47 protein-coding genes, 1 tRNA gene and 2 pseudogenes (1 of these 50 running past the window's edge) are annotated in these 57,671 nt (G+C 72.3%); 36 read left to right on the top strand and 14 right to left on the bottom strand.

What is annotated here, in order from left to right:
• Positions 1 to 936, bottom strand: the 5' portion of a protein-coding gene (locus ACGFYH_RS28485; RefSeq protein WP_393806042.1) for a potassium/proton antiporter. 597 nt of this gene lie to the left of the window's left edge; 936 of the gene's 1,533 nt are visible here — the first part of the coding sequence; it begins with the start codon at positions 934 to 936; the stop codon falls past the left edge of the window.
• A 310-nt stretch (positions 937 to 1,246) separates the two neighbouring features.
• On the opposite strand from ACGFYH_RS28485, the gene ACGFYH_RS28480 reads away from it, so the two are divergent.
• Positions 1,247 to 4,045 (top strand): penicillin acylase family protein, encoded by a 2,799-nt coding sequence (locus ACGFYH_RS28480; protein WP_393806041.1) that lies wholly within the window; start codon positions 1,247 to 1,249, stop codon positions 4,043 to 4,045.
• Positions 4,046 to 4,133: 88 nt separating this feature from the next.
• On the opposite strand, the gene ACGFYH_RS28475 is transcribed toward ACGFYH_RS28480, so the two are convergent.
• On the bottom strand, positions 4,134 to 4,748 hold the full coding sequence (locus ACGFYH_RS28475; RefSeq protein ID WP_393806040.1) for a 5-formyltetrahydrofolate cyclo-ligase: 615 nt from the start codon (positions 4,746 to 4,748) through the stop codon (positions 4,134 to 4,136).
• 93 nt (positions 4,749 to 4,841) lie between these two features.
• Here ACGFYH_RS28475 and galU point away from each other — a divergent pair, with 93 nt between their 5' ends.
• The 8 genes from galU (at position 4,842) to ACGFYH_RS28435 (ending at position 12,739) form a co-directional block, all read left to right on the top strand.
• Positions 4,842 to 5,744 carry a UTP--glucose-1-phosphate uridylyltransferase GalU gene (gene galU / locus ACGFYH_RS28470; protein ID WP_393806039.1) on the top strand — a complete coding sequence of 301 codons (903 nt, stop codon included), beginning with the start codon at positions 4,842 to 4,844 and terminating at the stop codon, positions 5,742 to 5,744.
• Positions 5,745 to 5,749: 5 nt separating this feature from the next.
• Positions 5,750 to 7,099, top strand: coding sequence for a gephyrin-like molybdotransferase Glp (gene glp / locus ACGFYH_RS28465; RefSeq protein ID WP_393806038.1), 1,350 nt, complete (start codon positions 5,750 to 5,752; stop codon positions 7,097 to 7,099).
• Between the two features lie 86 nt (positions 7,100 to 7,185).
• Positions 7,186 to 7,698 carry a cyclic pyranopterin monophosphate synthase MoaC gene (moaC, locus tag ACGFYH_RS28460; protein WP_393806037.1) on the top strand — a complete coding sequence of 171 codons (513 nt, stop codon included), beginning with the start codon at positions 7,186 to 7,188 and terminating at the stop codon, positions 7,696 to 7,698.
• Positions 7,695 to 8,234, top strand: coding sequence for a molybdenum cofactor biosynthesis protein B (locus ACGFYH_RS28455; RefSeq protein ID WP_393806036.1), 540 nt, complete (start codon positions 7,695 to 7,697; stop codon positions 8,232 to 8,234). The genes moaC and ACGFYH_RS28455 overlap by 4 nt, the downstream gene beginning before the upstream one ends.
• A 26-nt stretch (positions 8,235 to 8,260) precedes the next feature.
• Positions 8,261 to 8,875 carry a GNAT family N-acetyltransferase gene (locus ACGFYH_RS28450; RefSeq protein ID WP_393806035.1) on the top strand — a complete coding sequence of 205 codons (615 nt, stop codon included), beginning with the start codon at positions 8,261 to 8,263 and terminating at the stop codon, positions 8,873 to 8,875.
• A gap of 182 nt (positions 8,876 to 9,057) precedes the next feature.
• Entirely contained in the window at positions 9,058 to 10,314 is a 1,257-nt protein-coding gene (gene glpR, locus ACGFYH_RS28445; protein WP_393806034.1) for a gephyrin-like molybdotransferase receptor GlpR, read from the top strand.
• Between the two features lie 403 nt (positions 10,315 to 10,717).
• Positions 10,718 to 10,791 (top strand) — tRNA-Ala (locus ACGFYH_RS28440).
• A gap of 211 nt (positions 10,792 to 11,002) precedes the next feature.
• Positions 11,003 to 12,739, top strand: coding sequence for a hypothetical protein (locus tag ACGFYH_RS28435; protein ID WP_393806033.1), 1,737 nt, complete (start codon positions 11,003 to 11,005; stop codon positions 12,737 to 12,739).
• 34 nt (positions 12,740 to 12,773) lie between these two features.
• On the opposite strand, the gene ACGFYH_RS28430 is transcribed toward ACGFYH_RS28435, so the two are convergent.
• The gene (locus tag ACGFYH_RS28430; protein ID WP_393806032.1) at positions 12,774 to 13,259 is read right to left on the bottom strand and encodes a GNAT family N-acetyltransferase; all 486 of its coding nucleotides are present in this window, start codon (positions 13,257 to 13,259) and stop codon (positions 12,774 to 12,776) included.
• Between the two features lie 69 nt (positions 13,260 to 13,328).
• Here ACGFYH_RS28430 and ACGFYH_RS28425 point away from each other — a divergent pair, with 69 nt between their 5' ends.
• Entirely contained in the window at positions 13,329 to 14,132 is an 804-nt protein-coding gene (locus tag ACGFYH_RS28425) for an exodeoxyribonuclease III (protein ID WP_393806031.1), read from the top strand.
• A 19-nt stretch (positions 14,133 to 14,151) separates the two neighbouring features.
• On the opposite strand, the gene ACGFYH_RS28420 is transcribed toward ACGFYH_RS28425, so the two are convergent.
• Positions 14,152 to 14,775 (bottom strand): MerR family transcriptional regulator, encoded by a 624-nt coding sequence (locus ACGFYH_RS28420; protein ID WP_393806068.1) that lies wholly within the window; start codon positions 14,773 to 14,775, stop codon positions 14,152 to 14,154.
• Between the two features lie 181 nt (positions 14,776 to 14,956).
• Between ACGFYH_RS28420 and ACGFYH_RS28415 the strand changes: the two genes are divergently transcribed.
• The 4 genes from ACGFYH_RS28415 to ACGFYH_RS28400 all read left to right on the top strand — a co-directional run bounded on the left by ACGFYH_RS28415 (position 14,957) and on the right by ACGFYH_RS28400 (position 18,654).
• Entirely contained in the window at positions 14,957 to 16,498 is a 1,542-nt protein-coding gene (locus ACGFYH_RS28415) for a flavin-containing monooxygenase (protein WP_393806030.1), read from the top strand.
• Entirely contained in the window at positions 16,495 to 17,448 is a 954-nt protein-coding gene (locus ACGFYH_RS28410) for an alpha/beta fold hydrolase (protein ID WP_393806029.1), read from the top strand. The genes ACGFYH_RS28415 and ACGFYH_RS28410 overlap by 4 nt, the downstream gene beginning before the upstream one ends.
• Positions 17,445 to 18,338, top strand: a complete 894-nt coding sequence (locus ACGFYH_RS28405) for an SDR family oxidoreductase (protein ID WP_393806028.1) — start codon at positions 17,445 to 17,447, stop codon at positions 18,336 to 18,338. Before ACGFYH_RS28410 ends, ACGFYH_RS28405 begins: the two co-directional genes overlap by 4 nt.
• Before the next feature lie 88 nt (positions 18,339 to 18,426).
• Positions 18,427 to 18,654, top strand: a complete 228-nt coding sequence (locus tag ACGFYH_RS28400; protein WP_393806027.1) for a hypothetical protein — start codon at positions 18,427 to 18,429, stop codon at positions 18,652 to 18,654.
• Between the two features lie 104 nt (positions 18,655 to 18,758).
• On the opposite strand, the gene ACGFYH_RS28395 is transcribed toward ACGFYH_RS28400, so the two are convergent.
• Positions 18,759 to 22,388, bottom strand: coding sequence for a S41 family peptidase (locus ACGFYH_RS28395; protein WP_393806026.1), 3,630 nt, complete (start codon positions 22,386 to 22,388; stop codon positions 18,759 to 18,761).
• Positions 22,389 to 22,545: 157 nt separating this feature from the next.
• Here ACGFYH_RS28395 and ACGFYH_RS28390 point away from each other — a divergent pair, with 157 nt between their 5' ends.
• The 5 genes and pseudogenes from ACGFYH_RS28390 to ACGFYH_RS28370 all read left to right on the top strand — a co-directional run bounded on the left by ACGFYH_RS28390 (position 22,546) and on the right by ACGFYH_RS28370 (position 26,586).
• Positions 22,546 to 23,145 (top strand): TetR/AcrR family transcriptional regulator, encoded by a 600-nt coding sequence (locus tag ACGFYH_RS28390; RefSeq protein ID WP_393806025.1) that lies wholly within the window; start codon positions 22,546 to 22,548, stop codon positions 23,143 to 23,145.
• Positions 23,146 to 23,243: 98 nt separating this feature from the next.
• On the top strand, positions 23,244 to 25,484 hold the full coding sequence (locus ACGFYH_RS28385; RefSeq protein ID WP_393806024.1) for an MMPL family transporter: 2,241 nt from the start codon (positions 23,244 to 23,246) through the stop codon (positions 25,482 to 25,484).
• Between the two features lie 144 nt (positions 25,485 to 25,628).
• Positions 25,629 to 26,141 (top strand): YbaK/EbsC family protein, encoded by a 513-nt coding sequence (locus ACGFYH_RS28380; protein WP_393806023.1) that lies wholly within the window; start codon positions 25,629 to 25,631, stop codon positions 26,139 to 26,141.
• Positions 26,138 to 26,221: pseudogene (locus ACGFYH_RS28375) on the top strand (EamA family transporter); the annotation flags it as partial. The gene ACGFYH_RS28380 and the pseudogene ACGFYH_RS28375, both read left to right, overlap by 4 nt.
• Before the next feature lie 89 nt (positions 26,222 to 26,310).
• Positions 26,311 to 26,586, top strand: coding sequence for a DUF1876 domain-containing protein (locus ACGFYH_RS28370; protein ID WP_003975653.1), 276 nt, complete (start codon positions 26,311 to 26,313; stop codon positions 26,584 to 26,586).
• Here ACGFYH_RS28370 and ACGFYH_RS28365 read toward each other — a convergent pair.
• From ACGFYH_RS28365 to ACGFYH_RS28350, 4 genes are all read right to left on the bottom strand, one after another.
• Entirely contained in the window at positions 26,566 to 27,780 is a 1,215-nt protein-coding gene (locus tag ACGFYH_RS28365) for a serine hydrolase domain-containing protein (RefSeq protein WP_393806022.1), read from the bottom strand. The two genes, ACGFYH_RS28370 and ACGFYH_RS28365, sit on opposite strands and share 21 nt — an antisense overlap.
• A gap of 285 nt (positions 27,781 to 28,065) precedes the next feature.
• On the bottom strand, positions 28,066 to 28,857 hold the full coding sequence (locus tag ACGFYH_RS28360; RefSeq protein ID WP_393806021.1) for an energy-coupling factor ABC transporter ATP-binding protein: 792 nt from the start codon (positions 28,855 to 28,857) through the stop codon (positions 28,066 to 28,068).
• Positions 28,845 to 29,606, bottom strand: coding sequence for a cobalt ECF transporter T component CbiQ (cbiQ, locus tag ACGFYH_RS28355; protein WP_393806020.1), 762 nt, complete (start codon positions 29,604 to 29,606; stop codon positions 28,845 to 28,847). Before cbiQ ends, ACGFYH_RS28360 begins: the two co-directional genes overlap by 13 nt.
• Position 29,607: 1 nt before the next feature.
• A complete protein-coding gene (locus ACGFYH_RS28350) occupies positions 29,608 to 30,681 on the bottom strand; it encodes an energy-coupling factor ABC transporter permease (protein ID WP_393806019.1) in 1,074 nt (357 codons plus the stop codon).
• A 166-nt stretch (positions 30,682 to 30,847) separates the two neighbouring features.
• On the opposite strand from ACGFYH_RS28350, the gene ACGFYH_RS28345 reads away from it, so the two are divergent.
• Positions 30,848 to 31,225 carry an SsgA family sporulation/cell division regulator gene (locus tag ACGFYH_RS28345; protein WP_393806018.1) on the top strand — a complete coding sequence of 126 codons (378 nt, stop codon included), beginning with the start codon at positions 30,848 to 30,850 and terminating at the stop codon, positions 31,223 to 31,225.
• A gap of 25 nt (positions 31,226 to 31,250) precedes the next feature.
• Here ACGFYH_RS28345 and ACGFYH_RS28340 read toward each other — a convergent pair whose 3' ends face one another.
• Together ACGFYH_RS28340 and ACGFYH_RS28335 are read right to left on the bottom strand one after the other, a co-directional pair.
• Positions 31,251 to 32,987, bottom strand: a complete 1,737-nt coding sequence (locus tag ACGFYH_RS28340; protein ID WP_393806017.1) for a penicillin-binding transpeptidase domain-containing protein — start codon at positions 32,985 to 32,987, stop codon at positions 31,251 to 31,253.
• A 113-nt stretch (positions 32,988 to 33,100) separates the two neighbouring features.
• Positions 33,101 to 34,732, bottom strand: a complete 1,632-nt coding sequence (locus tag ACGFYH_RS28335; protein ID WP_393806016.1) for a penicillin-binding transpeptidase domain-containing protein — start codon at positions 34,730 to 34,732, stop codon at positions 33,101 to 33,103.
• 771 nt (positions 34,733 to 35,503) lie between these two features.
• Here ACGFYH_RS28335 and ACGFYH_RS28330 point away from each other — a divergent pair.
• Complete coding sequence (locus tag ACGFYH_RS28330) at positions 35,504 to 36,019, top strand: ATP-binding protein (protein ID WP_393806015.1); 516 nt, start codon at positions 35,504 to 35,506, stop codon at positions 36,017 to 36,019.
• A gap of 448 nt (positions 36,020 to 36,467) precedes the next feature.
• Here ACGFYH_RS28330 and ACGFYH_RS28325 read toward each other — a convergent pair whose 3' ends face one another.
• Complete coding sequence (locus tag ACGFYH_RS28325; protein ID WP_393806014.1) at positions 36,468 to 38,213, bottom strand: dolichyl-phosphate-mannose--protein mannosyltransferase; 1,746 nt, start codon at positions 38,211 to 38,213, stop codon at positions 36,468 to 36,470.
• A 119-nt stretch (positions 38,214 to 38,332) separates the two neighbouring features.
• Between ACGFYH_RS28325 and rsmI the strand changes: the two genes are divergently transcribed.
• From rsmI to ACGFYH_RS28275, 10 genes are all read left to right on the top strand, one after another.
• Positions 38,333 to 39,181, top strand: coding sequence for a 16S rRNA (cytidine(1402)-2'-O)-methyltransferase (gene rsmI, locus ACGFYH_RS28320; protein ID WP_393806013.1), 849 nt, complete (start codon positions 38,333 to 38,335; stop codon positions 39,179 to 39,181).
• 152 nt (positions 39,182 to 39,333) lie between these two features.
• Positions 39,334 to 39,765 carry a hypothetical protein gene (locus ACGFYH_RS28315; RefSeq protein WP_393806012.1) on the top strand — a complete coding sequence of 144 codons (432 nt, stop codon included), beginning with the start codon at positions 39,334 to 39,336 and terminating at the stop codon, positions 39,763 to 39,765.
• A 41-nt stretch (positions 39,766 to 39,806) separates the two neighbouring features.
• The gene (locus ACGFYH_RS28310) at positions 39,807 to 40,697 is read left to right on the top strand and encodes a TatD family hydrolase (protein WP_393806011.1); all 891 of its coding nucleotides are present in this window, start codon (positions 39,807 to 39,809) and stop codon (positions 40,695 to 40,697) included.
• A 99-nt stretch (positions 40,698 to 40,796) separates the two neighbouring features.
• Entirely contained in the window at positions 40,797 to 42,194 is a 1,398-nt protein-coding gene (locus ACGFYH_RS28305) for a ubiquitin-like domain-containing protein (RefSeq protein WP_393806010.1), read from the top strand.
• A 22-nt stretch (positions 42,195 to 42,216) separates the two neighbouring features.
• The gene (gene rsmA / locus ACGFYH_RS28300) at positions 42,217 to 43,083 is read left to right on the top strand and encodes a 16S rRNA (adenine(1518)-N(6)/adenine(1519)-N(6))-dimethyltransferase RsmA (protein WP_393806009.1); all 867 of its coding nucleotides are present in this window, start codon (positions 42,217 to 42,219) and stop codon (positions 43,081 to 43,083) included.
• Positions 43,084 to 43,129: 46 nt separating this feature from the next.
• Positions 43,130 to 44,026: a 4-(cytidine 5'-diphospho)-2-C-methyl-D-erythritol kinase gene (locus ACGFYH_RS28295; RefSeq protein ID WP_393806008.1), complete on the top strand. Its 897-nt coding sequence runs from the start codon at positions 43,130 to 43,132 to the stop codon at positions 44,024 to 44,026.
• Between the two features lie 56 nt (positions 44,027 to 44,082).
• Positions 44,083 to 45,894 (top strand): ABC-F family ATP-binding cassette domain-containing protein, encoded by a 1,812-nt coding sequence (locus ACGFYH_RS28290; protein ID WP_393806007.1) that lies wholly within the window; start codon positions 44,083 to 44,085, stop codon positions 45,892 to 45,894.
• A 259-nt stretch (positions 45,895 to 46,153) separates the two neighbouring features.
• Complete coding sequence (locus ACGFYH_RS28285; protein ID WP_393806006.1) at positions 46,154 to 47,977, top strand: PQQ-binding-like beta-propeller repeat protein; 1,824 nt, start codon at positions 46,154 to 46,156, stop codon at positions 47,975 to 47,977.
• Between the two features lie 58 nt (positions 47,978 to 48,035).
• Positions 48,036 to 49,925, top strand: a complete 1,890-nt coding sequence (locus ACGFYH_RS28280) for a PQQ-binding-like beta-propeller repeat protein (protein WP_393806005.1) — start codon at positions 48,036 to 48,038, stop codon at positions 49,923 to 49,925.
• A gap of 206 nt (positions 49,926 to 50,131) precedes the next feature.
• Entirely contained in the window at positions 50,132 to 50,806 is a 675-nt protein-coding gene (locus ACGFYH_RS28275) for a LuxR C-terminal-related transcriptional regulator (protein WP_393806004.1), read from the top strand.
• A 251-nt stretch (positions 50,807 to 51,057) separates the two neighbouring features.
• On the opposite strand, the gene ACGFYH_RS28270 is transcribed toward ACGFYH_RS28275, so the two are convergent.
• Together ACGFYH_RS28270 and ACGFYH_RS28265 are read right to left on the bottom strand one after the other, a co-directional pair.
• Positions 51,058 to 51,366, bottom strand: a complete 309-nt coding sequence (locus tag ACGFYH_RS28270) for a hypothetical protein (RefSeq protein WP_393806003.1) — start codon at positions 51,364 to 51,366, stop codon at positions 51,058 to 51,060.
• 21 nt (positions 51,367 to 51,387) lie between these two features.
• A complete protein-coding gene (locus ACGFYH_RS28265) occupies positions 51,388 to 53,076 on the bottom strand; it encodes a sodium:solute symporter family protein (RefSeq protein ID WP_393806002.1) in 1,689 nt (562 codons plus the stop codon).
• A gap of 201 nt (positions 53,077 to 53,277) precedes the next feature.
• Here ACGFYH_RS28265 and galT point away from each other — a divergent pair, with 201 nt between their 5' ends.
• The 5 genes and pseudogenes from galT to ACGFYH_RS28240 all read left to right on the top strand — a co-directional run.
• On the top strand, positions 53,278 to 54,339 hold the full coding sequence (gene galT / locus ACGFYH_RS28260; protein WP_393806001.1) for a galactose-1-phosphate uridylyltransferase: 1,062 nt from the start codon (positions 53,278 to 53,280) through the stop codon (positions 54,337 to 54,339).
• Entirely contained in the window at positions 54,336 to 55,298 is a 963-nt protein-coding gene (gene galE, locus ACGFYH_RS28255) for a UDP-glucose 4-epimerase GalE (RefSeq protein ID WP_393806000.1), read from the top strand. The genes galT and galE overlap by 4 nt, the downstream gene beginning before the upstream one ends.
• Positions 55,299 to 55,344: 46 nt before the next feature.
• Positions 55,345 to 56,508: a galactokinase gene (gene galK, locus ACGFYH_RS28250; protein WP_393805999.1), complete on the top strand. Its 1,164-nt coding sequence runs from the start codon at positions 55,345 to 55,347 to the stop codon at positions 56,506 to 56,508.
• Positions 56,505 to 56,684: a hypothetical protein gene (locus tag ACGFYH_RS28245; RefSeq protein WP_393805998.1), complete on the top strand. Its 180-nt coding sequence runs from the start codon at positions 56,505 to 56,507 to the stop codon at positions 56,682 to 56,684. Before galK ends, ACGFYH_RS28245 begins: the two co-directional genes overlap by 4 nt.
• An 83-nt stretch (positions 56,685 to 56,767) precedes the next feature.
• Positions 56,768 to 57,671: pseudogene (locus ACGFYH_RS28240) on the top strand (IS630 family transposase); the annotation flags it as partial.

The raw sequence follows: 57,671 nt of genomic DNA, 5'->3' as shown, positions 1-57,671 counted from the left end.
GCCGATGACCAGGGCGGGCAGGATGTCGTCGCCCAGTTCGTGCGGGGTGACCAGCAGGCCGAGCAGCACGAACATGCCGATCTGCGCGAGCCAGCCGAGCCCGTCGGCGAACCCCCGGGTGGCGGGCCAGTGCGGCAGCCTGGCGTTGCCCATGACCATCGAGGCGAGGTAGACGGCGAGGAAGCCACTGCCGTGGACCATCGCACCGGCCGCGTAGGCCGCGATGGCGATGGACAGGACGGCGATGGGGTAGAGGCCGGAGGCGGGCAGCGCCACGTGCCTCAGTCCCAACGATCCCAGCCAGCCCACCGCGAGACCGATGGCGGCGCCGATGGCCAGCTCCAGGGCGATCTCGCCGACCAGCACGTACCAGTGCTCGATCGGTCCGGCCGTGGAGAAGGCGACCACCAGGATGACCACGGGGGCGTCGTTGAAGCCGGACTCCGCCTCGAGCGTGCCCACTATGCGCTTGGGCAGCGGGATCCGGCGCAGCACCGAGAAGACGGCCGCGGCGTCCGTGGAGGACACCACCGCTCCGATGATGAGTGCCTGCCGCCAGTCCAGCCCCGTCAGGTAGTGGGCGCCCGTCGCGGTCACGCCGACGCTCACCGCGACTCCGGCCAGTGCCAGCACGGAGGCGGCCGGGAGGGCCGGTCTCGCCTCCTTCCACTTCGTGCCGAGTCCGCCCTCGGCCAGGATCACGACGAGGGCCCCGTAGCCGATGACCTGGACCAGTTCGGCGTTGTCGAACTTGATGTCGCCGATGCCGTCCTGGCCCATGACGACGCCGATGGCCAGGTAGACGAGCAGGCTGGGGAGCCCGCTGCGCGAGGAGATCCGGACCGCCGCCACGGCGATGAGCAGGACGAGCGAGCAGACGAGCAGGAGCTGGTTGAGGTGGTGGACAGTCAGCGGCCGTTCCCTTCCCTGGCGCACAGCACGGATCGCAGCGCGGGCGAGTGCACCCGCGCGGTGTGCTCGGCGCGGAGCGCGAGGCACGCTCCCATGGCACACGAATCCGACATGCTCTGCGGGTAACTACTTCGTTACCTTACCTAACTCTTGACGATTTCTTGAAGCTCGGCTTGGCAAGATCGAACGCCCGTGCATCCCGGTACCCGACTCCGCGTCAAGGCGGAGCCGGGCCTGCGCCTACAGTTGCTCCAGCGTTCGGCGTTCAGCGCTCGGCGCGCGGTACGAAGCACAGCCCGCCCCTGCCGCTCGTGTTAGGACAGCAAGGACAGCGATGCCCCCCACCAAAACCGCCTCTACGGGTCAGCGGACCGGCACGTCCGGCAGGAAGAAGGGGCGCAAGGGCCGTCTGCTCGTCCTCGTGCTGGTCCTGGCCCTCATCGGCGGCCTCGCCTTCGGGGCGTACTGGTCGATCAGCACCGTCCGCGCGTCCTTCCCGCAGACCAAGGGCTCGATCACGCTGGACGGGCTGTCCGGTCCGGTCGACGTGAAGCGCGACGGCTACGGCATCCCGCAGGTCTACGCCTCCACCGAGGAGGACCTGTTCATGGCGCAGGGCTACGTGCAGGCCCAGGACCGGTTCTACGAGATGGACGTGCGCCGTCACATGACCGCCGGGCGCCTGTCGGAGATGTTCGGCAGGAGCCAGGTCGACAACGACGAGTTCCTGCGCACCCTGGGCTGGCACCGGGTGGCGAAGAAGGAGTACGACAAGAAGCTGTCGGACTCCACCAAGAAGTACCTCCAGGCGTACGCCAAGGGTGTCAACGCCTATCTGAAGGGCAAGGACGGCGCGGACATCTCCCTGGAGTACGCCGCCCTCGGGTTCACCAACGACTACAGGCCCCAGGAGTGGACCCCGGTCGACTCGGTGGCCTGGCTGAAGGCGATGGCCTGGGACCTGCGCGGCAACATGCAGGACGAGGTCGACCGCGCGCTGATGACCAGCCGGCTCGGCCCCAAGCAGATCGCCGACCTGTACCCGGCCTACCCGTACGACCGGAACAAGGCGATCGTCCAGGAGGGCCAGTACGACGAGGTCACCCAGACGTTCGACGGCGGCGGTACGTCGGGCGGCGAAGGCGAAGGCGAAGGCGACGGCACGGGTACCGGCGCTGGCACGGGTACCGGCTCCGGCACGGGCTCCGGCACGGGCACGGGCTCCGGCAACGCCCTGCAGGGGCAGCTGGCGGGCCTCCAGGACGTTCTGGACAACGTCCCCACCGCCGTCGGCGTGAACGGCAACGGCATCGGCTCCAACTCCTGGGTCGTGTCCGGCAAGCACACCATCACCGGCAAGCCGCTGCTGGCCAACGACCCGCACCTGTCGCCGTCCCTGCCGTCCGTCTGGTACCAGATGGGCCTGCACTGCCGCGCCGTCTCCGCCAAGTGCCAGTACGACGTCACCGGTTACACCTTCGCAGGCATGCCCGGCGTGGTCATCGGCCACAACCAGGAGATCGCCTGGGGTCTGACCAACTCCGGCGTCGACGTCACCGACCTTTACCTGGAGAAGATCACCGGCAACGGCTACCAGTACGACGGCAAGGTGGTCCCCTTCAAGACGCGCGAGGAGACCATCAAGGTCGCCGGCGGCGACCCCAAGAAGATCGTCGTGCGGGAGACCAACAACGGCCCCCTGCTCTCCGACCGCGACGACGAGCTGGTGACGACCGGCAAGAAGGCCACCGTCGACAGCGCGGCCCCCGACCGCGGCGACGGCTACGGCGTGGCCCTGCGCTGGACCGCGCTGGAGGCGGGCACCACCATGGACGCCGTCTTCGCGATCGACCGCGCGAAGAACTGGGACGACTTCCGCGAGGCCGCCACGCTGTTCGACGTGCCCTCGCAGAACCTGGTCTACGCCGACAGCGAGCACATCGGCTACACGCTGCCCGGCCGGATCCCGGTGCGCGCCGAGGGCCACGACGGTTCGGTCCCTGCGCCGGGCTGGAACTCCGAGTACCGCTGGACCGGCGAGTACATCGACCAGGACGAGCTGCCCTACGAGTACGACCCGGAGCGCGGCTACATCGTGACCGCCAACCAGGCCGTCGTCGACGAGGACGCGTACCCGTACACGCTGACCACGGACTGGGGCTACGGCACCCGCAGCCAGCGCATCACCTCCCTGATCGAGCAGAAGACCAAGGACGGCGGCAAGATCTCCACCGACGACATGCGTCAGATGCAGCTGGACAACAGCAGCGAGATGGCCAAGCTGCTCGTGCCCCAGCTGCTGAAGATCGACGTCGCCGACAAGGACGTGCGCGAGGCGCAGAAGCTGCTGGAGGGCTGGGACTACACCCAGGACGCCGACTCCGCGGCCGCCGCCTACTTCAACGCGGTCTGGCGCAACATCCTCAAGCTCGCCTTCGGCAACAAGCTGCCCAAGGAACTGCGGGTCGAGGGCCAGTGCCTGTGGGTCGACCCGGTCAGCACCACCGGCCCGGCGGACGAGACCGACAAGGTCCGCGAGTGCGGCAGGCGGGACGCCGACCAGGCGCAGCCGGACGGCGGGGACCGCTGGTTCGAGGTGGTCCGCACGCTGATGGAGAAGCCGAAGAGCGACTGGTGGACCACGCCCGCCTCGGGCACCCGCAAGGGCGCCGACCACAACCGCGACGACCTGTTCAAGCGCGCCATGACCGACGCCCGCTGGGAGCTGACCGCCAAGCTCGGCAAGGACATCGACACCTGGAACTGGGGACGGCTGCACCGCCTGTTCCTGAACAACCAGACCCTGGGCACCGAAGGCCCCGGCTTCCTGAAGCACGCCCTCAACCGCGGCCCGTGGAAGCTCAGCGGCGGCGAGGCGGCGGTCAACGCCTCCGGCTGGAACGCGGCCGGCGGATACGGGGTGGTCTGGGTGCCGTCCATGCGGATGGTCGTCAACCTCGGGGACCTCGACAAGTCGCGGTGGATCAACCTGACCGGCGCCTCAGGACACGCCTACAGCGCCCACTACACCGACCAGACCGACAAGTGGGCGGGCGGCGAACTGCTGCCGTGGTCCTTCACGAAGAAGGCGGTCGACGAGAGCACGAGCGACACGCTGGTGCTCAAGCCGTAGCCGGCACCCGCTGACGGGAACGGCCTCCACGCGCCCGCGTGGAGGCCGTTCCCGTGCCGGGACCGAGGCGGACGTGCCGGTGTCGGCGTCAGCGGAACCTGCGCACCCCCGACGGCGTCACCACCGCGTCCACCGGCCGGTCGTGCGGCTCCGCGGGGACATGTGCGACGACCTCGCGGTCGTACAGCAGCACCAGCAGCGCGGGACGCGCGCCCGCGCTCTCCAGACGCGCCAGCACCCGGTCGTACGATCCGCCGCCGCGCCCCAGCCGCAGGCCCCGCCCGTCCACCGCCACCCCCGGCAGCAGCACGACGTCCGACCGCGTCACCGCGTCCGGCCCCAGGCGTTCCCCGGCGGGCTCGAACAGGTCCATCCGTCCGCCGTGCCGCACGCGCGCGAGGGAACTCTCTCCGGCGTACTCGCCCCAGTCCAGGTCGTTGTCCGGCAACAGCACGGGCAGCAGGACGCGCACGCCCCGCGCGCGCAGCGCATCGAGGAGCGCGAGGGTGCCCGGCTCGGCGCCCACGGAGACGTAGGCCGCCACGGCGCGCGCCCCCGCGACCTCCGGCAGTCCGAGCGCCCGCCCGGCCAGCGCGTCCGCAGCTTCGCGCACGTCATCCGGTGTCAACCTGTTCCTCGCCGCCAGGAAATCCCGCCGCAACGCCCGCTTGCCAGGTTGGTCCGCAGGGCCGACATGAGACATTGATGACTCCCGTACCGCACTCGTGCGCTCATATGAGCGCCAGTGGTCCCGAGTCACAGATTCTCCCTATAGCCACCGGATATGGTGACGCGCATGACTCAGTCCCACCCCAGGATCAGCAAGGCTGTCATCCCGGCAGCCGGGCTCGGCACCCGGTTCCTGCCGGCCACCAAAGCCACTCCCAAGGAGATGCTTCCGGTCGTCGACAAGCCGGCGATCCAGTACGTGGTCGAAGAGGCCGTGACCGCGGGCCTCGGCGACGTCCTCATGGTCACGGGCCGCAACAAGCGCCCCCTCGAGGACCACTTCGACCGCAACTACGAACTGGAGTCCGCCCTCCAGAAGAAGGGCGACGCGGGCCGTCTGGCCAAGGTTCAGCAGTCCAGCGACCTCGCGATGATGCACTACGTCCGCCAGGGCGACCCCAGGGGCCTCGGCCACGCCGTGCTGTGCGCCGCTCCGCACGTCGGCCACGAACCCTTCGCGGTCCTGCTCGGTGACGACCTGATCGACCCGCGGGACCCGCTGCTGCAGCGCATGATCGACGTCCAGGAGCAGTACGGCGGCAGCGTGATCGCCCTCATGGAGGTCGCGCCGGAGCAGATCCACCTCTACGGCTGCGCCTCCGTCGAGCCGACCGGCGACGGCGACGTCGTCAAGGTCACCGGACTGGTCGAGAAGCCCGACGCCGCCGACGCCCCCTCCCGCTACGCCGTCATCGGCCGCTACGTCCTCGACCCGCACATCTTCGCCGTGCTGCGCAAGACCGAGCCCGGCCGCGGCGGCGAGATCCAGATCACCGACGCCCTCCAGCAGCTGGCGGCGGACGAGAAGGCCGGCGGCCCGGTGCACGGCGTCGTCTTCAAGGGCCGCCGCTATGACACCGGCGACCGCGGCGACTACCTGCGTGCCATTGTCAGACTCGCATGCGAACGTGAGGACCTGGGCCCGGACTTCCGGACCTGGCTTCGCAGGTACGTAGCCGAGGAGATGTAACGACGTTGAGCAGCAGCGCACACCGTGACACCGGCCACGACCACGCCGCCGCGGACCCTGGTCGGGACCGGCTGTGGTCGGTGCAGGAACACCTGGACGACGTCCTGGCGACCGTCCGCCCCCTGGATCCCATCGAGCTGAACCTGCTCGACGCCCAGGGCTGCGTCCTGGTCGAGGACATCACGGTGCCGCTGTCCCTGCCGCCGTTCGACAACAGCTCCATGGACGGGTACGCGGTGCGGGTCACCGATGTCGCGGGCGCGAGCGAGGAGTTCCCCGCCGTCCTGGACGTCGTCGGGGACGTCGCCGCCGGCCAGGCCGACCCGCCGTCCGTGGGCCCCGGCCAGGCAGCCCGCATCATGACCGGCGCCCCGCTCCCGCCCGGCGCCGAGGCCGTCGTCCCCGTGGAGTGGACCGACGGCGGGCTCGGCGAGGGCCCGGTGAAGGGGATGCGTGCCCGCAGCCTGACTTCCGATGGCGCCGAGGGCCACGTGCACGTGTACCGGCAGGCCGAGGAACGCGCCCACGTGCGCGCGAAGGGCAGCGACGTCCGCTCCGGCGACCGCGCCCTGGAGGCCGGCACCGTTCTCGGCCCGCCGCAGATCGCCCTGCTCGCCGCGATCGGCCGGGGCACGGTACGGGTGCGCCCGCGACCGCGCGTGGTCGTGCTCTCCACCGGCAGCGAACTCGTCCAGCCCGACGAGCAGCTGGCGTCCGGTCAGATCTACGACTCCAACAGCTTCGCCCTCACCGCGGCCGCCCGTGACGCCGGCGCCATCGCCTATCGCGTGGGTGCCGTCGCCGACGACGCCGAGACCCTGCGGTCCACCATCGAGGACCAGCTCGTGCGCGCCGACCTGCTGGTCACCACGGGCGGCGTGAGCGTCGGGGCGTACGACGTGGTCAAGGAGGCGCTGGCGCACGTCGGTGACGAGGACGAGCCGGGCGGCGGCGTGGACTTCCGCAAGCTCGCCATGCAGCCGGGCAAGCCCCAGGGCTTCGGCTCCGTCGGCCCCGACCACACTCCGCTGCTCGCCCTGCCCGGCAACCCGGTGTCGTCGTACGTCTCCTTCGAGTTGTTCGTGCGCCCCGCGATCCGCACGCTCATGGGCCTGCCCGACGTCCACCGTCCGACGGTCACCGCGGTCCTGGCCGCGGACAAGGCGCTGGCCTCGCCGAAGGGCCGCAGGCAGTTCCTCCGGGGCAGCCACGCCGACGGGTCGGTCACCCCGGTCGGCGGCTCGGGCTCTCACCTGGTGGCCGCCCTCGCGCACGCGAACGCGCTGATCGTCGTCCCCGAGGACACCGAATCCGTCGAGCCCGGAGCCGACGTCGAGGTGGTCCTGCTCGGCTGACCCCGCCCGGTTGGCGGTAGCGTGTCGCGCACAGCAGGCCCACGCGCCGCACCGCGCCGGGCCCGGACCGGGAGCGCCACACGAGCATGAGTACGCAGGACCGACCGCCCAGGAGCGGACAGGACCCGCAGGACCGGCTGACGCACATCGACGAGGCGGGCGCCGCCCGGATGGTCGACGTGTCCGGCAAGGACGTGACCGCACGCACCGCCCGCGCCAGCGGGCGCGTCCTCGTCGCGCCACGCGTGGTCGAGTTGCTGCGCGGTGAGGGCGTGCCCAAGGGCGACGCGCTGGCCACCGCGCGGATCGCGGGCATCATGGGCGCCAAACGCACCCCCGACCTGATCCCCTTGTGCCACCCGTTGTCGGTCTCCGGTGTGAAACTGGAACTGTCGGTCGCGGACGACGCCGTGGAGATCACCGCCACGGTGAAGACGACGGATCGCACGGGCGTCGAGATGGAGGCGCTCACCGCGGTCTCCGTCGCCGCGCTCACCGTGGTCGACATGGTCAAGGCGGTCGACAAGGGAGCGGTCATCACGGACGTGCGGGTGGAGCAGAAGACGGGCGGCAAGTCCGGCGACTGGAACCGGTCATGACGCCGGACGACTCCGCGGGAGGCGCCCTCCCCGGGCCGTACAGCGCCCTCGTGGTCACGGCGTCCAACCGGGCCGCCGCCGGTGTCTACGAGGACAGGGGCGGCCCGCTGATCGCCGAGGGCCTGCGCCGCTTCGGCTTCACCGTCGACGGCCCCCGGGTCGTTCCCGACGGCGACCCCGTCGAAGCCGCCCTGCGCGCGGGCGCCGACGCGGGCTACGACGTGATCGTCACCACCGGCGGCACCGGCGTCTCGCCCACCGACCGCACCCCCGAGGCGACCCGGGCGGTGATCGACCACGAGGTCCCCGGCATCGCGGAGGCGGTCCGGGCGTACGGCCGGGACAAGGTGCCGACCGCGGTCCTCTCCAGGGGGCTGGCGGGAGTGGCGGGAAGGACGCTGATCGTCAACCTGCCGGGATCCTCCGGCGGGGTGAAGGACGGCCTCGCCGTGCTGGAGCCGCTGCTGAGACACGCCGTGGACCAGCTCCGCGGCGGCGACCACCCCGGACCGGCCGGTTCTGGGGGTGCGAGCTGAACACCCCCTCCTGGCCCGCGGAGCTGGTGGACGGCGACATCGTCCTCCGGCCGATAAAGCTGCGTGACCAGCGGGCCTGGCGGGAGGTCAACCGGCGCAACCGCGACTGGCTGCGGCCGTGGGAGGCCACCATTCCGCCGCCAGGACCCGGCGGCCCGACCGCGCACCGGCCGACCTACCGGCAGATGGTGCGGCACCTGAGGTCCGAGGCCCACGCGGGCCGGATGCTGCCGTTCGTCATCGAGTACCAGGGGCGGCTCGCCGGTCAGTTGACGGTGGCCGGCATCACCTGGGGCTCGATGTGCTCCGGGCACGTCGGTTACTGGGTGGACGAGGCGGTGGCCGGCCGGGGGGTGATGCCGACGGCCGTGGCGATGTCCGTGGACCACTGTTTCCGCACCGTCGGACTGCACCGTGTCGAGGTCTGCATTCGCCCCGAGAACGCGCCCAGTCGCCGGGTCGTGGAGAAACTCGGATTCCGTGAGGAGGGTCTCAGGCCGCGTTATCTGCACATCGACGGAGCCTGGCGGGACCACCTCGTCTTCGCGCTCACCGCGGAAGAGGTTCCGGAAGGGCTGCTGCGGCGCTGGCACCGGTCACGGGACCGGAGCACACCGAGCGCCGGCAACACCGGGAATTGAATAAACGTTCGAAATTGTTCGGGCTGCGACCGTCCCGGCCCTCCTGGAGCGGATAATGTCGCGGTCCTGGCGGTCGGTTGATCGGATCGGTCACAAGAAAAGTTCGAAATATCAGCCAGATCGTGCGACACACCGGCTCAATTGGCGGATGGCCTCACGCAAACCCCTCTACCGTGTGAGGCGTGAGCAGCAGCGGCCTCATCTACGCAGTCATCGTCGGGGCCTGGGCCGCCTACTTGGTGCCGATGTGGCTCCGTAGGCAGGACGAGCTGAACGAGGCCCGTCCGACGGAACGCTTCAGCACCGCCATCCGGCTGCTGTCCGGACGGTCGGGCATGGAGCGCCGGTACGCCAAGGACCTGCGGTCGCGCTCCGCCGACGAGGCGGAGCCCGACGCCGACGTCCCGGACGCCGTCACCGACTCGGTGGACGTCCGGGCCTTCGCCGTGTCCAGGACCCGACGGCACACCCGGCCGGCCCCGCCGCAGCACACGGCGGAGCGGCCCGAAACGGCACGTCCCCAGGCGGGCGGCCCCGGGCACGGCCCGAGACCCGGACAGTCGCCGGAAGCCGGCCACTCCGCGGGGTCCGGTGCGGCCCCGGCGCGGGCACGCGTGCCGCAGGCGCGGCGCGCGCCTCTCTCACCGGCGGCCGCGGCCCGGGCCCGGCGCACCAAGGCGCTCGCGCGCCGTCGGCGTACGACCGTGATGCTGTTCCTGGCCTTCACCCTCGGCACGGTCGTCGCGGCGGTCGGCGGCCTCGCGTTCCTGTGGGCGCCCGGGGTGCCCGCGGTGCTGCTCAGTGCCTACATCGCCCACCTGCGCGCGCAGGAGCGCCGCCGGTTCGCCTTCCAGATGGACCGTCGCCAGGCGGAGGTCGCCGCCCAGCGGCTGCGCGACCGCGATCCCCGCCCGCGCCGGCGCGGGCCCACCGCCCCCGGCGGCCCCGCCGGCGACCTCGACACCGAGGAACCGGACGAGGGGCCCGAGGCGGAGCCCGACGCCGGAATGTCGGCGCTCGCCGCGGACCGGCGGGCGCTGGTCGAGCAGACCGACCACGCCGAGTGGGTCGACCAGCAGCGTGAACGCCGCGGACGCCCCCAGGGCGACAGCTGGGACCCGGTGCCGGTGCCCCTGCCCACCTACGTGACCGCACCGGTCGCGCCCCGGGCCACGCCCGACGTGGACCTCGGAGCGCCGGACGCGTGGAGCTCGGCGCGCTCCAGTGCCGTCGCCCCCGACCAGGAGGACACGGTGGAGGCCCCCGGGCGGGACCGGGACCGGGACCGCCCGGCCGCCCACGCCGAGGAGCGTCCGGAGACCCCGGCCCGCAGCGACGCCCGTCGCGCCGCCTCGGCCCGCCGGGCCAGGGAGCGGGGCCGCACACCGCTCTTCGACCAGTACGAGGACGGCGACCGCCCCCGCGCGGCCAACGAGTAGCCGGGACCGGGGCCGCACCCGTCCCTGCACCCGCGCCCGCCCCGCGCCCGCCCCTGCACCCGCGCCCGCCCCTGCACCCGCGCCCGCCCCGGCCGTGCGCCCGGCCCTGCACCTGCCCCGCACCCGTCCCGGCCCTGCACACGCCCCGCACCCGGCCCGCCCCTGCACCCGCGCCCGCCCCTGCACCCGCGCCCGGCCCTGCACCTGCCCCCGCCCCGTACCCGTCCCGGCCCTGCACCCGTCCCGGCCCCGCACACGCCCCGGCACCCCGCCCCGCACACGCGCCGGCCCCGCGCCCGCCCCGCGCCGGCCCCGGCCCCGCGCCCGCCCCAGGCCTTGCCCCGCCGCCCGGAAGGGGTTTTTGAGCAGGCCGGTCGGGGTGCTAAAGTTTCACTCGTTGCAAGGGCCTGTGGCGCAGTCCGGTAGCGCACCTCGTTCGCATCGAGGGGGCCAGGGGTTCGAATCCCCTCAGGTCCACGCACATGGGCGAAGGTCCCGTCCGATCATCACGATCGGACGGGACCTTCGTCGTTGCGCGGACCCGGACCATGCCGTCGAGTCGTGTCCGTGCCGCCGAGACGCATCCGTGATCGGGTGGCGTGCAACCTTCCCCATGGCCTGTGGGTCACCTGTGCGTGGCGTCACGTGTGGTGGCGCCTTCCTGTCGTCTGGGAACGGAAGAAACAGCATGAGACCTAGCTCCCTGCACTCGGCCCGGGTGCGCGCGGCTCTGGCCGGGGCGGCCGCCGCCGGACTCGCCGTGGGAGGACTGGCCGGTGTCGCGCACGCGGCGGACGATCAGACGCCTCTTCCCGTCACGATCACCGGTCCGGACAAGGTGGACCTGGCGCTGGACGGAGCCGAGGCCGAGCCGGGGCAGCCGCAGATCCGCCTGGGCCTCACCGGCCCCGGGGAGTACGACCCCGGCAGCGACAGCGACCCGGAACCGGTCCCCAACAACGGCTACAAGGTCACCATCGACGCCACGGCACTCAAGGACTTCGCCAAGGTCCGCCTGCCGCGGTGGTGCGAGGCGGACGGCCTCGTCGCCGTCTGCGACTCGAGCACCCTCTACCCCGGCGACTCCTACAACCCGAGCTGGAACGTCCGCCTCGATCTGAAGGACACCGCCGAGGCCGGTGACTTCGGCAGGATCAAGGTGACCGGCGAGGGCGAGGGCCTGGAGTTCAACGCGCACGACGTCGACGTGCTCGTCGGCGGTCCTGAGCTGCTCAAGAGGAAGCTCCCCGCCGAGCCCGCGGGCTTCAGGGCGGGCGACACCTACGAGGCCCCGCTCGCCTTCCGCAACGTCGGCAGCACGTCCGCCGACGGCGTCGTACTGCGCTTCGGCGGCACGCGCGGCCTCTCCTTCCCCGACTCGTACGACAACTGCTCGTACGCCGAGGAGAACGAGGACAACCTGATCCGCTACCAGAAGGTCGCCCTGTGCACCTTCGAGGGCGAGTTCCCGCCGGGGCTGGCCTATGAACTGAGCGAGCCGGTCAAGGTGAAGACCGCCGGCTTCGCGCTGGGCGACATCTTCCACTACGGCTTCGACGCCGTCGGCGCCGAGGAGGCCGGCGCGCTGCGGTCGGGCGCCGACTACCGGCAGGGCTCCGGCCGGACGCTCACCCTCGAGCCGGTCAAGGGCGGCGGGAGCGGCGACTACACCAAGAACGCCGAGATCGACCTGGCCACACAGAACAGCTACGACCTCGACCTGACCGGAGCGCGCGTCGCGGGCGGGCAGGGCGAGACCGTCACGGTCGACATCGGCCTGAGCAACCACGGGCCCGCGTGGATCGGATCGCTGCGCGCGGGCGGTGAGCCGATCGGCTTCACCGTGCAGATCCCCGAGGGTGCCACTGTCGTCGACAGTCCCTGCCGGCCGATGAGCGAGAAGACCCCGTCCGAGTACCGCTGCTTCGCCGACACCCCCTTCCTGGAGGACGACGAGCGGAGCTTCCCCTTCAAGCTGCGCGTCGACAAGGTCGTCGAGGGCGCCAAGGGCAGGATCGCCCTGCCCGACTCCGACGACCCCTGGGAGGGCGACCCGTCCAACGACACCGGGTGGATCGTGCTGAACGGCACGGGTGACGAGGAGACGCCGGGCGACAGCGGCGGCAGCACCGGCGGCCCGGACTCCGCGGGCGGCACGGGCACCACCGGCGGTTCGCAGACCACGGGCGGTACCGGGACGAGCGGCGGCTCGGACCCGGCCGGCGGCAGCACCGGCGGCACCTCCACCGCCGGGACCACCGGAGGCACGACCGGCGGCCAGTCGCCCCAGGGCGGCGAGGACGGACTGCTGGCCTCCACCGGCTCCACCGCCCTGCTCGCCTCCGCCGGCGCGGCACTGGCACTCGCCGCGGGCGGCATCCTGTTCGTCGTCTCCCGCCGACGCGGGGCGGGCGGCGCCGCCTGACGGGCGTCCCGGTCGCCGCCGGCCCGACGGGCGGCTACCGGGCCCCGAGAGCCTTCGCGTAGCAGAGGCTTTCCTCGTGGAAGCGGTAGTAGCCGAACTTCCCGCAGGGCTCGTAGCCGCTCGAGGTGTACAGGGCCACGGCCTCCGGCTGCCTGGTGCCGGTCTCCAGCACCATCCGGGTCCGGCCCGCCGCACGGGCGTCCTCCTCCAGGGCGGCCAGGATGCGGCGGGCCAGCCCGCGGCCGCGCATCTGTTCCATGACGAACATCCGCTTGAGCTCGGCGTCCCCGTCGAGGTTTCCCTCGTCGTTGGCGTCCTGGCTGCGCCAGCCGCCCGAGGCGACCGGGACGTCGTGCTCGTCGTACGCGATCAGGTACAGGCCGTTCGGCGGCGCGAAGTCCGACGGGTCCAGATGCGTGGCGTCGCCGCCGTCGCCGTAGCGGATGTCGTACTCGGCCTGGACCTCGTCGTTGAGCTTCACGGCGTCGGGGTGGTCGAAGGGGACCCGGCGAATGTTCATGCTACCTACCGTATATCGATGCGAGATCCGGGATCGGGGCACCGTCCAGTGTGCCGGTATCGTGCCCTGGTGCTCACCGTGACCTCCGTGAATGTGAACGGTCTGCGTGCCGCCGCGAAGAAGGGCTTCGTGGAGTGGCTCGCCGGGACCTCCGCCGACGTGCTGTGCCTCCAGGAGGTGCGGGCCGAGCCCCGGCAGCTGCCCGAGCACGTCCGCACGCCCGAGGGCTGGCACGTCACGCACGCACCCGCCGCCGCCAAGGGCCGCGCCGGTGTCTCCCTGTACACCCGCCGAGAGCCCGACCGCGTGCGGATCGGCTTCGGCTCCGCGGAGTTCGACACCAGCGGTCGTTACGTCGAGGCCGACCTGCCCGGTGTGACGGTCGCCTCCCTCTACCTCCCCTCCGGCGAGGTCGGCACCGAGCGGCAGGACGAGAAGGTCCGCTTCATGGGCGAGTTCCTCGCCCACCTCGAGGAACTGCGCGAGCGCGCCGCCGCCGACGGCCGCGAGGTCGTCGTCTGCGGCGACTGGAACATCGCCCACCGCGAGGCCGACCTGAGGAACTGGCGCGCCAACAAGAGGAACTCCGGGTTCCTGCCGGAGGAACGGGAGTGGCTGAGCCGCGTCCTCGACCCGGCGGAGGGCGGGTACGTGGACGTGGTGCGGGCGCTGCATCCGGACGCCGAGGGACCGTACTCGTGGTGGTCGTACCGGGGGCGGGCTTTCGACAACGACGCGGGGTGGCGCATCGACTACCATCTCGCCACCCCCGGGCTGGCCGCCAAGGCCCTCAAGGGGTACGTGGAGCGGGCCGCCACGCACGCCGAGCGCTGGTCCGACCACGCGCCGGTCACGGTGGTCTACGACCGCTGAGGGCCGGGGCGGCGAAGGTCTAGTCCGTCCGCTTCCGTATCCGCCGGTCCAGCGCCAGGGACAGTTCCGCCTCCACCACGCTGCGGGCCAGGGGGCGCAGGCGGTCGAGTTCCCGTTCGGGGGCGTGGCGCAGGATCAGGTCGGCGAAGAGGTCGGCGAGGGCGTCGGCGTGTTCGCGGACGCGGGCGCCGGCCCGGAGGACCTCGGCGAGCGGGATGCCCTCGCGGACCAGGGCGGAGGAGACCTCCAGCAGACGGTGGCTGATGTGGACGAGTTCGTCGCCGTCGGTGCCGAGATAGCCGAGGTCCATCGCGGCGGCCAGGTTCTCCGGGGTGACCTCGCCCTCGAAGCGGGCGGCGAGTTCCTCCGGGGTGAGGCGGACCGGGGTCTCCTCGGTGGGTTCGCCGAGGCCGAGCAGGTCGCCGACGTCGCGGCCGTGGTCGAAGGCGTCGGCGAGTTCCGCGATGCCGTTGAGGGTGTGGCCGCGCTCCAGGAGGGCGGCGATGGTGCGCAGGCGGGCCAGGTGGTGGTCGTCGTACCAGGCGATGCGGCCTTCGCGGCGCGGCGGCGGGATCAGTCTGCGTTCGCGGTAGAAGCGCAGGGTGCGCACCGTGATGCCGGCCAGCCGGGCCAGTTCCTCCATGCGGTATTCACGCATGCGGTTCTCACGCTTCTCGGTCACGTCCACGACCTTATGGCGTACCGCCGGTAACTTTCCTCCGCCCGACCCCTACCCATGAGTACGGCGCTGCTCTACGCTCCCATTGCGCCAGTGTTCACTGGCATGGTTCCAGACGGTCCAGGCTAAGCGTGGAGGCTCCGGGATGGCCGAGCACGAGCAGGTTCACGAACACGTACGGGTGGCGGTGATCGGGTCCGGATTCGGCGGGCTGGGCGCCGCCGTGCGGCTGCGGCGCGAAGGGATCACCGACTTCGTCGTACTGGAGCGGTCCGGCAGCGTCGGCGGCACCTGGCGGGACAACAGCTACCCCGGCTGCGCCTGCGACGTGCCCTCCCACCTGTACTCCTTCTCCTTCGCGCCCAACCCCGAGTGGCCGCGCACCTTCTCCGGGCAGGAGCACATCCGCGCCTATCTGGAGCACGTGGCCGACACCTTCGGACTGCGCCCCCACCTCCGCTTCGACTCGGAGGTGAAGCGGATGGTGTGGGACGGCGAGCGGCTGCGGTGGGAGATCGAGACCGTGAAGGGGCGGCTGACCGCCGACGTCGTCGTGTCCGCGACCGGCCCGCTGTCCGACCCCAAGGTCCCGGACGTCCCGGGGCTCGACTCCTTCCCCGGCAAGGTCTTCCACTCCGCCCGCTGGGACCACGACTACGACCTCGCCGGCAAGCGCGTCGCCATGATCGGCACCGGCGCCTCCGCCATCCAGATCGTGCCGGCCGTCCAGCCCGAGGTCGGCCGCCTCACCCTCTTCCAGCGCACCCCGGCCTGGGTGATGCCCCGCATGGACCGGGCCATCAGCGGTGCCGAGCGGGCCCTGCACCGGGCGCTGCCCGTCACCACCAAGCTGCGCCGCGGGCTGCTGTGGGGCATCCGGGAACTCCAGGTGCAGGCGTTCACCAAGCACCCGAACGAGCTGGGCTTCGTCGAGCGGATCGCCAGGCGCAACATGGGCGCCGCCATCAAGGACCCGGCCCTGCGCGCCAAGCTCACCCCCGACTACCGCATCGGCTGCAAGCGCATCCTTCTGTCGAGCACGTACTATCCGGCGCTCGCCCGGCCCAATGTCGACGTGGTCGCGAGCGGGCTCACCGAGGTGCGCGGATCGACCCTCGTCGCCGCCGACGGCACCGAGGCCGAAGCCGACGCGATCATCTTCGGGACCGGGTTCCACGTCACCGACATGCCCATCGCCGAGCGGGTCGTGGGCGCGGACGGACGGACCCTCGCCGAGACCTGGAAGGGCGGCATGGAGGCGCTGCGCGGCGGCTCGGCGGCCGGCTTCCCCAACTTCATGACGGTCATCGGGCCCAACACCGGCCTCGGGAACTCCTCCATGATCCTGATGATCGAGTCCCAGCTGAACTACATGGCGGACTATCTGCGGCAGCTCGACGTCCTCGGCGGCCGCACCGCCCTCGACGCCCGCCCCGCCGCCGTGCGCGACTGGAACCACCGGGTGCAGGAACGCATGAAGCGCACCGTGTGGAACACCGGCGGCTGCACCAGCTGGTACCTGGACGCGAGCGGCCGCAACACCACCGTTTGGCCGGGCACGACCGCCGACTTCCGGCGGGCGACGCGGCGTGTGGACCTCGCGGAGTACGAGGTGCTGCGCCCGGCCCCGGTCCCCGCGAAGACCGCCGAGGCGGACGCCGGCGCGGACGCGGAGGTGAGCGCGTGAGCCGCCTGCCGCACGTCGCCGACGGGCCGTACGCCCCGCCCGCCCCCGCCCGCGAGCTGACCGTCACCGCCGCCGACGGCGCCCGGGTCCACGTCGAGGTGCACGGCCCCGAGGACGCGCCCGCGGTCGTCCTGGCGCACGGCTGGTGCTGCTCCATCGCCTTCTGGGCGGCGCAGATCCGCGAACTGGCCGCCGACCACCGGGTCATCGCCTACGACCAGCGTGGTCACGGCCGCAGCCCGGCCAACCCGGCGTACGGCACAGAGCCCCTCGCCGACGACCTCGAAGCCGTACTGGAGGCCACGCTCGCGCCGGGCGAACGGGCCGTGATCGCCGGACACTCCATGGGCGGGATGACGCTGATGGCCGCGGCCACCCGGCCCGCGGTGCGCGAGCACGCGGCGGCCGTCCTGCTGTGCAGCACGGGCAGCGCGCGGCTGGTGGCGTCCGCCACCGTCCTGCCCCTCGGGGAGGGCCGGGTGCGCACCTGGCTGACCCGGCGGATCCTCGGCTCCCGGGCGCCGCTCGGGCCGGTCACGCCGCTCGCCCGCCGGATCCTCAAGTACGGGACCCTGGGCCCGGGTTCGGGCCCGCACATGGTCGAGGCCTGCGCCCGGATCGTGCACGCCTGTCCGCGCCGGGTGCGCCACGGCTGGTCGGGCGTGCTCGACCTGCTCGACCTCGACCACGGTGTGCGGGAGCTGCGGATGCCGGTGGAGGTCGTGGTCGGCACGGCGGACCGGCTGACGCCGCCCGTGCACGCCCGCTCGCTGGCCGCCGCCCTGCCCCACTGCGTGGGCCTGACCGAACTCCCGGGCCTCGGCCACATGACTCCGGTCGAGGCGCCGGAACTGGTCACCGGGAAGATACGGGCGCTCGCCGCCACCTACGTACCCACCACAGCCGCCGCACCCGGTGAGGGTGCCGGACACGCCGGGGAGAGCGCATGAGCAGGGTGAGCCTGGAAGGGCGGGTCGCCGTCGTCACCGGAGCCGCGCGGGGCGTCGGGGAGCTGATGGCCCGCAAGCTGTCCGCGCGCGGGGTGAAGGTGGCGCTGGTCGGTCTGGAGCCCGACGAACTCAAGCAGGTCAGCGCCCGGTTGCACAGTGAGAGCGGGCACTGGCACGCCGACGTCACCGACCACGAGGCGATGGCCCGGGTGGCGGCGGAGGTCGGGGAGCGCTTCGGGAAGGTGGACGTCGTCGTCGCCAACGCGGGCGTGGCCACCGGCGGTCCCTTCGTCGAATCCGACCCGGAGTCCTGGCGGCGGGTGATCGAGGTCAACCTGATCGGGTCGGCGGTGACGGCCCGCGCCTTCCTGCCGGCACTGCTGGAGAGCCGCGGCTACCTGCTCCAGATCGCGTCGCTCGCCGCGCTGACGCCCGCGCCGATGATGTCCGCCTACTGCGCGTCCAAGTCCGGCGTCGAGGCGTACGCGCACAGCCTGCGCGCCGAGGTCGGCCACCGGGGCGTGCAGGTCGGCGTCGGCTATCTGTCGTGGACCGACACCGACATGGTGCGCGGCGCCGACCAGGACGACGTCATGCGCGAGTTGCGGCAGCGGCTGCCCTGGCCGACCAACAAGACCTATCCGCTGGGGCCGGCGGTCGACCGGCTCGTGGAGGGCGTCGAGCGCCGTTCCGCACACGTCTACGGGCAGTGGTGGCTGCGGGGCATGCAGAGCGTGCGCGGCTACCTGCCGGCCGTCATCGGCACCGTCGGGCAGCGCGAGATGCGGCGCTTCGGGGACCGGCTGAACGGTCTGCGGACCGGCCTGGTCGGCGCGGGTGGAGCGGCCGACGAAGAGCGCGGGACCAGCACCGCTACGGTCCGTAAGTGATCGACATGCGCACGGTCACGGCTCGTGTGAATCTGATCGAGCGCCCGGCCGATCCGGCCGGGCCCGATCACCACAGGAGTGAGCCCACATGGGTATGAAGGACCAGTTCCAGGACAAGGCCGAGCGCATGCAGCAGCAGGGCAAGCAGCAGGGCAAGCAGCGGGCCGAGCAGGCCAAGGACCAGTTCCAGAGCCGCGACCGCCGTCGCGACGAGGACGAGATGGACCCGTCCTCGCGCCGCCGCGAGTCGGACGAGCGGGACCCCTCGCGCCGTCGGGACACGGACGAGCGCTTCGAGGAGAGCTTCGACGCCTGACGCGCCGCCGCTGACGTGAAGGGGCGCCCCCCCGTCGCCGGGAGGGCGCCCTTTCTCGTGCGCGTCCCGGCGTCCCTCTCGCGCGCGTTCCCGGCTCCCCGTTCTCACGTCCTCGGCGGCAGCGGCGGACGGGACCGGTCCGGTACGGCGTCGTAACCGGGCGGCGTGGCGGGCGGGTTGGTCTCCAGCAGTTCCAGCGCCAGCCGGACCGCCTCGTCCAGCATCGTGTAGCGGCCCTCGGCCCAGTCCAGCGGAGTGCGCAGCGCCTCGACGTCGGGGGCGACGCCGTGGTTCTCCACGGACCAGCCGTAGGCGTCGAACCAGGCCGCGTTCATCGGCACCGTGATCACCGTGCCGTCGCCGAGGCGGTGCCGGCCGGTCATGCCGACCACGCCGCCCCAGGTGCGCTGCCCGACCACCGGGCCGAGGCGCAGCAGTTTGAACGCGGCCGTGATCATGTCGCCGTCGGAGGACGTCGCCTCGTCGGCGACCGCGACGACCGGCCCGCGCGGCGCGTCGGAGGTGTACGACACCGGCTGGGCGTCGCGCGTGAGGTCCCAGCCCAGGATGGTGCGGGTCAGCTTCTCGACGACGAGTTCGCTGATGTGGCCGCCCGCGTTGCCGCGCACGTCCACGAGGAGCGCGGGCCGGGACACCTCCATGCGCAGGTCGCGGTTGAACTGCGCCCAGCCGGAGCCGCCCATGTCGGGAATGTGCAGGTAGCCGCACCGCCCGCCGCTCAACTCCCGCACCACCTCGCGGCGTTTGGCCACCCAGTCCTGGTAGCGCAGCGGCCGTTCGTCGACCAGTGGCACGACGGCGACCCGGCGGGACGGTCCCGGGCAGCCCTCGGCCGGTGAGAAGGTCAGCTCCACCGTCGTACCGCCCGCACCGGCCAGCAGCGGGTACGGGCCCAGCACGGGATCGACCGGGCGGCCGTCGACGTGGGTCAGCACGGCGCCGTCGCGAATGCCCGTGCCGGCCAGCGGGGAGCGGGCCCTGGAGTCGGAGGAGTCGCCCGGCAGGATGCGCCTGACCAGCCACCGCCCGTCCCGGCAGGTGAAGTTGGCACCGAGCAGGCCCTGCCGGCGCTGGTAGTGCGCCGGGCCCTCGTTGCGCCGGGCGGCGACCACGTAGGCGTGCGAGGTGCCGAGTTCGCCGAGCACCTCGCGCAGCAGGTCGGCGAACTCGTCGGGGGTGGCGACCCGTTCGACCAGCGGGCGGTACTGGTCCAGTACCGCCTCCCAGTCGATGCCGCACATGCCGGGGTCCCAGAAATGGGCGCGGATCAGGCGGCCCGCCTCGTCGTACGCCTGGCGCCACTCCGCGGCCGGGTCGGCCTCGTGCAGGATGCGGCGCAGGTCGATCCAGGTGGTCGAGTCGCCGTCTCCCACCTCGGTCGCCGGTACGGCGCGCAGGTCGTCCTCGTCGAGTACGACCAGCCGGGTGCCGTCGCCGCTGACCCGGAACCAGTCCAGATGGCCGACCAGTTCGGACTTCCTCGCCTTGGCGAGATCGAAGTGCTCCAGGGTGGGCTGCTCGCTCGGGTCGGCCGGGTTGGCGAAGGTCTCGCCGAGCGCACCCGAGATCGGCCAGCGCAGCCAGACCAGGCCGCCGCCCGCGACGGGGTGCAGCGCCGAGTACTTGGAGGCGGTGACCGGGAACGGTGTCACCCGGTTCTCCAGACCCTCGATCTCGACGGTCACCGTGCCGCCCTCGGCGGGCTCGTTCTCCAGGGGGTCCAGGCCGCCCGCCGCGGGGCGGCCCTCGGGGCTGAGGGCGAAGGGGGAGGGGGTCGCGGAGGACAGCGGTACCAGGTGGGGGCGGCAGCCCAGCGGGAAGGACAGGTCGCCGGTGTGCACGTCGTACACCGGGTCGAAGCCGCGCCAGGACAGGAAGGCGAGGTAGCGGCCGTCCCGGGTGAACACCGGGTTCTCGTCCTCGAAGCGGCCGTTGGTGACGTCGACGACGAGCGTGCCCTCGGGGCCGTCGATCCGGGCCATCCTGATCTGCCGCAGAGAGCGTCCGATGCCCGGGTGCGACCAGGTGAGCCATGTCCCGTCGGGAGAGAAGGCGAGGTCGCGCACGGGGCCGTTGACGGAGCGGATCAGCTCGGTGACGGTGCCTCCGGCGGCCACGGGGCCGGTCGCGGTCCCGGCCGCGGTGCCGGTGTCGTCGGGCCCGGGGGCGTCGGCCGCGGTGCCGTTCGCCGCGGCGCCGGTGACCGGCGGGCCCGCAGCCCTCGCCGGGTCCGCCCTGTCCGCGCCGTCGGTTCCGCCGCACCTCCCGTCAGCCTTCCCGTCGGTCCCTTCAGCCTCGTCGGGCCTGTCTGCCTCGTCGGTCCCTTCAGCCTCGTGAGCCCTGCCTGCTTCGTCGGTCCCTTCAGTGTCATCGGCCCTGCCTGCCCTGCCTGCCGCGTCCGCCGCGTCCGCCGCGTCCGCCGCGTGTGCCGCGTGTGCCGCGTCCGCCGCGTCCAGCGTCGGCGCGACCTCCGCGTCCTGCTCCGCCACGTCGAGGATCAGCAGCCGCCCGTCGTGCGAGGCGACGGCGAGACGTTCGCCCGCCGGGTCCGAGACCAGCTCCAGGACCCGGCCCAGCCGTCCGGAGGCCAGGCGCCGGGCCGCACGGCCGCCGGTCGCCCGGGGCAGGTAGGAGATCTCGACGGCGTCCTCGCCCTCCGCGTCCGTCACGTAGGCGATCCGCCCGCCCGCCCCGAGCATCTCCGGCAGCCGCGCCCTGACCCCCGGGGTGTCGGCGATGGTGCGGGCCGGACCGTCGCGGTGGGTGAGCCAGTACAGGCTGCCGCGTACGACGACGGCGCTCGCGCGGCCCGTCTCGTCGACGGAGACGCCGCCCACGTGCTGGGCCGCGGGCACCTGGTACGTACGCCGTCCCGCGCGCGGGCCGCTCAGCCGCACGTCGAGCCGGCGCGGCACCGAGCCGGGCGCGAGGTCGTCGACGATCCACAGGTCGCCCGCGCACTGGTACACCACCCGGGTGCCGTCGCTCGCCGCGTTGCGGGCGTAGTACGCGTCGTGATCGGTGTGGCGGCGCAGGCCGGAGCCGTCGTGGGCGCAGGAGTAGAGGTTGCCGACGCCTTCGTGGTCGGAGAGGAAGGCGATCCGGCCGCCGACGAACATGGGCGCGGCGAGGTGACCGCCGAGGTCGGGCAGGAGCCGCTGCCCGTGCAGCCAGAGCCGGCCCGTGGCGCCGCCCCGGTAGCGCTTCCAGGCGGCGGGCTCGTGCGGCGGGGTGCCGGTGAGGAGGAGGGATCTGCGCTCGCCGTCGAGGTCGGCGGCCTGGATGTCGGTGACCGGACCCCAGGGCAGCTTGCGGCCGGGATCGCCGTCGGGGGTGACCTTGTAGGCCCAGGTGAGGTGGGAGAACGGCTCGCCGTGCGAGGCGACGGCGAGGACTGCGGTGGTGCCGTCGGGATCGGGAGGCGACCAGCCGCAGACCCGGGTGTCGAGGCTGCCCCAGTGGGTGAGCTGCCGTCCGGGGCCGCCGCCCACCGGCACGAGATGGACCTCCGGGACCAGGGTGCGCCAGCTGGTGTACGCGATGTGCCGGCCGTCGGGGGAGAAGCGCGGATGGCCGGCCTTGGTGCGGTCGACGGTGAGCCGCCAGGCCCGGCCCGGACCGTCGAGGGACGCGAGCCAGAGGTCGTCCTCGGCCACGAAGCACAGCTGGTCGCCACTGAGGTGCGGAAGGCGCAGATAACTCACCCACCCCATGCTTTTCCGGGCACCGGGTACCGGCAACTTATGCGTTGCCGACAACCGTGACCCAGACCACGAACGAAACAGTTTCGTTTCGCTAGTGGCTGGGGTACCTTGGCCGTGTACGAAACGGTGTCGTTCCGACCGGGCGGAACGGAGAGGAGTGGGCGAGATGACGGAGACCGCCACCGCGCGCCGCAGCCGGATCACTCCCGAGCGCGAGGCCGAGTTGTACGAGGCCGTGCTCGACCTGCTCCGGGAAGTCGGCTACGACGCCCTCACCATGGACGCCGTGGCCGCCCGCACCCGGTCCAGCAAGGCGACCCTCTACCGCCAGTGGGGCGGTAAGCCCGAGCTGGTCGTCAAGGCCGTCCGGCACAACAAGCCCGGTTCGATCAGCGACATCGACACCGGCTCGCTCCGCGGTGACCTGCACGCCCTGCTGGTCCGCGAGGACGACTGCACCATGGAGCAGAACTCCGCGCTGATGCGTGGCCTGGCCATGGCACTGCACCAGAATCCGGACCTGCGCCAGGCTTTCCGGGAGCAGCTCATCGAACCGGAGATGGCGGAGGGCCAGAAGGTCCTCCAGCGCGCCGTCGACCGCGGGGAGATCAGACCGGACTGTCCGGCGCTGGACTTCCTGGTCCACATGCTGATCGGCGGATTCGCCACCCGGACGCTGCTGGACGACCAGCCGCCGACGCGGGCCTTCCTCGCCTCCTACCTCGACGCCGTGGTCCTCCCCGCCCTCGGCGTCTCCACCCGCTGACACGTCCCCAACTGAGCCCCACCTGACGTAACCGCTCACGTCGTCGGGCCGATCACCCCTGCCCTGAAGACCCACGACCTGACCGGGAGTACGCCCTCGTGGCCACATTCCTCTACAAACTCGGCCGGCTCGCCTTTCGCCGACGGCACTTCGTCGCCCTGATCTGGGTGGCCCTGCTGACGCTCGCCGGTGTCGGCGCGGCCGGCGCCCCGCCCGCCGGAAACTCCTCCTTCTCCATCCCCGGGACCGAGGCCCAGAAGGCCTTCGACCTGCTGGAACAGCGCTTCCCCGGCCAGAGCGCCGACGGGGCGACCGCACGCGTCGTCTTCAAGGCACCGGCCGGCGAGAAGATGACGGACGCCGGCAACAAGGCGACCGTCACGCAGACCGTCGACGAACTCGCGGACGGCTCCGAGGTCGCCTCGGTCGCCGACCCGTACAAGGGCGACGCCGTCAGCGAGGACGGCACGATCGCCTACGCCTCGGTGAAGTACGACGTCTCCGGCATGGAGCTGGAGGAGTCCACCAAGGACGCCCTGAAGGACGCCGCCCAGCAGGCGCGCGACGCCGGGCTGACCGTCGAGGTCGGGGGTGACGCGCTCCAAGCCGTCCCGGAGACCGGCGCCACCGAGGTCATCGGCATCGCGGTCGCCGCCGTCGTCCTCGTCGTCACCTTCGGCTCACTGGTCGCCGCCGGGCTGCCGCTCCTGACGGCCCTGATCGGCGTGGGCATCGGCGTCTCCTCGATCACCGCGCTGGCGAACGCGCTCGAACTGGGCTCGACCACCTCGATCCTGGCGATGATGATCGGCCTCGCGGTCGGCATCGACTACGCCCTGTTCATCGTCTCCCGCTACCGCGCCGAACTCGCCGAGGGGCGTGAGCGCGAGGAGGCCGCAGGACGGGCGGTCGGCACGGCGGGCTCGGCCGTCGTCTTCGCCGGACTCACGGTCGTCATCGCCCTGGTGGGCCTCGCGGTCGTCAACATCCCGATGCTCACCAAGATGGGCATCGCGGCCGCCGGTACCGTCGCCGTCGCGGTCCTGATCGCCCTGACGCTGATCCCCGCACTCCTCGGCTACGCCGGCCGCAGGGTCAAGCCCGCCGGCGCGAAGAGCAAGCTCCTGGGCCGCTCCCGCAAGGGCACCGAGCAGCCGGAGGGGAAGGCCGGGGGACAGCCCAAGGCCAACCTGGGCACCCGCTGGGCGAGCTTCGTCGTCCGCCGTCCCCTCGCCGTCCTCCTCCTGGGCGTCATCGGCCTCGGCGCCGCCGCGATCCCCGCGTCCTCCCTGGAACTCGGCCTGCCCGACGACGGCTCCCAGCCGACGTCCACGACCCAGCGCCGGGCCTACGACCTGCTGTCGGAGGGCTTCGGCCCCGGCTTCAACGGCCCGCTGATGGTCGTGGTGGACGCCAAGGGCAGCGACGCCCCGAAGGACGCCTTCACCGACGTCGAACAGCAGATCAAGGACCTCGACGGCGTCGTCGCGGTGGCCCCGCCCGCACCCAACAAGGGCGGCGACACCGCGACGATCACCGTGATCCCGGACTCCAAGCCGTCCTCCGCGCAGACCGAGAACCTGGTGCACGCCATCCGTGACGCGGGCGGCGACATCAAGGCGGACACCGGCGCGGAGACCCTGGTCACCGGCTCCACGGCGATGAACATCGACGTCAGCGAGAAGCTCAACGACGCGCTGGTGCCGTACCTGGTCCTGGTCGTCGGCCTGGCCTTCCTCCTCCTCATCGTGGTCTTCCGCTCCATCCTGGTCCCGCTGAAGGCGGCCCTCGGCTTCCTGCTCTCCGTCATGGCGGCCCTCGGCGCGGTCGTCGCGGTCTTCCAGTGGGGCTGGCTGGCCGGCCTGATGGGCGTCGAGGAGACCGGTCCGGTCATGTCGATGATGCCGATCTTCATGGTCGGCGTGGTCTTCGGCCTCGCCATGGACTACGAGGTCTTCCTGGTCACCCGCATGCGAGAGGCATACGTCCACGGCGAGAGGCCCCACCAGGCCGTCGTCACCGGCTTCAAGCACGGCGCACGGGTCGTCACGGCCGCGGCGGTCATCATGATGGCGGTCTTCGCCGGCTTCATCGGCTCCAGCGAGTCGATGGTCAAGATGATCGGCTTCGGCCTCGCGATCGCCGTCTTCTTCGACGCGTTCGTCGTCCGCATGGCCATCGTCCCGGCGGTCCTCGCCCTGCTCGGCAAGAAGGCCTGGTGGCTGCCGAAGTGGCTGGACCGCGCGCTGCCCAACGTGGACGTCGAGGGCGAGGGCCTGCGCACGGCCGACGAGCGGGGCCCGGGCCCCGACGAGGACCGGGAGCTGGTGCGCGCCTGACCCGCCGCCCCCTCTGAGGGGAGGGACGACACAGACCAGCCGGTGAGGGTTCCGTGGGGACGGGGCTGCCCTCACCGGCTTTCCTTGTTCCGAGGCCCCCGACCCGGTCGCGTGCGACTTGCACGTACCGCTACCGTGCCCTCCATGACGACGACCGACGACGCCTCCCACGCCTCCGCCGCCCACCCCCGCTTCGCCGCCGCCCTGCGCGAGCTCGGACTCGGCGACCTGGCCGGACGGGCTCGGCGATTCCCGGAGGCCACGCGCACCGCCACCGAGGCCGCCGCCGCGATCGGGTGCGGGCTGAGCCAGATCTGCAAGTCGCTCGTCTTCGCCGCGGACGGCGCACCCGTACTGATCCTCATGGACGGCGCCTCCCGCGTCGACCTGGACCGGATCCGGCAGGAACTCGGCGCCGAGAAGGTCACGCGTGCCAAGGCCGACGTCGTACGGGAGACGACCGGGTACGCGATCGGCGGGGTGCCGCCCTTCGGGCACCGGACCCGGACGCGGGTGCTCGCCGACCGGTCCCTGCTCGCCCACGAGGTGGTCTGGGCCGCCGCCGGCACGCCGTACGCCGTCTTCCCGATGGAGCCCAAGGACCTCGTCGCCACCGCCGGCGCCGCCCTCGTGGACGTGCGCGAGCGCTCCGAGTGACGCCCCTGGTCACCGCCGCAGTCCTGCTCGCGGCGGTCACCCACGCCGGCTGGAACGCCATCGCCCACCGCGTCCCCGAGGTGGGGGCCGGGCTGATGCCGCACACCGGGTAGTGCGTACGGCCGTGGTGAGGCGCACCCTGGAAGCAGGTGTTCCGGAGGTGATCGTCATGATGCACACCACAGTGGGATGGCATGTCGAGCTGGAGTTCACGGAGGACGACCAGCACACGCGGGCGGTCGCGATGGTGCGGCTCCCCGACGGCACCGAGGTCCGCGCGCACGGCCACGCCAGCCGTCACCGGGTCGACTCGCGGCAGCCACGCGTCGGTGAGGAGGTCGCGGGCGCACGCGCGTTGAACGAGCTGGCGATGCAACTGCTCACCAAGGCGCACGACGAGATCGACGCGGCGTCGGGGAGGACCTCACACCCCATCCACGTCTGAGCCGGCCCGGCCCAGCGACGCCCGCACCGCCCGCACCAGCGCCTGCGCCCGCGGGTCGGCCGTCACGGTCTTGCGGAAGCCGTTGGTGACGTAGCCGAGGGCGACGCCGGTCTCCGGGTCGGCGAAGCCGAGGGAGCCGCCGCGGCCCGGGTGGCCGAAGGAGCCGGGGGCCAGGAACGGGGACGCGCTGCCGTGCAGCATGTAGCCGAGGCCGAAGCGGGTGCCCACCACGAGGACCCGGTCAGGCCCGGCGGACTCCTCGGCGCGGGCCCGCTCCATGGTCGCCGGGTCGAACAGCCGCACGCTCCGCGTCACGCCGTCGACCTCGCCGATCAGCGCCGCGTAGAAGCGGGCCAGCCCGTCGGCCGTCGCGATGCCGTTGGCGGCCGGGAGAGCGGCGGCGCGGTACACCGGGTCGTTCTGCTCGGGGAACGGCGAGATCGCGGCGAAGGCGCGACGGGTGAGGGAGTCCGGATTCCCGTACGCCTCGGTGACCGAACGCTTGGGGCGCAGCCGGGGGCCGTTCCCCGGCCCCGACGGCTCGGGGTCCGCCAGGCGCCCGACCCGACCTGCCCGGCCGGCCGCCTCCTCCGCGGCGGGCAGCCCCACCCACAGGTCGAGGCCCAGCGGCCGGGCGATCTCGTCCGCGATCCACTCCCCGGTGCCCCGGCCGCCCGTCACCCGGCGGACCAGCCCGTCGAGCAGCCAGCCGTAGGTCAGCGCGTGGTAGCCGTGGTCGGTGCCCGGCTCCCAGACGGGGGCCTGGGCGGCGACAACCGCGGGGCCCCGCAGCGGGTCGAGGGCCTCCTCGGGGGTGAGCGGACGGTCCAGGACCGGCAGCCCGGCCCGGTGGTTCAGCACGTGCCGGACCAGCACCCGCTCCTTGCCGTGCGCCTTGAACTCCGGCCAGTACTCGCCCACCGGCGCGTCCAGGTCCAGCTCGCCGCGCCGGTGCAGCAGCAGCGGTACGGCGGCGGCGACGCCCTTGGTCGCCGAGCGGACCACCTGGGCGGTGCCCCGGCGCCACGGCTCGGTGCCGTCGACGTCCCTGGTGCCGCCCCACAGGTCGACGACCTTGCGCCCGTTCCGGTAGACGGCGACGGCCGCGCCCCGGTCGCCGAGCACGGTGAAGTTCCGTGCGAACGCGTCCCTCACCGGCTCGAAGCCCTCGGCCACTGTGCCGTGCACGTCCACGCCCACCTCTGTACGTCCCTTCCGATCGTCCGCGACGGTGGGTGCAACCGTTACCGGCCCGCCGCGATTCCTCGGCCGCGTGTCAGCCGTCCGCCTCCGCCGTCCGCCGTCCGCCGTCCGCCGTCCGCCGTCCGCCGTCCGCCGTCCGCCTCCGCCGTCCGCCGTCCGCCGTCCGCCGTCCGCCGTCCGCCGTCCGCCTCCGCCGTCCGCCTCCGCCGTCCGCCGTCCGCCTTCGCCGTCCGCCTCCGCCGTCCGCCTCCGCCGTCCGCCTTCGCCGTCCGCGCGTCAGCCGGTCGCCCGCGCCGACCGCGGGTCGAAGCCGAAGGGCAGCTCCAGGCGGTGGGCGCGCATCAGCTCGTCGTCCGACAGCAGTTCCCCCGTCGGGCCGTCCGCCGCGATCACGCCGTCACTGAGGACCAGCGCGCGGGGGCACAGCTCCAGGGCATAGGGCAGGTCGTGGGTGACCATCAGGACCGTCACGTCCAGGGAGCGCAGGATGTCGGCGAGTTCGCGGCGGGAGGCCGGGTCGAGGTTGGAGGAGGGCTCGTCCAGGACCAGGATCTCCGGTTCCATGGCGAGTACGGTCGCCACCGCCACCCGGCGCCGCTGGCCGAAGGAGAGGTGGTGCGGGGGGCGCTCCTTGAAGCCGGCCATGCCGACCAGCGTGAGCGCCCGGTCCACGCACGCCTCCAGCTCCGCCCCCCGCACCCCGGCCGCCGCCGGTCCAAAGGCCACGTCCTCGCGCACGGTCGGCATGAAGAGCTGGTCGTCGGGGTCCTGGAAGACGATGCCGACCCGGCGCCGGATCTGAGCCATGTTCCGCTTGTCCACCGGCAGCCCGGCGACGGTGACCGTGCCGGTGCCGCCGGTCAGGATGCCGTTGAGGTGCAGGACCAGGGTCGTCTTGCCCGCGCCGTTCGGCCCGAGCAGCGCGACCCGCTCACCGCGCGCGACGGAGAAGTCCACGCCGAACAGGGCCTGGTGTCCGTCGGGGTAGGCGAAGGCGAGGCCGGAGACGTCGAGGGAAGCGGGCGCGTCGGACACGGGGTCGGTCAAGGGCTCGGTCACAGCGTCCATCCCAGCAGACAGACCACCAGCGCCGCACACGGGAGGGCCAGCGCGTACGACCACTGGGTCCGGGACGCGGTCACCTCGTCGATCACCGGCATCGAACCGGCGTACCCGCGGCTGACCATGGCCAGGTGCACGCGTTCGCCGCGTTCGTAGGAGCGGATGAAGAGGGCCCCGGCGGACTTGGCGAGCACGCCCCAGTGGCGGACGCCGCTCGCCTCGAAGCCCCGTGACTCCCGGGCGATCCGCATCCGCCGCATCTCGTCCGCGATCACGTCGCCGTACCGGATCATGAACGACGCGATCTGCACCAGCAGCGGCGGCAGCCTCAGCCGCTGGAGGCCGAGGAGCAGCGCCCGCAGCTCGGTCGTGGAGGCCAGCAGTACGGAGGCGGCGACGCCCAGCGTGCCCTTGGCCAGGACGTTCCAGGCGCCCCACAGGCCGTTGACGCTCAGCGACATGCCGAGGACGCCGACCCGCTCTCCCTCCGCCACGAAGGGCATCAGCACCGCGAACGCGACGAACGGCACCTCGATCAGCAGCCGCTTGAGCAGGAACCCGGGCGGGACACGGGCCGCGTACGCGACCGCGGCCAGCAGGACGGCGTACAGACCGAAGGCCCACATCGCCTCGCGCGGCGTCGACACCACGACGACCACGAAGGCGAAGGCCGCGGCGAGCTTGGTGTGCGGCGGCAGACCGTGCACGGGGGAGTGCCCGTGCCGGTAGAGCCGGTGTGCGTGGCCCGCGCCCACGTCAGACGGCCGTTTCCGGGCTGCTCGGGGAGGCGTCGTCGCCGCGGCGCCTGCGCACCGCCCAGAACACGGCGCTGCCCGCGACGACGGTGACGCCGACACCGATCACCCCCGCGAGGCCTCCGGACACGCGGGGGTCGGTGATGTCCCTGACGCCGTAGTCGGCGAGCGGGGAATCGGCGTTCGCGTGCTCCTCGGCCTTCTTGTCGATGCCCTTGTCGGAGGCGACCTTCTCCAGGCCGTCCGGGTCGGCGGAGGCGTAGAAGCTGACGAAACCGGCGAGGACCAGCGAGGCGACGAGACCGGCGATCCACACCCCGCGGTGCGAACGGGCGGCGACGGGCGCGGGGGCGGGCCCGGCGTCGGAGGCGTCGGGGACGTCGGGGACGTCGACCAGTTCGCCGTTCACCCGCAGCTTGAGCCGCTGCTGGAGCCCGCGTGCCCCGTACACCAGGTCCGGGCGTACGGCGATGACGGCGCCGACGGTCAGCGCGGTGATCGCGGCCTCGCCGATGCCGATCAGCACGTGCACGCCGATCATCGCGGTGGCGACCTTGCCGATGGAGACGTCGGTGGTGCCGCCGGCCCAGTACAGGAACGTGAAGGCGAGGGCCGCGGCCGGTACGGAGACGAGCGCGGCGACGAAGGAGGCGACGGTGACCGAGCGACGGGTGCGCGGCAGGACCTTCACCAGGCCCCGGAAGAGGGCGTAGGCGACGACCGTGGTGACGATCGCCATGTCGGTGATGTTGACACCGAGCGCGGTCAGGCCGCCGTCGGCGAAGAGGATGCCCTGCATGAGCAGGACGACGGAGACACACAGGACGCCCGTACAGGGCCCCACGAGGATGGCGGCGAGGGCGCCGCCGAGCAGATGTCCGCTGGTCCCCGCGGCGACGGGGAAGTTCAGCATCTGCACCGCGAAGATGAACGCGGCGACCAGCCCCGCCAGGGGCGCGGTCCGTTCGTCCAGCTCACGGCGCGCGCCGCGCAGACTGACCGCGATGGCGCCGGCGGCGACGACTCCGGTCACGGCGGAGGTCGGGGCGTTGATGAATCCGTCAGGTACATGCACGCAACGATGATAGAAGCCACCTGCAAGTCGTTCGCAAGAGCGAGGTGCAGGCCGATCTCACATGTGATGTTCGGCTCACAAGGCGTGAGCCGGGGAATATGGGACATTGGAGAGGGGTGAGGACACACAGCCTCGGTAAGGGTGGCAGAGCGTAAGGGGCGACCCCATGTCCGTAGTCGAGCAGTACGCACGAGCCCACATCCTGACGGACGCGGACCTCCCCGATCAGGACGACGGCGGCGCGACACCCGTCGTCCTGCGCTACGACCCCGGCCTCGACCCCTCGCTGGTGTGCGTCGCCCTGCCCGGCAGGGGCCGCGGGTCCGTCTCCCGCGAGTGGACCTTCTCCCGCGAGCTGCTGGAACAGGGCCTGCGCGCGCCCGCCGGAAGCGGCGCGGTACGGGTGTGGCCGTGCGGGCGGGTGCAGGCCGTGGTCGAGTTCCACTCCCCGCAGGGCTGCTCGGTGGTCCAGTTCGAGACCAAGGCGCTCATCCGGTTCCTGCGCAGCACCCACCAGGCGGCCGCCCAGCCGGTGGCCCACTGAGCCCCCGGCCGCGACCGCGGGAGCGTCAGCTTCCCGCCTTGAGCAGCGCCGCGACGATCGGGCCCGCGGTGTCGCCCCCGTGCCCGCCCTGCTGGACCACGCCCGCCGCGGCCAGGTCGCCCCGGTACGCCGTGAACCAGCCGTTGGGCTTCTCCTGGCCGTCGACCTCGGCCGAACCGGTCTTCGCGCCGACGTCACCGCCGACCCCGGCCATCGCCTCCGCGGCGGTGCCGTAGGCGGCCGTGTACGCCATCAGCTCGCGCAGCTGCGCGAGCGTGGCGCCGGACATCGTGCGGGAGGCGGTGGCGAGCGCCCGCCCGTCGACCGACGGGGCGACCAGGTACGGCTGGTGGAAGCCGCCCGACTTCACGGTCGCCGACACCGACGCCATGTTCAGCGGGTTCATCCGCACGCCGCCCTGGCCGATGAGGGAGGCGGCCATCTGCGCCTTGCTCTGCACCGGCACCGAGCCGTCGAAGGTGGACACGCCGACCGTCCAGTTGTTCATCGACAGGCCGAAGACCTCCTTCGCCTGCCTGGTCAGGTCGTCGTCCGCCAGCTCGGGGGCCTGGCTGATGAAGGCCGTGTTGCAGGAGCGGGCGAAGCTCGCCTTGAAGGTGCCGTCCTTGATCTCGAACTTGTCGTCGTTATGGAACTTCCAGCCGCCGTAACTGAAGTACTTCGGGCACGGGTGCTTCTCGTTCACGGACGCCAGGTCCTTCTCGAGCAGCATCGAGGCCGTGACGACCTTCATGGTGGAGCCGGGGGCCAGTGAGCCCTGGAAGGCGGTGTTGAAGCCGTGCCCGCCGTTGGCGACCGCGAGGATCTCGCCGGTGGAGGCGCGCAGCAGCACCACCGACGCCCGCGCCTTGCCGGCCACCTGCTGCTCGGCGACGCGCTGGAGGGCGGGGTCCAGGGTCGTCCTCAGCGTGCCGGGCGTGCCCTTGCGCAGTTCCAGCAGCGTCTTGTCGGCGGCCCCGTCCGTCTCGGACCCCTTGGTCCCCTCGGACTCCTCGGACCCTTTGGTCCCCTCGGTCCCCTTCGCGTCTTCGGCGGTGCTGCCGCGCACCACGCGCAACTCGATGCCCGGGGTGCCACCGGCCTTCTTGCCGTACTTCTCGCGCAGTCCGTCCAGGACGGTGCCGAGGGACGGGTACTTCGCGGCGGTGATCTCCGCTCCGTCCCGGTCCAGCGCCTTGACCGGCGGGTCACCGGCCTTCCCGGTGACCAGCTTGTCGCCGTCCTTCAGCTCCGGATGGACGACGGCGGCGTGCCAGTCGACGCGGGGCTCGCCGTCGCCGGCCCGGCGGACGACGGTCAGCGCGCTGTCGTACGCCAGTGGTCCCGTCGCCTTGTCGTAGGCGACGGCGGCCTTGACGGAGAACGGGACCTTCGCGCCGGCCGCAGTACCCGCGGTGAAGGTGGCGTCCTTGACGTGGGCGTCCTCGGTGTAGCCGGTGAGCAGGGCCTTCGCGGCCTCGGCGTCGTCCGTCGCGGCGGCCGCGGCGGCCACGTCGCCCCGCTGCCAGGCGGTCAGGAACCGCTGGGCGGCCGTGGAGACCTCGGCCGCCGTCAGGGGGCCCGACCTCGCCTTCTCGTCGGCCGCCGCGGACTTCGTCCTCGTGTCGTCCTCGGTGCCCGCGTCGCCGCCGTACACCGCGTAGACACCGAATCCGGCGCCGGCCACGACCACCGCGGCCACACTGCCGATCACGGCGGGTCTCGTCCTGCGCCGCCCGGTGGCGGCCCTTCTGCTGCCCACTGCTTCCCGTTCCTCCGCGGTGCCCGGTTTCCCGGGGTCCCTCGGTGCCCTCGTTGCCCGATGCTTCCAACGACGGCGACCACAGTAAGGGCATCCGTCAGAGCCGGTCCGTCTCAGCCGCCGGCTCGTAGCACATCTGCGACGATCGGCCCGGCCGCGTCGCCGCCGTGGCCGCCCTCCTCGGTCATCGCCGCCGCCGCGACGTCGTCGCGGAAGCCGGTGAACCAGGCGTTCGAGACCGCCTGCCCGTCGACCTCGGCCGACCCGGTCTTGGCGCCGATGTCGCCGTGGAGCCCGGACATGGCGTTGACGGCGGTGCCCTGGGTGGCGGTGAGCCGCATCATCTGCTTGATCTGGGAGGCGGTGTTCCGCGGCAGCCCCTTGGCGGTGGCGGGCTTGCGGTCGTCCAGGCCGAACGGCACCAGGTAGGGCTGGCGGAACTCACCCGTGATGGCGGTCGCGGTGACCGAGGCCATGTTCAGCGGGTTCATCTGGACCTGGCCCTGCCCGATCGCGTTGGCCGCGCGGTCCGGCCCCGGAGAGGCGGGGACGCTCCCGTCGAAGGAGACGATGCCGGTCTGCCAGTTGTCCTGCCCGAGCCCGAAGCGCTCCTGGGCCTCCCGGGTCAGCGAGGAGTCGCTGATCGGTTTCTCGTCGATGAGCTTGATGAAGCCGGTGTTGCACGAACGCATGAAGGTGTTGGCGAGCGTGGCGCTCTCGTTGGGCTTCATGGTGGTGATGTTGTGGAAGGTCTGGCTCTGCCAGATCGCGGTCTCGGTGCAGGGAGCAGGGCCGTTCATCGAGGTCACACCGTTGTCGATGAGCATGGCGGCCGTGATGATCTTCATCGTGGAACCGGGGGCGACCTTGCCCTGGAAGGCCGCGTTGAAGCCGTCCTTGCGGTTGTTGGCCACGGCCAGCACCTCGCCGGTGCTCGGCTTCACGGCGACCACGGAGGACTCGCCGTACCGCTTCACCGCCTTCTCGGCCGCCGCCTGCACGCTCGCGCTGAGCGTCGTCTCGAGTGTCCCGGGCTTGCCCTCGGTCAAAGTCAGCAGCGGGGTGTCCGGCGCGTTCGAGACCGTGTGCCGGACGGCCAGCTCGACGCCGGGGGTGCCGCCCGCCCGGGCGCCGTACTTCTCCCGGAGCGTCGCGATGACCGGGCCCAGCGAGGGGTACTTCTCCTTGCTCAGCACGGCGCCGTTCCGCCCGACGGCCTCGATCTGCGGGGTCGCCGACTCCTCGGTGACCAGGGTGTCCCCGTCCTTCAGGTCGGGGTGGACGACGGACGGTTCCCAGTCCACCAGTGCCCGCCCGCTGGTCTCACCGCGCACCACCGTGAGCCTGCTCTTGTACGTCAGCGGCTTGGCCGCGCCCTCGTACGACACCCTGGCCTTCACCGTGAACGGCACGGAGGTGCCTGCCGCCGTGCCCGGCGTGATCTCGACGCCGGTGATGTGCGCGTCCTCGCCGTAGGCCGTCAGCAGCGTCCCGGCGATCGAGGCGTTGTTGGTGTACGACGCGGCGGTCGTCGCGTCGCCCTTCTCCCAGGCCGTGAAGAACTTCTCCGTCGTCTCCCCGACCTCGTCCCCGCTCGGCGGACCGCTCTTGGCCGACGAACCCGCGGGCCCCGAGCCCCCGTCGCCGTTCAGCGCCGACACCACGTTGTAGGTGCCGTACCCGGCACCGCCCACCATCGCGGCGCACACTCCGCCTATGACGGCGGCCTTCACCCCCCTGCCCATCGGCAGTCTCCCTCCCCGTCGGACCTTCCGCCCGCCTTCTTGAACACGTTCAGAAGTAGTTGGAGCAGCAGTCTAGGTGCCGGGAGTGGCCGGCGGTACGGCTGTGTCCGTTTGGTGGCCCAAAGGAGACCCGGCGGGGTGTGGTGGGCCCGGACAGGCAGGGCGCGAGAGGGCCCGTCGGCCTTCCGCCGGCCGACGGTTGGTCACCGGCCCGTCCTTCGGGCCGCCTGTTGCCCCGCGACGGCTGCGGCGACGGAGGCGTGAAGGCCGGGTCCCGGCCGGTGAGGACCCGACCGCGGAACTCCTCCACGAGGCGGACACCGGAGAGGCCGGCGGAATCGGCATGGTTGATCTCGCGGGCAGCGTTCCGCCGTTTGCCGGGCAACAGCCCCCTCGTCCGCCCCCTGCCTCACCGCCTACGAGCGCGGCGAGAAGGCCCGTGTCCAGCGCCTGCGCCGCGACCTCCTCCGGTGTGCCGCCTATGGCGTCGACCTCGACACCCGTGACGTCCACTCATGCTCGGCGGTGGCGTCCTGAGCGCCGAGGCGGACCGCGTGCGGCTCCTGCCGTGCACGGGTGTCCACGGGCGCACCGCGCTGCTTCTCACGGACGGTGACGGGCCCGTTTCCCGGCTCGCCGACTACATGGAAGCGGTGCAACTCGGCTTGGGGGAGCGGCTGCTCGGCAGGGCACGGGAAGTGCTGGAGGAGCAGCGGCCGGGGGCCGGGGAACCGCGTCTCCTGACCGGTCGGTTGACGGACGCGCTTGCGGATGCCCTGCTCAGCCGGGTCGCGTGGCGTTGCCTGGGGGAGCGGGGCGGGGCCCGGGGGACGGAACCGCACCGGAACCGCGTGCCTACGGCCTGCTCCCCCTCCCCGGCCGGGATCTCGCCTCGGCCCGAGCCGCGCACGGCACCACGTCCGTGACACATGCCGGTCGCGGGGTCTGCCGACCGGTACGACGGACGACCTCGTGGCCGTCACCGGCGAACTGGTCGCCAACGCCCTGGAGCACACGGACAGCCGTACCGTCACGACCACCTGCGCCCTCACCGCCGAGACGGTCACGGTCGGCGTGACCGACGACGGCCGGAGGGGCGGTACGCCGGTGATCCCCGCGTCGGCCGGTACGCGCGAGTCGGAGTCGGAGTCGGAACACGGGCGAGGTCTGTTGATCACCGCTGCGCCGGCCGCCCGGTGGGGAACGCGGCGGACGGGCGGAGCGCTGACGGTCTGGGCCGAGGACGGCGTCGGGGCCGTGGCGGGCGCCCCGGCCGGTTTCGGGTGAGCGGGGACTCGTGCCACGACCGACGGGTTGCGGCCCCGTGCTCCTCGGGCGGCCCTGTGCGGCACTCGGCATCGATCGGGCCGTCCGAGGGTACCGGCGCCCTGGTGAGCGCACTGGTGACACCCTGGCGCTCGGGAGACTGTGGAACCGCCGGAGCCCGACGCGCGCCGGCTGTGGTCCGTAGAAACGTGCGCAGTAAGGCGCTTACTGTCATCGCCTCGCTCATGTGAGCGCGCGAAGGACAGTGGTGCGTGGAGTGCTCACGTGCGGCGAGGCACCCGGGAGTGGCGGGGCGCGGTCCGGGGCCGGTCTGCGGGAGAAGGCGGGCGGCGACCGCCACCGCCCCGAGAACGAGCACGAGGGCACCACACGCCGCCGTGCCCTCACGACGTCACTGCCCGGCCAGACCCCGGCCAGACCCCGGCCGAACCCCTGGCCCAGACCCCAGCTAGACCCACGTGTCGAGCCACATACGGGCCCGCCAGTCGTCCATCGGGATCGCCGTGCCCGTGTACAAGGGCCAGAAGTAGATGAAGTTCCAGGCGATGAGCAGCACCAGGACGCCCGCGCCCGTCGCCCCCGCGACCCGGCGGGTGTCGCCGCAGCCCGGGCGGCCGATGATCGCCCCCAGCAGCATCGCCACCGCGAGGCACAGGAACGGGACGAAGACGACGGCGTAGAAGATGAAGATCGTGCGCTCCTGGTACAGGAACCAGGGCAGGTACCCGGCCGCGATGCCGCAGGCGATGGCGCCCGCGCGCCAGTCGCGGCGGAAGACCCAGCGCCACAGGACGTACAGGAGCGCGAAGCAGCCCACCCACCAGAGGAACGGCGTGCCCAGGGCCAGGACCTCGCGGGCGCACTTCTCGCCCGCGTCGACGGGGCAGCCGTCCGAGCCCGCCGACGGCGACTCGTAGAAGTAGGAGACCGGGCGGCCCAGGACGATCCAGCTCCAGGGGTTCGACTGGTACGTGTGCGGCGAGGTGAGGTGGGTGTGGAACTCGAGGACCTGCGTCTCGTAGTGCCACAGGCTGCGCCACCAGTCGGGGAAGAGCCACGACCAGGAGCTGTTCGCGCCGTCCTTCGCCGCCCAGTCGCGGTAGTAGCCGCCGCCGCCGTCGGAGGGGGAGAGGATCCAGCCCAGCCAGGACAGGACGTAGGTGGCCAGCGCGACCGGGACCGTGGACAGGAACGCCCAGCCCAGGTCGTGCCTCAGCACGGCCAGATGCGGGCGGTGGGCGCCCGCGACGCGGCGGGAGCCGACGTCCCACAGCACGGCCATCACACAGAAGGCGACCATGATGTACAGGCCGTTCCACTTGGTGGCCGCCGCCAGGCCCAGCATCAGGCCCGCCGCGAGCCGCCAGGGGCGCCACCCGAGCCGGAGGGTCTCGGCGACGCGCGCGTCCGGGCGGACGCGGCCGTCCTCGTCCACCGGCAGCGCGGCGGCGAGTTTCTCCCTGACCCTGTCGCGGTCGACGACCAGGCAGCCGAAGGCGGCCAGTACGAAGAACATCAGCACGCTGTCCAGCAGCGCGGTGCGGCTCATCACGAAGTGCAGCCCGTCCACCGCCATCAGCGCGCCGGCCAGGCACCCCAGGAACGTGGAGCGGAACAGCCGGCGCCCGATCCGGCACAGCAGCAGCACCGACACCGTGCCGAGCAGGGCCGTCATGAACCGCCAGCCGAACGGGTCGAACCCGAACATCAGCTCGCCGAGACCGATGACGTACTTGCCGACCGGCGGGTGCACGACGTACGCCGCGTCGGCCGGGATCGGGACGTGCCCGCCCGAGTTCAGGATCAGGTCGTTGGCGTTCTTGTCCCAGTTGACCTCGAACCCGCGGTGGACCAGCGCCCACGCGTCCTTGGCGTAGTACGTCTCGTCGAATATCACCGCCTTCGGGCTGCCCAGGTTCCAGAACCTCAGCACACCCGCGAGCAGCGCCACCAGCAGCGGCCCGCCCCAGGCCGACCAGCGCACGATCCGGTCGGCCGGCGCCTTGGCGAGGCCCAGGAAGGCCCACAGGCGGGGGCCGGGACTCGTGTACGGCGGCACCAGCCGGTCGCGTACGTCGTCGGCCGCGGGCCCCGCCGTGTAGCCGAAGCGGCGCAGCCGCTGCTGCCAGGTGGGCCGCTCGTCGCGCGGGGCCTGGCCCTGCCGGGTGTCCGTGGAGGACGCGGTACTGGTCACCGCGCCATCGTAGGGAACCGCGCTGTGCACGTCCCGCGCACGGCCCTCACCGATGGGCCGGACGCGTCCTCCCGGCAGGACGTGGCGGGAGGTCCGCCCGTCCCTGGGAGGATGGGGGAGTGACTGGAACCCTTGTACTGGCGGGCACCCCCATCGGCGACGTCCAGGACGCCCCGCCACGGCTCGCCGCGGAACTGGCCGGCGCGGACGTCGTCGCCGCCGAGGACACCCGGCGGCTGCGCCGGCTCACCCAGGCGCTCGGCGTCGCCCCCACGGGGCGTGTCGTGTCCTACTTCGAGGGCAACGAGTCCGCCCGTACGCCCGAACTCGTCGAGGAACTGGCGGGCGGTGCGCGGGTGCTGCTGGTCACCGACGCCGGGATGCCCTCGGTGTCCGACCCCGGCTACCGGCTGGTCGCCGCCGCCGTCGAGCGAGGCGTCCGCGTCACCGCCGTCCCCGGCCCGTCCGCCGTGCTCACCGCGCTCGCCCTGTCCGGGCTGCCGGTCGACCGGTTCTGCTTCGAGGGCTTCCTGCCCCGCAAGGCCGGCGAGCGGCTGACCCGGCTGCGCGAGGTCGCCCAGGAGCGCCGGACCCTCGTCTACTTCGAGGCCCCGCACCGTCTCGACGACACCCTCGCCGCCATGGCCGAGGTCTTCGGCGCCGACCGGCGGGCCGCCGTCTGCCGGGAGCTGACCAAGACGTACGAGGAGATCAGGCGCGGCGGACTGGGCGAGCTGGCCGCGTGGGCCGCCGAGGGGGTGCGCGGCGAGATCACCGTCGTCGTCGAGGGCGCCCCGGAGAAGGGACCCGGGGAACTCGGCGCCGAGGAGCTGGTGCGCAGGGTGCGGGTGCGCGAGGAGGCGGGGGAGCGGCGCAAGGAGGCGATCGCCGCGGTGGCCGCCCAGGTGGGCGTGCCCAAGCGGGAGGTGTTCGACGCGGTGGTGGCGGCCAAGAACGCGGGGGTCTGACGGTCTGCCCTTGACCCGGCCCTGACCTTGCGGGCCCTTGGGCCAAGGGCGGCCCAAATCGCCCCAAATACTCGGCCGCACCCGGTGCTTTCCCGCTGGTGGAGGAGTCCACTGGAGGAAGGAGAGAGCGAACCGAAGGAGCCGGGATGAGCATGAGTGAGAGCGCCGCACCGACCGGAACGCGTGCCGGTGCCACCGCCGTCGTCCACGAGTCGTACTCCTTCGCCTGCATGCGCTGCGGGCACGGCTGGGAGCAGTCGTTCGAGATCGAGCACCACACGGACGCCGACGGCCACGCATTCGTGCTCTACGTCGCGGACGGCCGCGTCGTCCCCTCTCCGCTGACCCGGCCGACCTGTGCCAACTGCGACAACCACGTCGTACGGATCATGCGCCCGGGCCGGGTCGCCTCGGTGCGCGACACCACGCACGGGGTCCATCGGGTGCCGCCTGCCGGTCCCCTGCAGGTGCCGCAGGTTCCCGAGGTGCCGGGGCCGCGCGCGCCGGGACTCTCCGACGAAGGCCGCCACTGGCACCTGAGCGACCTGCTGCACGCCCTCCACCTCCACCGCAAGGCGAGCTGACCCCTCCGGGGCCGCACGGGAGCTTCCGTAGGATCGGAGGCATGCCTTCGAACGCCTCGGGCCGGTCCGACAAGAACGACGCGCCCCCGCTCCCCGAGCCCCTCCGGGTCCCCGTCGCCGACTCGCACACCCACCTCGACATGCAGTCCGGCACGGTCGAGGAGGCGCTCGCCAAGGCCGCGTCGGCCGGCGTCACGACCGTCGTCCAGGTCGGCTGCGACCTCGCCGGGTCCCGCTGGGCGGCCGAGACCGCGGCGGCACACGACGCCGTGCACGCCACCGTCGCCCTGCACCCCAACGAGGCGCCGCGCATCGTGCACGGGGATCCCGACGGCTGGTCGAGGCAGGGCGCTCGGCAGCCCGGCGGTGACGCGGCGCTCGACGACGCCCTCGCGGAGATCGACCGGCTCGCGGCGCTGCCGCAGGTCAAGGGCGTCGGCGAGACCGGCCTCGACCACTTCCGCACCGGCCCCGAGGGCAAGGACGCGCAGGAGCGCTCCTTCCGCGCCCACATCGAGATCGCCAAGCGGCACGGCAAGACCCTCGTCATCCACGACCGCGACGCCCACACCGACGTCCTGCGCGTGCTCAAGGAAGAGGGCGCCCCCGAGCGCACCGTCTTCCACTGCTACTCCGGCGACGCGGACATGGCCGAGACCTGCGCACGCGCCGGGTACTACCTGTCCTTCGCGGGCAACGTCACCTTCAAGAACGCCCAGAACCTGCGCGACGCCCTCGCCGTCGCCCCGCCGGAGCTGGTCCTGGTGGAGACCGACGCGCCCTTCCTGACGCCGGTGCCCTACCGGGGGCGGCCGAACGCGCCCTACCTGGTGCCGGTCACGGTGCGCGCCATGGCGGCCGTCCGGGGCGTCGACGAGGACACCCTGGCGACCGCCCTCGCCGCGAACACGGCCCGCGCCTTCGCGTACTGAGCGACGGTACGCCACGCTGCGTAGCGGCGCCGCTTTGGAGAGTGACGACCACTCCGCTAGGTTCTGGTGGCCCGATCCGGACCCCTGGAGCGTGTCGGCGTGAGCAGAACGCAGTTCGAGCCATCAGAGGCATACACGGCGTACGCGGCATACACGGCGTACGACGAGGCGTACGCGGCATACACGGCGTACGAGGCGTACGAGGCGTACCCGGCGTACGGCCACCTCGCACCGTACGACCTGCACAGCGCGCCGACCCTCCCCTACGGCGACACCTACCGGCCCGCCCACGAGCCGACCGTCCCCGCGCTGCCCCGGCAGGGCGCGCCGCGGACGCCGCCGGTGCGCGCGCCGGGTGACGGGCGGGCCGAGCGCCGGCGCCGGGCGCGGTGCGCGGGGCGCGCGGACAGCTCCCTGCGCCGGCTGCTGCCGCGGGCGCTGGTGGTGGCGTTCCTGGCGGGCGGAACCACCGCCTTCGTCGCCCAGGACAAGGCGGTCGAGCTGACCGTCGACGGCACCCCGCGCACCCTGCACACCTTCGCCGACGACGTGACCCAACTGCTCGCCGAGCAGGGGGTCCAGGTGGGCGCCCACGACGTGATCGCGCCGGCCCCCGGCACCCCGCTGACCAGCGGCGAAGACGTCACCGTCCGCTACGGTCGGCCGGTCCTGCTCACCCTCGACGGCCACCGCCGCCAGGTGTGGACGACCGCGGAGACGGTGGACGGGGCCCTGCGCCGGCTCGGCGTACGGACCGAGGGCGCGTACCTGTCCACCGAGGGCTCCCGGCGCATCGGCCGGGAGGGCCTCGCCCTGGTGGTGCGGACCGAACGGGTGGTGACCGTCATGGCGGACGGCCGGGCCCGCGCCGTCCGCACCAACGCCGCGACCGTGCGGGAGGCCGTCGAGGAGGCCGGCATCACCCTGCGCGGCGAGGACACCACCTCCGTCCCCGCGACCGCCTTCCCGCGCGACGGCCAGACCGTCACGGTGCTGCGGATCACCGGGTCCCAGGAGGTCCGCGAGGACCCGATCCCCTTCGAGGCGCGACGGGCGGAGGACGCCTCCCTCTACCGGGGCACGGAGGTCGTCCGGCAGGCGGGCCGACCCGGGCTGCGGCGCACCACGTACGCCCTGCGCACCGTCAACGGCGTCCGGCAGAAGCCCCGCCGGCTGCGTACCGAGGTGGTGCGCGAGCCCAGCCCGCAGATCGTGCTGGTCGGCACCCGGCCCCGGCCGACGTCCGTCCAGGGTGCCGACCACCTGAACTGGCAGGGCCTGGCCGCCTGCGAGTCGGGCGGCCGCCCGGGGGCCGTCGACCCGTCGGGGACGTACGGGGGGCTCTACCAGTTCGACACCGCCACCTGGCACGGCCTCGGCGGTGAGGGCCGCCCCGAGGACGCCCCGGCCGCGGAGCAGACGTACCGCGCGAAGAAACTGTACGTACGCAGTGGCGCCAGTGCCTGGCCGCACTGCGGTGCCCGACTGAGGGGCTGACCGCCCCGGCTACTCTTGCGGGGTGAGCAGCCCCACCCCCGACGCCCTCCTGGGTCCCGCCGACATCCGTGAACTCGCGGCAGCCCTCGGCGTACGCCCCACCAAGCAGCGCGGCCAGAACTTCGTCATCGACGCCAACACGGTCCGCCGTGTCGTCCGCACCGCCGAGGTACGCCCCGACGACGTGGTGGTCGAGGTGGGACCGGGCCTCGGCTCGCTCACCCTGGCCCTGCTGGAGGCCGCCGACCGGGTCACCGCCGTCGAGATCGACGACGTACTCGCCGGTGCCCTGCCCGCCACCGTCGCCGCCCGGATGCCCGGGCGCGCCGACCGGTTCGCGCTCGTGCACTCCGACGCGATGCGGGTGACCGGGATCCCGGGCCCCGCCCCGACCGCGCTGGTCGCCAACCTGCCGTACAACGTGGCCGTGCCCGTCCTCCTGCACATGCTCGACACCTTCCCGAGCATCGAGCGGACCCTCGTCATGGTGCAGGCCGAGGTCGCCGACCGGCTCGCCGCGGGACCCGGCTCGAAGGTGTACGGCGTGCCGTCCGTGAAGGCGAACTGGTACGCCGAGGTGCGCCGGGCCGGCTCCATCGGCCGCAACGTCTTCTGGCCGGCGCCCAACGTCGACAGCGGGCTCGTGTCACTCGTCCGGCGGACCGAGCCGGTGAAGACCACCGCCTCCAGGCGCGAGGTCTTCGCCGTCGTCGACGCCGCGTTCGCCCAGCGCCGCAAGACCCTGCGGGCCGCGCTCGCCGGATGGGCGGGCTCGGCCGCCGCCGCCGAGGCCGCGCTCGTCGGCGCGGGCGTGTCACCGCAGGCGCGCGGGGAGGCACTGACCGTGGAAGAGTTCGCGCGTATCGCAGAGTGCCGTATCGCAGAGTGACGTATCGCCGAGCGTCGTACCGCCCAGCACGAGGAGTGACGAGCAAGTGAGCGTGACGGTCCGCGTCCCCGCCAAGGTCAACGTCCGGCTCGCGGTCGGCGCCGCCCGCCCCGACGGCTACCACGACCTGGCCAACGTCTTCCTCGCGGTCTCCCTGTACGACGAGATCACCGCGACGCCGGCCGACGAGCTGCGCGTCACCTGCGAGGGTCCGGACGCCGACCGGGTGCCCCTCGACCGCACCAACCTCGCCGCCCGCGCGGCGCTCGCCCTCGCCGAGCGGCACGGCCGCGAACCCGCCGTCCACCTCCGCATCGCCAAGGACATCCCCGTCGCCGGCGGCATGGCGGGCGGCAGCGCCGACGGCGCGGGCGCGCTGCTCGCCTGCGACACGCTGTGGGGCACCGGCGCTCCGCGCGAGGAACTGCTCGACATCTGCGCCGGGCTGGGCAGCGACGTGCCGTTCAGCCTGGTCGGGGGCGCGGCACTGGGCACCGGGCGGGGCGAGGAGCTGACCGGACTGGAGGTCGGCGGCGACTTCCACTGGGTCTTCGCGCTGTCCGCACGGGGGCTGTCGACCCCCGCCGTCTACCGCGAGTTCGACCGGCTGGGGGAGGGCATGGACATCCCCCGGCCGGTCGCGGACCAGGCGGTCCTCGACGCTCTGGCCAAGGGCGACCCCACCGCGCTCGCCGTCGCCCTCGCCAACGACCTTCAGCCCGCGGCGCTCTCCCTCTGCCCGGAACTGGGCGACACCCTCGCGGCGGGACGGGCGGCCGGGGCCCTGGCGGCCCTGGTCTCGGGCTCGGGCCCGACCACCGCCTTCCTCGCGCTCGACGCGGAGTCGGCGTCCGACATCGCCGGGGTGCTGCGGGCGTCGGGGACCTGCCGGGACGTGCGTACGGCGGCGGGACCGGCGGCGGGAGCCACCGTCCTGAACTGAGGCCGCCGCGGCCGGACTACCCTGGAGGGTCGAGCGATCCACCAGGCAGGAGAGAAATGGCCGTCAATCTGGTCAATGTCGAGAACGTCAGCAAGGTGTACGGCACCCGTGCACTCCTCGACGGCGTGTCCCTCGGCGTCTCCGAGGGGGACCGCATCGGTGTCGTCGGCCGTAACGGCGACGGCAAGACGACCATGATCCGGATGCTGGCCAGGCTGGAGGAGCCCGACACCGGCCGGGTCACCCACTCCGGCGGACTGCGGCTCGGCGTGCTCACCCAGCACGACTCGCTCGACCCCGAGGCCACCGTCCGGCACGAGGTCATCGGTGACATGGCCGACCACGAGTGGGCGGGCAACGCCAAGATCCGGGACGTGCTGACCGGGCTGTTCGGCGGGCTCGACATGCCGGGGTTCCCGCAGGGCCTGGACACCGTCATCGGGCCGCTCTCCGGTGGTGAGCGGCGCCGGATCGCGCTGGCCAAGCTGCTCATCGAGGAGCAGGACCTGGTCGTCCTCGACGAGCCCACCAACCACCTCGACGTCGAGGGCATCGCCTGGCTCGCCAAGCACCTGCGCGAGCGGCGCTCCGCACTCGTGTGCGTGACCCACGACCGGTGGTTCCTCGACCAGGTCTGCACGCGCATGTGGGACGTGCAGCGCGGTGACGTGTACGAGTACGAGGGCGGCTACACGGACTACGTCTTCGCCCGCGCCGAGCGCGAGCGCATCGCCGCCACCGAGGAGACCAAGCGGCAGAACCTGGTCCGCAAGGAGCTGGCCTGGCTGCGGCGCGGCGCCCCCGCGCGGACGTCCAAACCCCGCTTCCGCGTCGAGGCCGCCAACGAGCTGATCGCCGACGTGCCCCCGCCCCGGGACAGCAGCGAGCTGATGAAGTTCGCGTCGTCCAGGCTCGGCAAGACCGTGTTCGACCTTGAGGACATCACCGTCCAGGCCGGCCCCAAGGTGCTGCTCAAGCACGTCACCTGGCAGCTCGGCCCCGGCGACCGCATCGGCCTGGTCGGTGTCAACGGCGCGGGCAAGACCTCCCTGCTGCGCGCCCTCGCCGACGCCGCCCGCAGCGACGGCGAGCAGCAGCCCGTGAGCGGGCACGTGCGCGTGGGCAGGACGGTCAAACTGGCCTACCTCTCCCAGGAGGTCGCCGAGCTGGACCCCGGCTGGCGGGTACTGGAAGCCGTGCAGCGCGTCCGTGAGCGCGTCGACCTCGGCAAGGGGCGCGAGATGACCGCCGGGCAGCTGTGCGAGACGTTCGGCTTCGGCAAGGAGAAGCAGTGGACGCCGGTCGGCGACCTGTCCGGCGGTGAGCGGCGGCGGCTCCAGCTGCTGCGGCTCCTCATGGACGAGCCCAACGTCCTCTTCCTCGACGAGCCGACCAACGACCTCGACATCGAGACCCTGACCCAGCTCGAGGACGTCCTCGACGGCTGGCCCGGCTCGATGATCGTGATCTCCCACGACCGCTTCTTCGTCGAGCGCACCACCGACCGGGTCTTCGCCCTCCTCGGCGACGGCGCGCTGCGCATGCTGCCGCGCGGCATCGACGAGTACCTGGAGCGGCGCCGGCGGATGGAGGAGGCCGCCGCGGCGAGCGTCCCCGCCCCGGCGGCGAAGACGTCCGCCGGGTCAGAGAAGAGCGCCGCGGACGTGCGCGCCGCCAAGAAGGAGCTCCAGAAGATCGAGCGGCAGCTGGACAAGGTCTCCGAGAAGGAGAGCAGGCTGCACACGCGGATCGCCGACAACGCCACGGACTTCGCGAAGGTGGCCGAACTGGACGCCGAGCTGCGCGAGCTGACGGGGCAGCGCGAGGAGCTGGAGACGCGCTGGCTGGATCTGGCCGAGGACGCCTGAGCCCTCCGCGCGCAGCGGGCGCGGGTGGTGCAAAGGGCGCGTGAAGGCGCGTAACAGAGGCATCACGGGCCGGTCCGCCCTTGGGAACAGGGGCGGACGCGGCCCGGCGACCGGTTCGCCACGAGTGATAGAAAGGCCGTCCGAGGACTGTCCGAGGACGGTCCGAGGCAGTTCGAACGATCGCCTTTGACGACTCCGGGGCCAGCGCGTGACCCGGGGCGTGGCTAAAAATCAGTGAGTAATAAGGGGGAACGCGCTGATGAGCCAGCCGCCGAATCAGCCGCCGCAGCCGGGTGGCTTCGGAGCACCGCAGGACCCACCTCCGGGAGGCTTCGGGGCACCGGTCCCGCCGCCCCCGCAGGACCCGCCCCAGACGCCGCCGCCCCCGCAGGGCCCGCCGTCCGGTCCGCCGCCGCAGCCGGGGTACGGCTACCCGCAGCAGCCCGGTCAGCCGGGGCCGTACGCACAGCCCGGTCAGCCGGGGCCGTACGCACAGCCCGGACCGTACAACTCCGGCCCGTACGCCCAGCCCCAGCAGCCGGGGCCGTACGGCCAGCAGCCCGGTTACGGCTATCCGCAGCAGCAGTACCCCGGTGGGCCCGGCGCTCCCGGTACCCCGCCGCCCGGCGGCTCCGGGCCCCGCAACCCCTTCAAGGGCAAGCCCGCCCTCGCCGTCGGCGCCGCGGTCGCGGCCCTGCTCGTCATCGGCGGCAGCGTGTGGGCCGTCACCGCGAGCGGCGGCGACGACAAGGACAGGAAGCCCGCCGCCGCCAAGAGCGACGACCCCAAGCCCGCCGGCTCCCAGGGCGGCGCCCCGGTCAATCCCGGTGACGGCAGCGGCGACGGCGGCGAGGACCCCGAGGACCTCAACGAGGGCCGCCAGGCGGGGGAGGCCAAGGTCCTCTGGTACAAGGAGGCGCCCGACGCCCCCGGGTCCGGCGCCGACGCCGACGGCATGTGGATCACCGACAAGGCCGCGGTGAAGGCGGCGTACAAGCAGGTCTTCGCCTACAACACCGGGGACGGCAAGCCCGCCTGGGACCCGGTCACCTTCCCCGAGAAGATCTGCTCGGCCACCCCGGAGAAGACGGCCGACGACAAGATCGTCGTCGCCTACATGAGCGGCTCCAGCGACCGCGCCAAGTGCAACAGGCTCCAGGAGATCGACCTCGCCACCGGCAGGAAGGGCTGGTCGGAGGAGGTTGCCGACGGCGAGTTGTTCGACTCCACGCTCTCCCTCGAACTCTCGCTCAGCGGCACCACCATGATGGTCGGCCGCTCCCAGTCCGGCACCGCCTACGACGTCACCAGCGGCAAGAAGCTGTACGAGAAGAAGAAGTACGGCGACGCCTGCTTCCCCGCCGGATTCGCGGGCAGCGCGAACAAGCTCGTCCAGGTCGCCTCCTGCGGCGCCGGCGGCGCCAACGCGCACGACGAGCTCCAGGGGCTCGACCCGAGGACCGGCAAGGTCCTGTGGACCTACAAGTACGAGAAGGGCTGGCGGGTGGCCCGCACCTACTCCGTCGACCCGCTCGTCGTGTACGCCACCGACGAGGACAAGAAGGTCTGGAACATCTCCACCTTCACCTCCGCCGGCAAGGTCCTCGAACAGGTCGGCGTCGAGGAGGACTTCGCCCCCGAGTGCGGCTGGGCCATCCTCGAACGCGACCTCCAGGGCTGCACGGGCGTGGCGGTCGCCGCGGGCACCCTCTACCTGCCGACCGAGGCGACCGGCGGTGCCAACGAGATCGTCGCCGTCAACCTCACCACCGGCAAGGAGAAGTGGCGCGTCAAGTCCCCCTCGGACGAGTCGATGATGCCGCTGAAGGTCGAGGGCGACCAGCTCATCGCGTACGTCCAGCCGTCCTACGACGCGGGCGGCCAGGTCGTGTCCATCGCGACCGGCGGCAGCGGTCACAAGCCGGCCAAGCTGCTGCAGAACCCGCAGGGCGTCGCGGACATCGAGAACAGCTTCTACTCCAAGGACATCGACTGGGTGGACGGGCGGTTCTTCATCTCCAGCACCCGCCTGACCGGAAACGACGAGTCGAAGGAGAAGTTGATGCTCGCCTACGGCAAGTGACCTTCTTCCTCCGCTCGTTCCGTTCCCCGTCGTCTCCGCTCTCCGAGGTGCTCACGTCATGACCCAGCCGCCGCCCCCGCCGCCCGGCCAGCCCCCGCAGGGGGGCGGCTTCGGCCCGCCGCCGAACCAGCCGCCCACGCCGCCCACGCCGCCCACCGGACCCGACCTCGGCAAGGCTCCCGAGCCGGGCTACGGCTACCCGCAGGCGCCCGGGTCCGCCCCGCAGACGCCGCCGCAGGCGCCCGCGGCTCCGCCGGCGGCCCCACCCGCGGGTCCGCCGCAGCAGCAGCCGGGCTACGGCTACCCGCAGACCCCGCCGCCGCCCCAGCCCGGGTACGGCTATCCCGGCCAGCAGCCGGGCCGGCCCGGACCGTACGGGCAGCCGACGCCGTCCTACGGGCAGCCGGGCCATCCCGGCCACGGATACGGCTACCCGCAGCCGACCGTGCCCCTGCAGCCCCAGGCCGCGGGGCCGGGCGGCGGCCGCAAGATCAACGCCCAGCTGGCGATCATCGTGTCGGCCGTCGTCGCCATCGCGCTGATCATCGGCGGTGGAATCTGGTACGCCGGTTCCTCCGGCAAGGACGACGACAAGAAGGACACCGCCGGCTCCAGCAGCGGCAAGGGCGGCGACGGCGGTACGGACCAGAAGGGCGGCGACGGCGGCAAGTCCTCCGGCGCCGAGGAGAAGGCGCCCTCCGACCCGGCCGCCAAGGTCCTCTTCCAGGTCCCCATGCCGCCGGTGAGCAAGGAGGACAGCAGCGTCGTCGTCTCCGGCTCGTGGCTCACCGACACGGTGTACGCCAAGAGCGGCGTCGCCGAGGTCGTCGGGTACGACCCGGGCAAGGGCACCAAGAAGTGGTCGATCAAGCTGGACGGCCCCGTCTGCGCGACCACCCGGCACGTCACCGACGACCACAAGACGGTGATCATCCACCAGCCCGCCATGCCGACCAAGGCCGAGCCCTCACACGGCTGCACTCAGGTCGCGGTCCTCGACCTCGACGCCGGCAAGAAGGTGTGGACGAAGACCGCCGGTGACGAGCCGATCTCCTTCGGCAACGTCACGATCAGCGGCGACACCGTCGCCGCGGGCAGCACCGAAGGCGGCGTCGCCTTCGACATCGCCAAGGGCGACATCCTCTGGTCCCCGAAGACGACCGACACCTGCTACGACGCGGGCTACGGCGGTGGCGAGAAGCTGGTCGCGGTGCGCAAGTGCGGCACGTACGACGCCCGGCAGCTGAACATCCAGACCATCGACCCGAAGAGCGGGAAGGTCATCTCCGAGTACAAGATGGCCAAGGGCATCGAGTACGCGGGCGTCGTGTCGACGAACCCGCTGGTCGTGGCCGCCGACGTCGGTGACTCCGCCGGGGACGGCAGCGGCATCTCGGACTTCTTCTCCATCGACAACAGGACCGGCAAGCTGCTCACCCGCATCTCCGCACCGGGCGACCAGTTCGCGGCCCGCTGCGACAGCATCACCAGGACCGAGAGCTGCAACGGGCTCGCGGTCGGCAACGACAGGCTCTACATCGCCACCGAGGAGCACGAGGGCAGCGGCGAGTCGTACAGCCGGGCCAACGAGATCGTCGCCTTCGACCTGGCCACCGGGAAACAGACCGGGCAGCGCGCGGACTCCGGCGACGACTACACGATCACCCCCCTGCGGATGGACGGCGGCAACGTGATCGCCTACAAGCGCCCGCCGTACGACAAGGGCGGCCAGGTCGTGAGCATCGACGGCGGCACGTTCAAGCAGACCACGCTGCTGGAGAACCCGGCGACCGAGGCGGTGCGGGACGTGGAGTCCAGCATGTCGCCTGACTACTCCGAGCTCCTCTACTCGCAGGGGCACCTGTACATGTCGCAGGTGTACGCCAGCGAGCCGAGCAGCGCGGACGAGAAGGAGTACCTGGCGATCGGCTTCGGCACCAGCGGCTGACGCCGTCGTCGCGTGGGTGGCCGTCCGTCCCGGCCCTGTCCCGGCCCTGCCCCTGTTCGGGGGCGGGGCCGGCCGCGTCGCGGGCGATTTCGGCGCTGCGGGGCGGTTCTCGCCGGTAGGGGCAGCGCGAGGGCGGGCAAGCGTGTAGCTTCCGGGGCATGCCGGGGGCATGCCGGGGTGGGACTGGGTGACTGGGGGGTTGCTCCATGGGAGTACGGCTCATGGTGGTCGACGATCACCGATTGCTCGCCGAGGCGCTGGCCTCGGCGCTGAAGCTTCGGGGGCACCGGGTGCTGGCCGCGGCGGCACCGGCCGCGGGGGCGGCCGACCTGGTGATCAGCCGGGCGCCGGAGGTGTGCCTGCTGGGGACGGCGACACCGGCCGAGCCGGGGATCTTCGACCCGGTGGTGCGGGTCAAGCGGGAGCGTCCGCAGGTGGCCGTGCTGGTGCTGGGGCCGGTGCCGAGCCCTCGGGGCATCGCGGCGGCGTTCGCGGCGGGGGCGTCGGGGTACGTCCGGCACGACGAGCGCATAGAGGGCGTGGAGCGGGCGATCATGAAGGCCCGGGCCGGGGAGGCGGCGGTGGCGCCGGCGCTGCTGCAGGGGGCGTTCGGCGAACTGCTGAACCCGGCGGCCCAGCCCGACGACGAGGGGCAGCGGCTGCTGCAGATGCTCACCCCGCGGGAGGTGGAGGTGCTGGTGCGGGTCGCGGACGGCGAGGACACCCGCCTGATCGCGGCCGGCATGGGTATCGCTCCCTCCACGGCACGCACGCACGTCCAGCGCGTCCTGATGAAACTGGGCGTGGGCTCCCGCCTTGAGGCGGCCGCCCTGGCCGCGCGGACGGGACTGCTGGACCGTGCGGGGGCCTCCGGCGGCTGACCCCCCTCGGCCGGGGACGGCGCAGGGGGCGGTGAGGGTACCTCCCGCTCACGGGAGGAGCCGGGGAGCGGGGGAGGCACCCCGGAGACGCCGGGCCGCACGCCCCGCTGCCGCACCCACGCCGGGCGACCTGAGGAACCGGACCACTGCCCGGGAGTTCCGACCCCGGCGCCGGAACCCCGGGCCGGAACCCCGGGCCGGAACCCCTGGCTCGGAGCCCTGGCCCGGAGCCCCGGGTCAGAGCCCCGTCGTCACTTCTTCCCGGCCTCCTCCAACGGCGGCGTGGGCGGAGCCGTGGGCCGAAGCTTCAGCCAGACCAGGAAGAACACACCCAGGGCCAGCATCCCCAGCCCGGTCCACAGGTTGATGTTCACCCCCTGCGCCTTGTCGATGTCGTCGTCGGACGCCACGCATCCCGCGATCGTCACGATGACGCCGTAGATCACGAACAGCCCGCCGATGATCCGCCGGATGTCGAACAGCCGCGCGGCGGTGACGGACTTGGTCTCCAGCTCGGAGACCTCGTCCCGGACGTTCCTGTCGGAGTGGGAATCAGACATGCTCTCTCAATCCTCCCGCGATCAGAACGAGAACGGGATGTAGCAGGCGGCGGCCAGGACGACCGCCCCCCAGCCCAGCAGTGCCGGCCTGCGGTACCACGCGTCGTCGCCCTTGGCGGGCGGCTCCGTCATGCCGGGGGAGGTGGTGCCGTAGACCAGGCCCTGGAGGCCGGCGGCCGGCTTCGGCGCGGTGAACAGGGAGACGGCGACCATGACCACCGCACCGGCGACGAAGCCCGCGATCGCGGAGACGAAGTTGGCGCCCTGGTCGGAGGGGATGTCGATGATGCCCTGCTTGTAGATGACGAAGTAGTTCACCATCGCCGCCGTGGTACCCGCGAGCAGGCCCCAGAAGCCGGACTTCATGGACGCCCGCTTCCAGAACATGCCGATGATGAAGACCACGAACATCGGCACGTTGAAGAAGGAGAAGAGCGTCTGGAGGTAGCTCATGATGTTCGAGAACGACGAGGCCAGGAAGGCCGTGCCGATCGAGGCCAGCACGCCGATCACGGTGATCAGGCGGCCGAAACGGACGTAGTAGCCGTCCTCCCGGTCCTTCACCACGTACTTCGCCCAGATGTCGGTGGTGAAGACGGTGTTGAAGGACGAGATGTTCGCCGCCATGCCGGCCATGAAGGCGGCCAGCAGACCGGTCACCGCGATACCCAGGACACCGTTGGGCAGCAGCTGCTGCATCAGGTACGGGATCGCCTCGTTGTACTGGAGGTCCGAACCGGGCGTGCCGATCTTCGGGACCAGGACGGCGGCGACCAGGCCCGGGATCATCACCACGAAGACGATGAAGATCTTGGGGAACGCCGCGATCAGCGGTGTGCGCTGGGCCGCCGAGAGGTTCTTCGCCGACAGCGCGCGCTGCACCTCGGCGAAGTTCGTCGTCCAGTAGCCGAAGGAGAGGACGAAGCCGAGGCCGAGGACGATGGTCAGCCAGTTGGCGCCCAGCGGGTTCTCGCTGCCGATGCCCGTGCCGCCCCACGCCGTCATGAAGTTGGAGCCGTGGGACGCGGAGAGCGAGTCGGACAGGCCGTCCCAGCCGCCGACCCTCCTCAGCCCCAGGATGGTGATCGGGATGAGACCGGCCAGGATCACGAAGAACTGGAGGACCTCGTTGTAGATGGCCGAGGAGAGGCCGCCCAGGGTGATGTAGGCCAGGACGAAGAAGCCGGCCACCACGATGGCCACCCACTCCGGCCAGCCGAGGAGCGCCTCGACGACGATGGCGAGGGCGTAGAGGTTCACGCCCGCGATCAGGACGGCGGCGACCGCGAACAGGACGGAACTCAGCAGGTGGGCGGCCTTGTCGAAGCGGAGCAGGAGGAACTCCGGGACCGAGCGGACCTTCGAGCCGTAGTAGAACGGCATCATCACCAGGCCGAGGAAGACCATCGCCGGGATGGCGCCGATCCAGTACCAGTGGGTCGTGTAGACGCCGTACTGGGCGCTGTTGGCGGCCATGCCGAGGATCTCGGTGGCGCCCAGGTTGGCCGCGACGAAGGCGAGGCCGGTGACCCAGGCGGGCAGCGAGCGGCCGGACAGGAAGAAGTCCAGGCTGGTCTTGACCGAACGGCGGGCGGCGAAGCCGATGCCCAGGACGACCACGAAGTAGATCCCGAGGATCGTGTAGTCGAGCCAGTTGGTGGGGAGTCGAAGCTCTGCGGCTAGATACATGGAGCTTGTGGGGGTTTGCATTAAGCACTCGCTTCGTTCGCGAACTGATCCGGAGCGGAACCTACGCCTCTGTGTTCAGTGATTGAACACTTCTGCTGCTGAACTTTGTTTGATTGTGATGAACCTCGGGGATGGTGAGTTGTGATGTGTTATGTTTGATTGTGTTGGGTGATTGTGGGAGCCATGGGTGAGTGCCGTGAGCGGGTACAGAGGAGTGCGGCAGTGAAGAAGACCTCGACCCGGCTGGCCGACGGCCGTGAGCTGGTCTACTACGACCTGCGCGACGACACCGTGCGCGACGCGGTGGACCGCCGTCCGCTGGAGCGGACCGTCACCACGTCCGAGGTCCGCCGCGACCCGCTGCTCGGTGACGCGGTCGCCATCGCCTCGCACCGCCAGGGCCGCACCTACCACCCGCCGGCCGACCAGTGCCCGCTGTGCCCCTCGCGCGGCGACCGGCTGAGCGAGATCCCGGACTCCTCGTACGACGTCGTGGTCTTCGAGAACCGTTTCCCCTCGCTGGCCGGCGACTCCGGTCGCTGCGAGGTCGTCTGCTTCACCTCCGACCACGACGCCTCCTTCGCCGACCTGAGCGAGGAGCAGGCCCGGCTCGTGCTCGACGCCTGGACGGACCGCACCTCCGAGCTGTCCCATCTGCCCTCCGTTGAACAGGTGTTCTGCTTCGAGAACCGCGGCGCCGAGATCGGCGTGACACTGGGTCACCCGCACGGGCAGATCTACGCCTACCCCTTCACGACTCCCCGCACCGCCCTGATGCTCCGTTCACTCGCCGCCCACAAGGACGCGACGGGCGGGGGGAATCTGTTCGACGCGGTCCTGGAGGAGGAGCTGGCCGGTGACCGGATCGTCCTGGAGGGCGAACACTGGGCCGCCTTCGTGCCGTACGCCGCGCACTGGCCGTACGAGGTGCACCTCTACCCGAAGCGGCGGGTGCCCGACCTGCTCGGGCTCGACGAGGCGGCGCGCACAGAGTTTCCCCAGGTCTATCTGGAACTGCTGAGGCGCTTCGACCGGATCTTCGGCGGGGGCGAGCCGCCCACGCCCTACATCGCGGCCTGGCACCAGGCCCCGTTCGGGCAGCTGGACGAGTTCGACGGTGTGACGCGGGACGACTTCGCGCTGCACCTGGAGCTTTTCACCATCCGCCGGACATCGGGCAAGCTGAAGTTCCTCGCGGGCTCCGAGTCCGGCATGAACGTGTTCATCAACGACGTGCCCCCGGAGCGCGCGGCCGATCGACTGCGGGAGGTAGCGAGTTCATGAGCGGTAAGTACCTGGTGACGGGCGGGGCCGGTTACGTCGGCAGTGTCGTCGCCCAGCACCTGCTGGGGGCCGGTCACGAGGTCGTCGTCCTCGACAACCTCTCGACGGGCTTCCGCGAGGGCGTGCCGGCGGGCGCCTCGTTCGTCGAGGGCGACATCCGCGACGCCGCCAAGTGGCTGGACGCGTCCTTTGACGGCGTCCTGCACTTCGCCGCCTTCTCCCAGGTCGGCGAGTCGGTCGTGCGGCCGGAGAAGTACTGGGACAACAACGTCGGCGGGACCATGGCCCTGCTGGAGGCCATGCGCACGGCGGGCGTCCGGCGCCTCGTCTTCTCCTCCACGGCCGCCACGTACGGCGAGCCGGAGCAGGTCCCGATCGTCGAGTCCGCGCCGACGAGGCCCACGAACCCGTACGGCGCCTCCAAGCTCGCCGTCGACCACATGATCACCGGCGAGGCGGCGGCCCACGGCCTGGGCGCGGTCTCGCTGCGCTACTTCAACGTCGCGGGCGCCTACGGGGAGTACGGCGAGCGCCACGACCCCGAGACGCACCTCATCCCCCTGGTCCTCCAGGTGGCGCAGGGCGGGCGCGACGCGATCTCCGTCTTCGGCGACGACTACCCGACGCCGGACGGCACCTGCGTGCGCGACTACATCCACGTCGCCGACCTGGCCGAGGCCCACCTGCTGGCCGTCGCGGCCGCCGCCCCGGGCGAACACCTCATCTGCAACCTGGGCAACGGCAACGGCTTCTCCGTGCGCGAGGTCGTCGAGACCGTCCGCCGGGTGACCGGCCACCCGGTCCCCGAGGTCGTGGCCCCCCGCCGGGGCGGCGACCCGGCCGTCCTGGTGGCGTCGGCGGACACCGCCCGCGAGAGACTGGGCTGGAACCCTTCCCGCGCGGACCTCGCGGGGATCGTGTCGGACGCGTGGGAGTTCGCGCAGCGGCGCGCGGGCTAGCGGGCTAGTACTTACGGCGGTTACCGGAAGGACGAGGGGTCAGGGCATGGGCGAGGCTGTCGCGGGGACCGTCGGCGAGCGGTTCCGGGAGCTGTACGGGACACAGCCGCAGGGGGTGTGGGCGGCGCCGGGCCGGGTGAACCTCATCGGCGAACACACCGACTACAACGACGGCTTCGTCATGCCCTTCGCCCTGCCGCACACGGCCGTCGCGGCCGTCTCCCGGCGCGACGACGGCATCCTGCGCCTGCACTCGGCCGACATCGCCGCCGACCCGGTCGAACTGCGCGTCGCCGATCTGGCCCCCGGCTCGGACAAGTCCTGGACCGCGTACCCCTCGGGCGTCGTCTGGGCGCTGCGTGACGCGGGCCACGAGCTGACCGGCGCCGACATCCACCTGGCGTCCACGGTCCCGTCGGGCGCGGGACTCTCGTCCTCGGCGGCCCTGGAGGTCGTGGTGGCACTGGCGTTGAACGACCTGTACGCCCTCGGGCTCCGCGGCTGGCAGCTCGCCCGCCTGTGCCAGCGTGCGGAGAACGTCTACGTGGGCGCCCCGGTCGGCATCATGGACCAGACCGCGTCCGCCTGCTGCGAAGCGGGCCACGCCCTGTTCCTCGACACCCGCGACCTCTCCCAGCGCCGGATCCCCTTCGACCTCGCGGCCGAGGGCATGCGCCTGCTGGTCGTCGACACCCGGGTCAAGCACTCCCACAGCGAGGGCGAGTACGGCAAGCGCCGCGCGGGCTGCGAGAAGGGCGCCGCGCTGCTGGGCGTCGACGCCCTGCGGGACGTGGCGTACGCCGGACTGGACGCGGCGCTGGAGCGGCTGGCCGACCACGAGGAGGTACGCCGCCTGGTCCGGCACGTCGTCACGGAGGACGAACGCGTCGAACGCGTCGTGTCCCTCCTGGAGTCCGGCGACACCCGCGCCATCGGCCCCGTCCTGGTCGAGGGGCACGCCTCCCTGCGCGACGACTTCCGCATCTCCTGCCCGGAGCTGGACCTGGTCGTCGACACCGCCCTCGCCTCCGGCGCCCTGGGCGCCCGCATGACCGGCGGCGGCTTCGGCGGCTCCGCGATCGTCCTGGCGGAGGAGTCCGACGTCGACGCCATCACCAAGGCGGTGGAGGACGCCTTCGCGGCGGCCGGCTTCACGGCACCCCGGGTGTTCGAGGCGGTGCCCTCGGCGGGGGCGCGGCGGGTGGGGTGACGTCCGGGGCAGGTCGCGGCGGCCCACTCACCCGCGACATCGACCGCCCGCTCCCCGCCACCGGCATCGGCACGGCGGCCCAGGTCCGGGACGGCGCGGTCGACGAGGCCCAGAACTTGGAGCGGTTCGTCATCTCCGACGGCCCGGTCCACTCCGCCGGAGACATTCCCGTCTAGTGCTCTGACCGCATAGGTTCGCCGGGTTGGTGGTCGTGGCGGTTTGATGTGCGGTGACGTCCGATCCGATTACTGGGGGCGCGATGGCTGAGCCTGTCCGTGTGCGCAGACTGACCGACCAGGAGGGGCAGAAGCTGCAGCAGATCGTGCGCCGCGGCAGCACCAGCACGGTGCGCTGCCGGCGCGCGATGATGCTGCTGGCCTCGTCCGGCGGGAACCGCGTGCCGGTGATCGCCCAGCCGGTGCAGGCCGACGAAGACACCGTCCGGGATGTGATCCACCGGTTCAACGAGATCGGCCTTGCCTGCCTGGACCCTCGGTGGGCGGGAGCGTCCCCGCCTGCTCAGCCCTGACGACGAGGACTTCGTCATCCAGACGGCCACCACCCGCCCCACCAAACTCGGCCAGCCCTTCACCCGCTGGTCTTTGCGCAAACTCGCTGCCTACCTGCGGAAAGTCCACGGCCGCGTGATCCGTATCGGCCGTGAAGCGTTACGCGGCCTGCTCGCCCGTCGCGGCGTCACCTTCCAGCGCACCAAGACATGGAAGGAATCCCCCGACCCCGACCGCGATGCGAAGCTCGACCGGATCGAGGAGGTCATGGACCGCTTCCCCGACCGGGTCTTCGCGTTCGACGAGTTCGGCCCGCTCGGGATCCGGCCCACCGCAGGCTCGGGCTGGGCCGAAAGGAAACATCCCGACCGCGTGCCGGCCACCTGCCACCGCACCCACGGGGTGCGCTACTTCCACGGCTGCTACTCGGTTGGCGACGACCGCCTGTGGGGCGTCAATCACCGCAGGAAAGGTGCCGCGAACACGCTGGTCGCGCTGGAGTCGATCCGCGCCGCCCGGCCCGACGGCGCACCGATCTACGTGATCATGGACAACCTCTCCGCCCACAAGGGCGTCGACATCCGCCGCTGGGCGAAGAAGAACAAGGTTGAGTTGTGTTTCACCCCGACCTACGCCTCGTGGGCGAATCTCATC

It is taken from the genome of Streptomyces sp. NPDC048392, from assembly GCF_043200575.1.
In the GTDB taxonomy this organism is placed as follows: Bacteria; Actinomycetota; Actinomycetes; order Streptomycetales; family Streptomycetaceae; genus Streptomyces.
Note: the sequence above shows the minus strand (reverse complement) of the source record. Positions and strands in the feature narration are given on the sequence as shown.

Bases quoted from the DNA above. Each gene is read 5' to 3' on its own strand.
- ACGFYH_RS28480 (WP_393806041.1), top strand. From the start codon at position 1,247: ATGCCCCCCACCAAAACCGCCTCTACGGGTCAGCGGACCGGCACGTCC.
- ACGFYH_RS28475 (WP_393806040.1), bottom strand. From the start codon at position 4,748: ATGTCTCATGTCGGCCCTGCGGACCAACCTGGCAAGCGGGCGTTGCGG.
- galU (WP_393806039.1), top strand. From the start codon at position 4,842: ATGACTCAGTCCCACCCCAGGATCAGCAAGGCTGTCATCCCGGCAGCC.
- moaC (WP_393806037.1), top strand. From the start codon at position 7,186: ATGAGTACGCAGGACCGACCGCCCAGGAGCGGACAGGACCCGCAGGAC.
- ACGFYH_RS28455 (WP_393806036.1), top strand. From the start codon at position 7,695: ATGACGCCGGACGACTCCGCGGGAGGCGCCCTCCCCGGGCCGTACAGC.
- ACGFYH_RS28435 (WP_393806033.1), top strand. From the start codon at position 11,003: ATGAGACCTAGCTCCCTGCACTCGGCCCGGGTGCGCGCGGCTCTGGCC.
- ACGFYH_RS28430 (WP_393806032.1), bottom strand. From the start codon at position 13,259: ATGAACATTCGCCGGGTCCCCTTCGACCACCCCGACGCCGTGAAGCTC.
- ACGFYH_RS28420 (WP_393806068.1), bottom strand. From the start codon at position 14,775: ATGGAGGAACTGGCCCGGCTGGCCGGCATCACGGTGCGCACCCTGCGC.
- ACGFYH_RS28415 (WP_393806030.1), top strand. From the start codon at position 14,957: ATGGCCGAGCACGAGCAGGTTCACGAACACGTACGGGTGGCGGTGATC.
- ACGFYH_RS28405 (WP_393806028.1), top strand. From the start codon at position 17,445: ATGAGCAGGGTGAGCCTGGAAGGGCGGGTCGCCGTCGTCACCGGAGCC.
- ACGFYH_RS28400 (WP_393806027.1), top strand. From the start codon at position 18,427: ATGGGTATGAAGGACCAGTTCCAGGACAAGGCCGAGCGCATGCAGCAG.
- ACGFYH_RS28395 (WP_393806026.1), bottom strand. From the start codon at position 22,388: ATGGGGTGGGTGAGTTATCTGCGCCTTCCGCACCTCAGTGGCGACCAG.
- ACGFYH_RS28390 (WP_393806025.1), top strand. From the start codon at position 22,546: ATGACGGAGACCGCCACCGCGCGCCGCAGCCGGATCACTCCCGAGCGC.
- ACGFYH_RS28380 (WP_393806023.1), top strand. From the start codon at position 25,629: ATGACGACGACCGACGACGCCTCCCACGCCTCCGCCGCCCACCCCCGC.
- ACGFYH_RS28370 (WP_003975653.1), top strand. From the start codon at position 26,311: ATGATGCACACCACAGTGGGATGGCATGTCGAGCTGGAGTTCACGGAG.
- ACGFYH_RS28360 (WP_393806021.1), bottom strand. From the start codon at position 28,857: ATGGACGCTGTGACCGAGCCCTTGACCGACCCCGTGTCCGACGCGCCC.
- ACGFYH_RS28345 (WP_393806018.1), top strand. From the start codon at position 30,848: ATGTCCGTAGTCGAGCAGTACGCACGAGCCCACATCCTGACGGACGCG.
- ACGFYH_RS28335 (WP_393806016.1), bottom strand. From the start codon at position 34,732: ATGGGCAGGGGGGTGAAGGCCGCCGTCATAGGCGGAGTGTGCGCCGCG.
- ACGFYH_RS28330 (WP_393806015.1), top strand. From the start codon at position 35,504: ATGCCCTGCTCAGCCGGGTCGCGTGGCGTTGCCTGGGGGAGCGGGGCG.
- ACGFYH_RS28315 (WP_393806012.1), top strand. From the start codon at position 39,334: ATGAGTGAGAGCGCCGCACCGACCGGAACGCGTGCCGGTGCCACCGCC.
- ACGFYH_RS28310 (WP_393806011.1), top strand. From the start codon at position 39,807: ATGCCTTCGAACGCCTCGGGCCGGTCCGACAAGAACGACGCGCCCCCG.
- ACGFYH_RS28290 (WP_393806007.1), top strand. From the start codon at position 44,083: ATGGCCGTCAATCTGGTCAATGTCGAGAACGTCAGCAAGGTGTACGGC.
- ACGFYH_RS28285 (WP_393806006.1), top strand. From the start codon at position 46,154: ATGAGCCAGCCGCCGAATCAGCCGCCGCAGCCGGGTGGCTTCGGAGCA.
- ACGFYH_RS28280 (WP_393806005.1), top strand. From the start codon at position 48,036: ATGACCCAGCCGCCGCCCCCGCCGCCCGGCCAGCCCCCGCAGGGGGGC.
- ACGFYH_RS28275 (WP_393806004.1), top strand. From the start codon at position 50,132: ATGGGAGTACGGCTCATGGTGGTCGACGATCACCGATTGCTCGCCGAG.
- ACGFYH_RS28270 (WP_393806003.1), bottom strand. From the start codon at position 51,366: ATGTCTGATTCCCACTCCGACAGGAACGTCCGGGACGAGGTCTCCGAG.
- ACGFYH_RS28265 (WP_393806002.1), bottom strand. From the start codon at position 53,076: ATGCAAACCCCCACAAGCTCCATGTATCTAGCCGCAGAGCTTCGACTC.
- galE (WP_393806000.1), top strand. From the start codon at position 54,336: ATGAGCGGTAAGTACCTGGTGACGGGCGGGGCCGGTTACGTCGGCAGT.
- galK (WP_393805999.1), top strand. From the start codon at position 55,345: ATGGGCGAGGCTGTCGCGGGGACCGTCGGCGAGCGGTTCCGGGAGCTG.